We start from the raw sequence: 42,039 nt of genomic DNA on the forward strand, positions 1-42,039 counted from the left end.
GACCAACCTACGAATACGAAGCGATCGCGCTTGAGCCAGTCGTCTAGAACGTCAAACCACCCTCTACCGGGGGCGCGTCCAACTGCGATGGTCATCGGACTAAAATCCTCTTTTTTACTAAAATTGCAACGTTTCTAAGGCTGTACGGAGAGCCGATGTAACCGACTGCCGTGAAGAATTAACGTTTTTTTTGACAATCTCAACAGCCTGAAAGCAACTGAGATTCTGAGAGCTTGCCGATTAGTAAAATCAGCATTTCTCTTTCTTTATGCCATTACACGTACCATCGGCTAGTAATCTAGCTTGTGGTAACTTAATGATTCTTAACTTATCACACTACTCAGGGTTTTTGCCTGGTACACAACAAGCAAATCAGTTATGAAACACGAACCTTATAAATAATATGAATATCAGAAATTTTACAATTTGACACAACTTTTCTCAGAAATATGAAAAAAATTAATGCAGATGGACGTAGGTAGACCACTCATTCCCAAGAGTTCAAAAAGAGGCAGGGAGAGGGGAGCAGGGCAGGGCAGAAAGAATTTTTATTAGGCGTTGAGTGAAAAAATTATATAACGTACCTTAACAAATTAAATTATATGAGGAGTGGGGAGTGGAAGGAACGCAGTTGAGTTTTTGTCAACAATGTTTGGTAAAATATGGATGGTTACTTCGCCGCCACGGTCGTTGATACACCTCTGGACAAACCTATGTGAAACGTTAGACAAGGGGAAATGAAGTTGGCACATCCTGACTAATACAAATTAGCCTAAGTGGTTTGTCCCATAGTGCAAGTAAGCCACGATCGTCCGGGATAGTAAAATTTGTAGGTTACAGGGTAAAAAATTCATCGTCTGCGGTAAAGTATCCCGTGGACTTAAAACATAGCTCTCAGTGCCTCCTAAGCAATAGCCGGATTGGCACAAAGAGCCACCACTCTATGCAAGAGCATTCAGTGTCGAGTATGTCACAGCGAGTATGTCACGGGCCAAGATAGTTCAATGACGGCATCAACAACGATTAACAAAGGCGATCGCCTCCTGCATCAAAATGTTCTCGGTTCTCGTCGGTTCAGTAACTTCTGGTGGGCAACTGTCGTTACCTTGGGAGCAAGCGGCTTTTTATTAGCTGGGATATCCAGTTATTTAAAAGTTAATTTACTCATAGTTTCCGATCCAACTCAACTGGTATTCATCCCCCAAGGATTGGTGATGGGTTTATATGGCACTGCTGGCTTGTTATTAGCCACATACCTGTGGCTAGTAATTTTATGGGACGTGGGAGGCGGTTACAACGAATTTAATCAGGAAACTGGCACAATCAAAATATTCCGTTGGGGATTTCCTGGTAAAAACCGCCGAATTGAGATTGACAGCCGCATAGAAGACGTACAATCTGTGCGAATAGCCGTCAAAGAAGGTCTTAATCCCCTTCGCGCCCTCTATCTACGCATTAAGGGTCGGCGAGATATACCCTTAACACGAGTTGGACAACCGTTATCTTTAACAGAGTTGGAAACAGAAGGGGCAAAGTTAGCCCGCTTTTTGGGAGTGTCATTAGAAGGACTTTAAGGAAACAGGGAGCAGGGGGAAAATTCCTCTGCCTCTTCTGCCCAATTTCCCTGAAAACGATTAAGATACTCTGGTTAAATCGGTAACTGGCAATGCGGTTAAAAATTTCACAATTTTTGCTTTCTCTTGCGATCGTTAGTGCCTTGATGTTGGGAGGATGTTCAACGCAGCAACTTGCTTCTAATACCTCTTCTCCAACCTCGGCAGCTACCTCGACCACAAGCGAGGCAAGCACCAAGGCAACTACTGAAGCAACATCTGTATCTCAAACTAGTAGTGAGAGTATTCCTGGACTGACAAATTTGCCACGCCTCGAAGGCAAAGCTACTGTGGTGGTCACGGTTAAAGGCTCACCGATTACTATCGAAGTAGACGGCACTGATGCCCCCATTACAGCCGGCAACTTCGTAGATTTAGTGCAAAAGGGTGTGTACAACGGTTTAGCTTTCCATCGAGTTGTACGCGAACCCCAACCCTTTGTAGTTCAAGGGGGCGATCCCCAAAGCAAAGACCCGAAAGTTCCAGCAGATAGCCTGGGAACAGGTAGTTATATTGACCCAAAAACGGGAAACGCTCGTTATATACCTTTAGAAATTAAGCCAAAAGGTTCAGATATTCCGATTTACAATAAACCATTTGATGCGACTGCTCAACCCGTCGTATTGCCCCATAAACAGGGTGCAGTAGCGATGGCGCGATCGCAATCACCAGATTCAGCTTCTGCTCAGTTTTACTTTGCTTTAGCGGATTTAGCATTTTTGGATGGGAACTACGCCGTGTTTGGCAATGTCACTCAAGGCTTTGATGTAGTGAACAAAATTCAGCAGGGCGATCGCATCGAATCTGCTAAAGTCACCCAAGGTGCTGAAAATCTGAAAATACCAGGGAAGTAGGAGGAAGAGGGCAGGGGAGCAGGGGAGCAAGGGAGCAGGGGAGGTAGTAAAAGAACTTCTAAACTGTTAACTCGTCACTTTTAACTCCTAACTCCGAAATTGGTCAAAATTGTTGTTACTGGTATTGGTCTAGTTTCCGCTTTGGGTGGAAGCTTAGAGGATAGCTGGCAAAACTTAATCGCAGGTAAATCTGGAATTGGTTTACATCAACCATTTCCAGAACTTACACCACTTCCTCTAGGTTTGATTGGTGAACAACCATCTGAGTTGACAATGTTAACTCGGATGGTTGTTGCTTCTGCTTTGCAAGATTCTGGGTTAGTTTCACCTTTACCTGATTGTGCTGTAGTCATTGGATCGAGTCGCTCTTTTCAAGCGTCTTGGGAAATTCTGGCGCGGCAAATTTATGAAGACGGGACGAATTTGCCCCTGTCCTGTTTTGGAAATTGGCTAAATACATTACCTCACATGAATGCGATCGCAGCTGCAAGACAAATCGATGCATCTGGGATAGTTTTGGCACCAATGACAGCTTGTGCTACTGGAATTTGGTCTATTGCCCAAGCAGCTATGCTTATACAAACTGGGCAATGTCAACAGGCGATCGCTGGTGCAGTGGAAGCGCCGATTACACCCTTAACTTTGGCTGGGTTTCAGCAGATGGGTGCTTTAGCAAAAACTGGGGCTTATCCCTTTGATTTGCACCGGGAAGGCTTAGTGTTGGGTGAAGGCGCAGCTGTGTTTGTCTTGGAATCAGCAGAGTTGGCAAAGCAGCGTCAAGTAAAAGTGTATGGTGAAATTCTCGGTTTTGGCTTAACCAACGACGCATATCATAGTAATTCACCAGAACCTAAAGGGAAAAGTGCGATCGCTGCCATCAAACAATGTTTAGAACGTAGTGGTCTGTCACCAGGCGATATCGATTACATTCATGCTCATGGCACAGCTACCCAGCTAAATGACCGGATGGAGAGCATGGTAATCCAGCATTTGTTTCCCCAAGGAGTGGCAGTTAGTTCCACCAAAGGAAGCACAGGTCATACATTAGGGGCATCTGGAGCTTTAGGTGTAGCTTTTTCTCTCATGGCGCTAAAGCATCAAATTTTACCACCTTGTTTAGGATTGCAGCAGCCAGAGTTTGATTTAGATATAGTTACAGCCGCACGTCTAAGTAAAATTCGGCAGGTATTATGTTTAAGTTTTGGCTTTGGGGGACAGAATGCCGCGATCGCGTTAGCAAGGTAAAAACTTGTAGGTTCATTTATGCGATCGACATCATATATAAGCATCATGTTTTGGTAGCTCTATCAGAATATAAAACATAAAACTGTAACAAAAACTACAAAATTCCGATTTTCCTAAAAATAAAGGATAAGCTAGTTACATATGATATCCGGTTCGCAAAGATACCGTGATTAGGAGAAAATTTTATGATTTCAAAATCCTCGTTGCTGTCAGAACCTGCTTCACCAGCGCATATATGCCCATTTGACCAAGCCTGTAGCTACTTAGAAGCGGCAGCTAAAGAATTAAATTTAAATCAGGGTTTACTGGAAATTCTCAGCCACCCGCGTAAGGTTGTCACGGTTTCCATTCCGGTGAAACTAGATGATGGGGAAATACAAGTTCTAGCTGGACATCGCGTACAGCACTCCGATGTTTTAGGCCCCTATAAGGGCGGAATTCGTTACCATCCGGCTGTAACATTGCGCGAAGTATCCGCTCTGGCAATGCTAATGACCTGGAAATGTGCCTTGTTAGGTATTCCTTACGGTGGTGGGAAGGGTGGCATTGCTATAGATCCCAAACACTACAGTGTTGGCGAATTAGAGCGAATCAGCCGTCGTTATATCAGCGAGTTGATTAAAGATATTGGGCCTTCCGTAGATATTCCTGCGCCAGATATGGGTACTTCTGCCCGTGAAATGGCTTGGATGATGGACACTTACTCTGTAAATGTTGGTCATGCTGTACCAGGAGTTGTAACTGGAAAACCCCTTTCTATTGGTGGTTCTCTGGGACGAGAAATGGCAACCGGACGTGGCACGATGATTATTGTCCGTGAGGCGCTAGCAGATCGAGGTAAATCCTTGGCAGGAGTGCGAGTAGCCATTCAGGGTTTCGGTAACGTTGGTTGTGCCGCAGCAGAATTACTATATGAAGCAGGCGCAAAAATTATCGCTGTTTCAACTGGTGCTGGGGGAATATTTTCCGAAGTTGGTCTTGATATCCCCAAGTTAAAAGTCTACGCGGCTGAAAATCGCAAGAGTATTGTGGGTTTCCCGCAATCTGTACCAATTAGCAATGCAGATTTATTAATTTTACCCTGCGATGTCTTAATACCAGCAGCTTTGGAGAACCAAATCACTAAAGAAAATGTGAATCAGGTGCAGGCGCAAATTGTCGCAGAAGCAGCTAACGGCCCGGTTACTCTTGAGGCTAACTTGGCATTAGAGGCGCGGGGTGTGACAGTGCTACCAGATATTTTGGCGAATGCTGGCGGTGTAGTAGTCAGTTATTTAGAGTGGGTGCAGGGTCTTTCTTACGTATTTTGGGATGAGGAGCGCGTCAACAGCGAAATGGAGCATTTGATGGTGCAAGCCTACCGCAAGGTGATTCACCAGTCGGAGGTACGGCAAATTTCTTTAAGGTTAGCAGCTTACACACTGGGGGTAGGTAGAGTGGCTCAGGCGCTGACAGACAGAGGTCTTTATCCTTAAAAGCCGTGGGGAAATCCAAGTTATTAGTCATTAGTACTAATAACTAATAACTAAATCGGCGGGTGAGTATCCCTTGAAGGAATGGGATTCCCGCCGATTTTCGTTGATTTTGTGCAACTTCCCAAAGAATTGGTATTAGTAACTATTGCCCAGAAGGTGCAGCAGCATGAATCAAGTCTGGCTTCTCGTCACTAGGAGGACGCTCAATAGTTTGATCCGATGTGGGGCGTTGATGGCGAGTGCTAGTTTGGATCTGTACAGGTTTACCCGTTTCAATTGACTGGTAAAGCGCTTGAATAATCGAAACATCAATCAACCCTTCCGTCCCAGATGGCTCTGGGTCTTTATCTTCGAGAATACAATCAGAGAAGTAGGTAAATTCAGCGGCTAGTTGATCGTGACCCTCAAAGGTACGCTCTTGAGTTTCACCATTAATTGTCAGGTAATGCTTAATTTCTCCCTGCCAAGGATAGGCAGGTTGTACTCGCAAATCGCCTTGAGTCCCTACAATCTGATAGGTTGAAACACTTGCCCCTCCAAAGCTACAGGTAAATGTTGCCAATCGCTCATTGGGGAAACGCAAGATTAAGCTAGTCATTTCTTCCACTTCGCTAAAGCGTTGTTCTCCGTTATTGGCAGCTACAGCAAATACTTCAATTGGTTCATCTTGAAATAGATAACGTGCAGCATTAAGGCAGTAGATGCCAATATCATAGAGCGTGCCACCACCTGTGACATCTCGTAAACGAATATTGCCTTCTTCTACTTGCTGAGTAAAAACCGAGTTGAAAATTCGTGGTTCACCAATTTGCTTTGAACGCACAATTTCGACTGCCTGTAAATTGGCTTCTTCTAAATGTAAGCGATAGGCAATCATCAGCTTCACATTATTATCACTGGCAGCTTTAATCATTGCCTCACACTCTTGTTCAGTTACTGCCATTGGCTTTTCACATAACACATGAATTGCCTGATTAGCAGCCCGCACAGTGTAGTCGCAATGCAAGTGATTGGGCAACGCAATATAAACTGCATCAATCTCGCCACTTGCCAAACAGTCCTCATACTCTTCGTAAGAATATGTATGCTGTATACCATACTTTTTGCTCAGTTCTTCGTTTTTAGTGGGGTCATCTGAAACCAATGCCACTAATTCTGAGTTGTCGGCGTTGGCAAAAGAAGGTAAGGCAGCTTCTTGGGCAAACCAACCTAAACCAACAACGGCGTAACGAATTTTGCCTTTCCCATTTGTAGCAGTCATTATTCTACTCTCCGATGAAGGAATACTTTTGTAATTTCAATGCACTAATTACATGCACATCATGGTTAATTGTCTATGCAAAATATTGGATAAGCTTGGATTATTACATTGCTAAGGCAGCTTCTATATCTGGAATCAATTTAGCTTTAGCTTCTTGAAACTCTTGGCCCAACTCAGTTTAGTTTTAGCCATTTTTTACCCTCAGTAATAATCAATTTATCAAGTTGAGAATTTGGAGGTTGATGAATGGGATCTCGTATATTCTCAATGACTTGGTAAATGAAAACCTCATTCTTTCAGTAAGCTTTAGTTTAGACTTAAGGAATATTTTCGGTATTGCACCCTAACTGAAATCCATAACCTCGGCATGATGGATACTGAGTATGTAGCGTTAGCAGCTCAAGGCTACGATCTAAAGCTCTTTATCAAAAGTAATTAATCGTTGTTCTGTGGTCGTAATGCTCAACTTGAGGTGCGCTTAAAGGCGATCGCCTACATAAGTACTGCATTGTATCCAAAATAGAACATAAAATAAGTGCAAATACTTTTTATCATAACTATACGTAACCATCCATTGCTTCTCTACCAAACCCGATTAAAATAAATACGCAACTTGGGCTTCCATAGGAGTTATCCAGCCGTGCAGCCGGACTTAATAGGCTTGGAAATTAGTAAGGGGGAACTAAGACGTTTGACTGGGTTCGATCCAGAAGACGTTTTTCGACCCTCTGTTTTGCGAGATAGCAAGAAGCGATTAGGGTTTTTGATTAATGAAATGCTGGTGACGCTGGCGTTAACCCCCATAATTGTTGGCTTTATTTACGCCTTTATTATTTTGCCAACAATTGGTTCTTCAATTAAATTCGGAATTCTCTTACTGATTCTAGTGCCAATCCCGATATTAGTGGGGCGATCGCTGTGGCGACAATTGACCTGTCCCGAAGGACTGACAATACTTTTAGACGAAGTTGATAAATATCACGATCTGGTTGCTGCCATAGATATTAATGACCAATTGGCAGCATCAGGAAACATAGAAAGCAGTTTGCATGACCGAGATCGAGTAACCTCGGCCCTGCAACTGATTAGAGAAGATTTAGTCCGCGCTCTGAAAACGGAACGAATTTTGCGAGATAATAAAAAATTGCTTGCTAATAACCAAGAGTTATTTGTCAATAATTTAGCCAGTCTGCAAGCTTTACAAGTTAGTAGTCAAGCAGGCGAATATGCTCAACTGCTAAATCAATCATTGCAAATTGCGATCGATGTGCAAGCAGAAATCAGAAAATTGCAGAAAGGCTGAGTAGAGATTACCTCTGTTGATGTTCCGAGAAAACAATCGCCCCGTTGACTTAAATGAGCAACAAACCCAAAATAATTGTCCTGGATGATGACCCTACAGGTTCTCAAACAGTCCACAGCTGCTTGCTGCTAATGCACTGGGATGTAGACACTCTACGCAGCGGGTTACAGGATGATTCGCCGATTTTCTTTGTGCTGACTAATACTAGATCGCTAACGCCAGAGTCAGCTGCATCTGTTACCAAAGAAGTTTGCCAGAACCTAAAAATCGCTTTGAATGCCGAAGGAATTGACGATTTTCTGATTGTCAGCCGTTCTGATTCTACTTTGCGCGGACATTATCCCATTGAAACTGATGCGATCGCACAAGAACTTGGCCCCTTTGATGCTCATTTTCTCGTACCAGCTTTTTTTGAGGGTGGACGCATTACGCGTGACAGCGTGCATTATTTGATTATTGCTGGTGTACCTACCCCAGTCCATGAAACTGAATTTGCCCGTGATTCAGTCTTCAGCTACCATCACAGTTACTTACCCAAGTATGTCGAAGAAAAGACTCAAGCAGGAATTAGTGGCGAAGCTGTAGAAAGGTTTCTCCTCGCTGATATTCGCGCTGGTAGTTTGGAACGCTTACTAAAACTGAGTGGTAATCAGTGCGCTGTCGTCGATGGTGAAACTCAAGACGATCTCAACCGTTTTGCAGTAGACATATTGGCAGCAGCAAGTCAAGGTAAACGCTTTCTATTTCGCAGTGCAGCAAGTATTTTAACGGCTTTAGCCGCTTTACCACCCCAACCCATTGCCGCCGAAAACATGGTGCAGTACGTGCGCCAAGGCAAGCCAGGTGCGGTGATTGTTGGTTCCCATGTGAAAAAGACTACCCAACAATTAGAGGCGCTATTGCAAGTAGAAGGAACGGTAGGAATCGAAGTGGATGTAGCGCAATTACTTGATGATGGGGCAAATCAATCTGCGGCACTGCTAACCGAAATCCAAGAAAGTATCCGGGCGGCACACGAAGCTGGCAAAACACCAGTAGTTTATACTAGCCGTCAGGAACTGAGTTTCAAAGATGTCAATACCCGATTGGAGTTTGGGGAAAAAGTTTCAGGTTTATTGATGGATATTGTCCGCGGTTTACCATCTGATATAGGATTTTTAATTAGCAAGGGTGGGATTACCTCTAATGATGTCTTGAGTACTGGACTAGCTTTAACTTCAGCCCGTTTACTCGGTCAAATTTTAGCTGGTTGTTCAATGGTGTTAACGCCTTCCGATCATCCCCAGTTTCCTGATTTACCTGTGGTGCTGTTTCCCGGTAATGTCGGCGATGCTGATGCCTTGGGGACAGTTTATCAGAGGTTGACTCTGCCAATTTAAGATTTGAGATTTGAGATTAAATAATCTTTTGGTTCATGCCAGACTAACGTCTTGCTACGCACTTTCACCCTTTGTAGGTAATACAAATCCAAAATCCCATATTTAAAATCCAAAATCTGTGTATCCTTTGTCTTTTGGCTAGTACTTCATGACTTCTGATTCTGCTGTTCCCAATCTAAAGTCAAATTCTGCACTTCCTAATGCAGAACCAAACTCTATGCTTTCTGAGGTAGAGGTAAATCCTACTGTTTCTGATGTAGAGTCAGATTCTATCCTCCCGGATGCGGAGTTAAATTCTGTCCTCCTTTATTTAAAATCAAATACTGTCCTTGAAAATGTAAAGTCAAATCCTGCTAACCCAGATGTAGAGTCAAATAGCGATCCGGCATCAGATTTTATTCTTACTGATTCAAATCCCAATGAGTCAGCTATATCAGGGTATCGCGTAAATGACAATAGTCAAGTCCAGTTAAAAAGTAAGGAGGGACGACTGTTATTAATTTTGCCCCCGGAAGCTCAAGTATCTGCCTCAGAACTCAGTTGGTCTGATATTTGGCAGCAAATAAGGCAACGTCTGAATGCAGGCGATCGCTTCCGTATATCTAACACACCTGTGCATCTAATGGCACAAGACCGTTTGGTAGATGGCAGACAACTACAAGAACTTGCTGAGGCTTTGAGTGAAGTTCAACTCCGGCTAATATCTGTCTCGACAAGTCGTCGGCAAACTGCGATCGCTGCTGTAACATCTGGGTATTCTGTAGAACAATTACAGCCCATAACTTCCCTGAATACAGAGGAAAACGCTACAGCCATACCTTTAGCAGATGCCCTCTATCTAGAAATGACAGTACGCTCTGGAGTAGAAATTCGTCATCCTGGTACAATAATTCTCTTGGGAGATTTAAATCCAGGTGGTATTGTAATTGCAGATGGAGATATTATCATCTGGGGTCGTTTACGTGGAATCGCTCATGCTGGGGCCGGGGGCAATCGTGAGTGTCTAATTATGGCCTTGCAAATGGAACCGACTCAATTGCGGATCGCCGATGCTGTAGCTAGGGCACCAGAAAAATTGCCGATGCAATTTTCTCCAGAAGTGGCACATATTACGCCCCAAGGGATTCGCATCGCTAGGGCTAGTGATTTTTCCAGAAACCAAATTACTAAGACCAATCAGCAACCCTGAAAATTTACTTAAAGAATGAAGGATACGAAGGATGAAATATAGCGGTTTTCATGTAGATGGAATACACTACTCTAATCTCTAACCCCTTTCCTCTGGCGAAGTGTATTACATACAACCGAGCGTAGACGCTTCTTCGGCTTGTCGTTAGACATCGCGATAAAAAAATATTTATACCTCGCCCGAATCAGGGAGACCAGATATTTCTTCATACTTGATACGATACTTCATACTTTATACTGCAATTTACTGTTTTATATTTCCTGAACCCTCATTGACCGCATTTCTATCATGACTCGCATTATTGTGATTACCTCCGGCAAAGGAGGAGTGGGTAAAACCACAGTTTCAGCAAATCTGGGCATGGCTTTAGCCAAAATGGGGCGTCAAGTTGCCTTGGTTGATGCGGATTTTGGTCTGAGAAATTTGGATTTGCTGCTAGGGCTGGAAAACCGCATTGTCTATACTGCGGTGGAAGTCTTGGCCAGAGAGTGCCGCTTAGAACAAGCCTTGGTGAAAGATAAGCGCCAACCCAATCTCGTACTCTTGCCGGCAGCCCAAAATCGCTCCAAAGATGCAGTCACACCTGAACAGATGAAGTTATTGGTGAATGCACTAGCGCAAAAGTATCAGTACGTGATCATCGATAGCCCCGCCGGCATTGAAAATGGGTTTAAAAATGCGATCGGCCCGGCAAAAGAAGCGCTAGTTGTCAGCACGCCAGAAATTTCATCAGTTCGTGATGCCGATCGGGTAGTTGGGTTACTAGAAGCACAAGGTATCAAGCGTGTTCATTTAATAATTAACCGCATCAGACCCGCAATGGTGCAGGCAAATGATATGATGTCAGTGCAAGATGTTCAGGAACTTCTCGCCATTCCCCTGATCGGGGTAATCCCTGACGACGAGCGTGTTATTGTATCTACCAATCGCGGCGAACCCTTAGTGTTAGCAGAAAATCCCTCTTTAGCTGCCACAGCCTTTGAGAACATTGCTCGTAGATTGGAAGGGGAAAGTGTTGAATTTCTGGAGATCGACTCGTCCCAAGACAGCATCTTCGCTCGTTTACGAAGGTTGTTGTGGACAAAGATTGTTTAACTTACTTTTCCAGTCTCCGCGCCAGACCTATTCGTAATGATTGAACTTCTAGAACGACTTTTTTCTCGCGGTCCTGATAGCAGTCGAACTCAAGTAAAACGTCGCCTGCAATTGGTGATTGCTCACGATCGCGCTGACTTAGATCCTCAAACGTTGGAAAAAATGCGGAAAGAAATCCTAGATGTAGTCTGTCGCTATGTCGAAATTGAGACAGAGGGCTTGGAGTTCTCTTTAGAAAGCAACCAGCGAACGACAGCTTTAATTGCTAATTTGCCCATCCGCCGGGTCAAAGGTGCCATCCCTGAATGGGAAAGGGGTGATTAGTCTCTATAGTTTTTATCTTAAGTATTTTCATTTAGTATCTAATGAAATTAGTCTCAATTGTAACGAATTATAACAACTTTTGGATTAAGTTAACGCAGCAAAATTGACACTTCCCCGAATGTGTCAATTTTGCTGTTTTCAGCATAGGAATAACATTTTCAATCATTTTGATTCTTGAGAATATCTGATAACTCATATCATGTCCGCTTGATTCCTTATTAAATCTGAAGAACCCCACCCCGCCAAAGCTACGCTTCGTCTCCCCTCCCCGCTCTTCGGGAGGGGATTAAGGGGAGCCAGTGCGGTCTTGGGGTCTCCCCAAGACCGCACTGGCGTGTGGGGTGCAATGACTGTGGGAATAATAACTAATTATGCGAACATGATATCAGACTAATTATGCGAACATGATATCAGAACTTCTTTTTGGGCTATAAAGCTATTAATATTTCTCCTATTAAAAAAATCTCCCGTTGTCAGCAGTGACGACAACGGGAGTATAGAAGATTTTTATAACCTATCGGTAGGCTACTTGTGGGCCTGCCCAAATTTCTGTAACCTTTTTACCAAAAGTAATCGGACGATCGTTGTCTGTTGTCGTTACAGTCTTGCCATCATTAGCAACTTGCATTAACGGCCAGTTTTCCTCGCCCAATTCACCCGCACGAAATAGCACGCGATCCGGTTGGATTTTACTCCAGCCTAACAATACGGCAATTTTTTCATGTTCTTCCTCATTAGCAGGAGCAACTGTGTTAGCGTGATTTTTTTGCCGATCCCAAATCACTGCACTGTCTGTAGAATCACCTGTGTTAAATATACCTTCAAACTTGCGTGCTAAGAAGCGATCGCCTTTTTCTGACCAGCTAACTGGAACCAATACCCCAATTTTACCGTTTGTATCAGTTTCTTCTGACGCCGCCGCCTTTACAGCCTTTACCTTTAATAAAGGATCGCTAACAGGAGTAGTTGAAGCCATCACCCACAACTTCTTGGTGTGCATATCTTGGACAAACAGAACGCTGGTGACACGGCTGTTATACATTTGCGGTTTTACTTCTAGTTGCACCCGGCTATAAACAGCATATTTTCCATCTGGAGAAACCACGGGTATGCTGCGGTAGTGACGCACTCCCGAACCACCGTTAGAACCAATTGCCTCTTGAGTAGCTGTAATCCATTTCCAAGGAATAGGATGAGGGCTACCGATGGGATCTATTTGTTCTGCTTCGGGTTCATCACGTGGTTCAGTAACAGGTATTTCTGTCGTTGTGGTTGGTTGTGATTCTCTAAGAGTTGGTGCTACTTGAGTTGCTGTCAATGATTCAGTAAAAGACTTTTCTTTGGAGAGAGAATTTTCTTGTCCTTTCAAAGACTTGATATTAGCAGCTTTGAGTTTTCGTACTAAATTAAGCTGACTAACAGGAATATCTGTTAATGGTGCGAGTTCAACTGCTGCCAAAGGATCGGGAACAGTTAAATCGCTTTCCGACACAGAACTATCTGCTTGAGGCAAAGGCTCGATTTTATCCCCTGGTAATAGTTGCGGTTCCTGGACAGCAGTATTTTGTGTTGGCACATCAAATTCTTCTGTTATAGAGTCGATTCGATCTGTTTTTAATATTTCATCAGCTATCTCAGGTTCCCTAACTACAGCTATTTCCTTTATTAATACAGAGTCAGACTCTCCAGTAATTGAAGTGACTTTAGCTACTTCCGATCTGACTGGGGTCGAGTGACCCGATGCCCCTAGCAAAGGTGCGATCAGTATCACAACGACAACGTAATTGAGAAATGGTTGCGTGCGGAACCATCCTGACAGCAAAAGGGGTTTAAGCATTTGTAGACTCTCTAGAGGGGCGGTTGCTATGTGAGAAGCAATACCTATGCAGCAATGGGGCAGACGGTAATTATATGTATAACAGGAAACTAAAAGCTTTGACGAAATAATTTCTTCAAAGTTTGCAGAGTTTTACAAAAATTAAGTATCATTGTCCACACCTTTTATTACTCAGGTACTGAATGTTTTTTTGCACAAATATGCGAGTATAGTAAATACGCTGAGAACTCAGTAATTACTACACAATATATAATGTTGCTGTTGCTATACCCAACCACACCAAAAACAGGTATTAGTCAATGGAGATTCAAGGTATAGTTTGTGGCTCATGAAGTTGCCAACCAAGAGGGAGATGACTCAGTTATTGGGGATCGTACTAGCGATCGCTAGTACGCAGCAAAAAAGCCAGGTTAGACACTAGATATAACAGCGCAAACCCTCATAATGGTAAACCTGAGGTGTTACGTGAAAAGCTGGGAAAGCGGACGCATAACACATCATACTCAGAAAATACTGCTGTCAGCAACCCAAAATTATAAATTGCAATCTAAACTACAAAAATAGCTAGAAGAGGCAATAGTTTTATAGAAACCCAAATGCATTTAACACCAATTTTGGGCAAAAGAAACAGGAACACAACAAAACTTACTCGGTAGATGCTCTAGTGGCTCGTGACGAGACACCACTAAACGATTTGGCTTACTAAAGGCAGATGCAGTTAATACTAGCTGTTACACTTGTTAACTTAACTATTAAATTAATCAAGCAGCCTTTGGTTTCACCAATACGAAAATATTGTACCACCAAACAGCCGATATTATTTACAGCAAATTAACTCTGCTTTGCAACTGCCGTCCAGAATTCACCAAGCCAGGATTTAGCCGACTTGGTGAATTCTATTTCGACATGCAACTTAAATGTTGTCAGTTATGAGGGGCGCAATTACCATTAACTAATGACTAACGATTAACAACTAAATTATTAATGAAAATTGTATTCTTTGGTACACCGCAGTTTGCTGTACCCACGCTGGAAAAGTTATTGAATCATTCAAAATTTGAGGTGTTGGCAGTTGTCACCCAACCAGATAAACGCCGGGAACGCGGAAATAAACTTACTCCCTCACCCGTAAAAGCGATCGCTACTGCTCACAACTTACCAGTATGGCAACCCGAACGGGTGAAAAAAGACACTGAAACTTTAACCAAACTCAAACAATTAGATGCAGATGTGTTTGTTGTTGTCGCCTACGGACAGATTTTATCGTCAAAAATCCTAAATATGCCAAAATTGGGCTGCATTAATGTGCATGGCTCGATTTTACCTAAATATCGGGGTGCAGCGCCGATTCAGTGGTGTTTGTATAACGGTGAGAAAGAAACGGGGATCGCAACCATGTTAATGGATGCAGGCATGGATACCGGGCCAATGCTACAAATAGCAACGACACCGATTGGATTACTGGATAATACCCAAGATTTAGCCGAAAGACTCGCTGCGATAGGTGGGGACTTGTTGGTAGAAACTCTGTTGAAGTTGGAACGTAAAGAAATTCAACCAATACCCCAAGATAATTCAGCAGCTACTTATGCGCCTCTGATTCAAAAACAAGATTATGGTTTGGATTGGTCAAAAAGTGCTATCCAATTACACAATCAAATTAGAGGCTTTTACCCTAACTGCACGGCTACTTTTCGTAACAACCTGTTGAAAATCACCGCTTCTGCTCCCCTTGGTTCTGTAGGCGATCGCATCCCACCAGAATTAGAAGAATTGATACATAAACTGCCTGATTTGTCAACTGTGTCAGACAAACCGGGAGTTGTAGTCAGCATTGCCAAAGGAATCGGGGCGATCGTCCAAACTGGGGAAGGTTTGTTGCTGTTACGAGAGGTTCAGCTAGCTGGTAAACGTCCCCAGTCGGGATGGGATTTTGTTAATGGCACCCGCTTAACTGTGGGAGAAGTTTTTGGTGCGGGTAGTTGAGAGGCTGACAATTTTAGATTTTGGATTTTGGATTCAAGGAAAAATCTAAAATCTAAAATCCAAAATTAAATGACTTCTAACTTTTCATAAAAGCGGCAAGATTCGCAAGGGCCATCTGGGTTGACTGCACAGCGAATGATTTCTGAATGAGCATTGTAAGAGCAGGTGGCATCGCCAACTACCCAACGTCCCGCTACCAAACTTTTCTCAGATGGCCGTTTAGCAGACTGCACGTAAATGGCAATATTATGCAAGCGGTAGCGCCCACCTTTAAGTTGGTATCGATGGCGGCGTTCTAAAACCGCGTAGGTTTTACCTTCAAAATCGAGATAGTTTCCGGGTTGGGGTGTCCAATCAAGTTGCACTTTACCGAGTGACTCACGCGGATGCGTCAGAATCACCTCGGTTTGTAAAGAGTCTGGCTCCATAAGCTTATGTGATTTGATTTACATTATAAGGATGGTATCGCGATCGCTTTCTTTAGCTTACCGAATTTAGATTACAAATATTAATTCACTCTTCGCGTCCCTACGGATTAGGGCAGCCAAAATTCAGGTAAGATAGATTTGCTCAAGTCACGCAAAGTTTGGTTGAGCGATCGCGCCACTTGGATATGCACTTCATCCTCTTCTACAGCTAAAATCTCAGATGGCTGACCTTCTCCCAAATAAGACACCACCAAATTTGCCGCCTCCAAACCAGTAACATAAGCTTTTTCCTGCGACCAGGAACCATGACGGTTCACAATCCAATCGCCACTCATAAACACATTCTCAAAACTTGTCTTAGCGGGCAACATATAACGATAGCTACCAGGTGCAAAGTGAGTCACCGCTTGAGGTAACCGAATTACACTGCTATCAATTATCTTTGCCTCTCGAAACGCGGGTACACAAGTTGTTAAATAACCCTGAACTATTGGTAAAATTTCCTCATCACTCAAATTGAGAAACTGATTTGCGTGATAGAAATCAGCTTCAATCACCGTTCCTGGCTCATCCCGATATTCATCATGTAGAGCATTCAAATCAAAAAACGTCCAACCTGTACTTGCGTCGAATCCAAAACAAGCATTAGAAGGACGAGGAATATCAATTTTGCGGTCAAACCATAGTCGCGTTGCTAAAACATCAATTGCGCCTAAATTGCTCAAATTACGGAATTCTTCACGACTTTGTAAACTAGGACTAGTTGAGACAATTTTCTTCATCCCCGTGATTCCAACCGCAAAAATCACGGCATCTGCATCAAAAACTTCATCACCGCAAACCACACCCTTGGCTCGATGATTACTATCAACAATTAAGTCTGTAACTCGGCGCTTGGGCAACACTCGCACACCAGCTTTTTCAATCCGTTCCACCCAAGGGCGAAATATCTTTTCTCCCACAGTTCCCCGACACCAAACTACATCAAAATCGGGTTGATGAGCCAGAATAAAAAAGTAAAGCATCCCTAAAGTTGCGGCGGCTGAACATTGTTCGCCAGGGGCAAACAAGCCCACTAATAACATTGGTTCAAAAGCCTCGCGGTAAAGTCGTGCAGAAACGTTAAAGTCTTTGAACAATTCACGGGCAGTTACAAAATCGTAGCGCCGCCAAGCTGCATCCGAATTGTCAAAATCAACAACAGCATAAAGTAAAGGTAAGGCGCTAAGACGGTCAATTAGTGGCAGCCGCTTAAACTGAGTGTAGAGAAAAGTTCCCAGTGGCGAGGGGAGTCGCGGTAAGTCTTGAAAAATTGGTGATTCAACTTCCAAACCTGCTGGCGAATATTGCGAAGAACGAGTCCAAGTAGTAAAGGGATTAATTTCTAACTCATTGATTAGGGAAAAAATATTTTTGTAAGGATACCAAAAGCCATGAATGCCAGCTTCAACAGATTTTCCGGCGGCTGTTTGCCAACCTGCCACCAATCCACCAGGATAGGGGCCTGCTTCTAGAAGTGTCACATCATAGCCTTGTTTTGCCAAATGGTAGGTTGCTCCTAAACCAGCCCAACCAGCACCTACAACTACCACCCGTTTTTGTTGTGACCCTTCTACCATCACAGCCTCCAATTGTTGCAGTCCATCAACTAATGTATACGAAGTTGCCGCCCTTATCAGATGACGGCTTGCTATTATAACGATTTGTGGATGCAATAGGCGTTTTGGTAGCACATCTGTGCGTCCCTACAATCTATATTCCATCGAATTGAAAACAGCTATAGACTTTGAAGCAAGGCTAAGGTGAAGCAGCTCAGTAAAAATCGCTTGCGGTTAATGCTGAGTTGAGAGTATAACAGAAAACAGACTTAACTATTCATGAGGAATAATCATAATGACTCAATTAACAAATTCAAAATTCAGTCTAAATGACTTTGAATTACGAGATGGCATTTATTTTCCTAGCGACTACGAACAGTTGAATAATACTCAACATAAAAAAACATGGGATGCAATTGGTAAAACATATTATGGTTCCCAAAAAATCGAAAAAATTGCAGATACATCGCCCATCAAGCAAGATTACACTTTGCTAACTGGTACACCTGGAGGTACTTGGAACAAATTTCCGTTGAATAAATCTGTTGGTTCTATTCTGGAGATTGGTTCTGGTTATGGCCGCGCACCTTTGCATCTTTCTAAAGCGAAAAATCTGAGATGCGAAAAATATTATGGTATAGATATTTCTGAGCCTTTGTTGCGGCGGTTAATCAAGGTTAAACAAGAATACAATTTTTTCCCAGAAGCTGAATTTAACTTGATTTGCACTTCTGCTGAAACATTACCTTTAGAAGATAATTCTATAGATTTGGTAATTTCTAACTGCGTCTTTATGCATATCCCAGATGCCCAATTAAGAAATTTACTGGCTGATATATCTCGTGTGCTAAAACCTGGTGGAATTTTTGTTTTTAATCATTCCTTTCACAACAAGTCTTGTCCTTCTCATATTATCCATAATTTTATCAGAAGGCTGAACCCATTTGTGAGAAATCCAGTTTATCTCAAGCAATATTCATCTGCTGAAATCAATGAAATGTTAGCGGCTTCTGGCATACAAACTAAGTGTCCACAATACGTAGTTGAACCAACAGAAGAATATGCAATTTTGCCGGAAACCATTAAAGGAATCCCGCTACCATTTGCTAAAGCCATCAACAGAAGCCTCAAGCCATCAGGTAGTTTAAAAGAAACTTTGGCTTATGGTTTTAGTGCCTACAGCAGTAAACTGGATTAATTTAGAAACTATTCTATTGGGTGAAAGTTTGTAGTTAGTGGCTCTATTGCAATCCTATCTGATTTGTGAAAATTAGCGATCGCTAATATCCCCGATTTCTGGTAAGAAGCCGGGGATATAACTTTGCACATCATCTAAAAAACCTCTTCTCTTGTAAAGGAGAAGCTTTAAATTTTCTCCCTTCCCTAGTAGGGAAGGAAGCTAAGGGGTTGGGTTTCGCGTTGGTTTTTCCCCATGACGTAAAAAGTCAGATTCAATTAGGCAATAAAGTCTAAAGCGGTAGATACATTTGTAGTATCTTGCACAACAGCAATTAGATCGCCATTTCTGTAGATGAGGGTATCTAAAGCTGCGGTGCCACTGAAATTACTTTTTGTAATATTGTAGCTATTGATACTACCGCCAAACCTAATTTTATCACCTTCCAATCGCTTGAAGTCTGTGATTATGGCATATCCACTGCCTAAATAATCAATGTTGGTGTCGAAAGAACCGTTGTAACCAAGACCGAATGTATCCGCCCCAGTACCGCCAGTGTACCTGTCGATTTCGCCACTACTACCGCCATAGCCATTGAGGAAATCATTGCCTGCGCCACCAATCATTGTGTCATTTCCACGTCCCCCGTAGAGCAGATCGTTACCATCTTCACCACTCAAGTAGTCATTACCTCCGGGAGTACCACTACCATAGGTGATTTCGTCACCGAAGAGGGCGTCATTACCCTTTCCGCCATAGAATGAATCATTACCAGCCCCACCCAATAGGTTGTCATCACCATCACCACCAAAGATATAATCGTTGCCACCCTCGCCCTGAAGGTTATCGTTTCCTGCCAAACCACTCAGAACGTTTGAGTAATCATTTCCTATAATCTTATTGTTGAGGCTATTGCCGGTGCCAGAGGAAGCAGTATTGGCATACAATAATGTCAAATTCTCCAGGTTAGCCCCTAGAGTGTAGCTAGTATAAGATAAAACAGTATCAGTACCCTGGTTACTATATTCAGTAATGGTGTCAGCCGTATCCCCCGTTTGTGCAGAAATCAGGTAAGTATCATTGCCTGTTCCACCAATTAAAATATCAGTGCCTGCTCCACCCCATATAAAGTCATCGCCTGCTTCACCATAAATAACATCATTGCCATCGTCTCCGTAGAGAATATCCTTGCCTGCGCGACCCAGGATAGTGTCCTTACCGTTGCCGCCGGAAACCAAATCATCTCCCTCTCCAGCATCGATTATGTCGTCTCCGCCTTTGCCATTAATATTATCGTTGCCTGCATAACCAAAAATGGAGATATCAGCGAATTCAGTACCGTTTAGATTGTCATTGCCAGAAGTGCCGTAGATAGCCATAAATAATCTCTTCTTGCTATTTTTCTTAGGACTTCGCAAGTGTCATACTTTTTTCGTAGAGGTTCTCCAGAGCGGAGTCTTTGTTTTTGCTCTAGATTCCATAACAGAAAATATATCTGCTAGCTGCGCGAGTCATTACATATTGTTTCTCCAATATGAATATTCTGTTTTTCGGATTTTCTTTATTGTTCGCAATCTAATTGACCAATTTTTACCAACTTTTCGAGATTAAAGTTGGTAGATTAGGGATTAGTTGAGCTAATTCTTCCCTCCGCAACTATGCCATTGGATTTATCGCCTCTTTGGATATCACTCAAAACTTCATTACTTGCTACATTTATCACCTTCTTCTTGGGGATCGCTGCTGCCTACTGGATGCTGGGATATCGTGGCAAAGGGAAATCGTTGATTGAGAGTATCTTTATTGCGCCACTGATTTTGCCCCCCACCGTTGTCGGCTTCTTGTTGCTGCTATTTTTTGGGAAAAATGGCCCTGTAGGGAAACTCATGGAGGCTTTTGACTTCAGCATCGTCTTTACTTGGTATGGTGCAGCGATCGCAGCCACAGTAGTCTCTTTCCCATTAATGTATAAAACTGCACTGGGAGCTTTTGAACAAATAGATGGTAATCTGCTGCGAGTAGCTAGAACCCTTGGTGCAACCGAAGCCACAATCTTTTGGCGCATCAGTTTACCTCTAGCACTACCTGGCATTGTCGCTGCCACAATGCTAGCTTTTGCGCGTGCTTTGGGAGAATTTGGGGCGACGTTGATGCTAGCTGGTAACATTCCCGGACAAACGCAGACAATCCCAATGGCGATTTATTTTGCGGTGGAAGCCGGAGCAATGAACGAAGCTTGGTTTTGGGCGATCGCTATTATGGTGATTTCTCTCTCTGGAATTATTGCAGTCAACTTCTGGGAAGAATTGAGAGAAAAGAGGAGGGGAGCGGGGAGAGCAGGGGAGGCAGGGGGAGAAAATTTTTATACTCCGCAATCTCGCTTTGAATCTGGTGGATTGTTAGTCAACATTGAAAAAATCCTTCCTAGCTTTGATTTAAAAGTTGCTTTCACTGCTGATGAGCAACCCTTGGGATTGTTAGGGGGTTCTGGAGCAGGTAAGAGCATGATTTTGCGCTGCCTTGCGGGGATAGAAACGCCCACAACCGGACGCATAGTTTTAAATGGCAGAGTTCTGTTTGACTCGGAACAAGGAATTAATTTACCCAGCCGCGATCGCCGTATCGGTTTTTTGGTGCAGAATTACGCCCTATTTCCACACATGAGTGTGGCGCAAAACATCGCTTTCGGCTTGCCCAAAAAACTATCGGCCGGGAGTATTAGGGTGCAGGTAGAGGAGCAACTAATAGCGATGCAGTTGCAAGGATTAGGCGATCGCTATCCACACCAACTTTCTGGGGGACAACAACAACGGGTAGCTTTGGCAAGAGCATTGGCAAGTCAACCGGAAGCATTGCTTTTAGATGAGCCGTTTTCCGCACTTGACACCCATTTACGTAGTCAATTAGAGCAGCAAATGACAGAAACTCTTGCTGGCTATCAAGGCGTGACTCTATTTGTCACTCATAATATGGAAGAAGCTTATCGAATTTGCCCAAATCTGCTGGTATTGGAGCATGGTAGAGCCGTTCATTATGGCAGCAAATATGATATTTTCCAGCATCCTGCTACTGTGAGTGTCGCCCAACTTACCGGATGCAAAAACTTCTCCCGCATTGTTCTCCAGTCATCACAACAGGTAGAAGCGACTGATTGGGGTTGTACTCTTCAAGTAATTGAGCCAGTCAAGAGCGAATTATCCCACATCGGCATTCGTGCCCATCAGTTCATTTTTACCAATGACTCATCACAGGAAAATACCTTTCCTTGTTGGGTAGTACGAACAAGTGAAACGCCCCATCGAATGACGTTGTTTCTCAAATTACATTCGGCTGGCAAGAATTCTCAAGATTACCATCTGCAAGCTGAAGTCTTCAAAGAAAAATGGGCGATGATGAAAGACCAACCTTTCCCTTGGTATGTGCGTTTAGATCCTCTGCGCTTGATTTTAATGGAATGAACGCAGAGATATACGGGATGCGGGAAATTCTTCAAAATAATATTACTTCAAGCGCCCAGACCCCAAAGAGTCTGAGCGCTTGAATATTAGGTTGCAGAGAAACTTCTGCTAGATTGTGAAATTATGCGGGCATCATGTGCATACTTCTGCAAGACTCTGCACACTTACGGCAAGCGGCAGCACATTCCATCATTTTCGCGTCATCGCTCATCATCTCACACGCCATTGCAGTGCGATCGCACATTTCCGCGCACAGCATACAAGTGCGTTCCATGAACTCAGAACCGCTCATCATCATATTCATGCACATCATGCACATTTCAGAGCAATCGCGCATCATACTCATCATGCTCATCATGCTCTTGTCCATGTCCTTACCACCTTTGCTCATGCAGTAAGTCATAGTTTCCATGCACATTTTATGACAGTCCATACAAACATCCATGCAAGTTTGCATTTCGGGAGTCATGGTTTCAGTCATCATCATCATCATCGGAAATACCTCCTGATTTGTTGATGTATAAATACTGTCCTTGGAAGGACTACTCATAACATTAGTCTTATCCTTTTAAAGAGTCAATGGGGTTTTTAATTCGGAATTTCTAAGCCTACTATCCCGATATAATTACCGGAAAATTTAACAAATTCTACACTAGTTTAGTGTTGTTTTTCTGGAGATTACTACGCACTAAGGCTTAGAAACACCCGTTTTGAAGTGGGGTTTTCTTAACTAAGTTAACTTCTCGTCGGAGATCAAAAGTTAGAGCTAAATTTAGAGCAAAAATAATGTCATTTTTTTTAACAAACATCTAAATAAAGCATTTATGAACTTATATAAACCCAGAATTTATTAAGTTCTATTAATTTGAAGATAGACACGTTTAAAAATTCGTAATTCATAATGGGATTTAGACTTTACCTAAGCTTAAGCAAACTGCTGTATCACTGTGTCCACCTAGATATTTAGTAGGTTGTGAACCACAATATCATCAGATAAGATTGCTATAGTCGTTCCTCACCAGTAGCAATACGGTTCGGTTAACGCAAGAGACCCGATAAATCACCGTCTTTACAATAATCAGTCCTTTGTAGAGACGGCGATTTATCGCGTCTTTGCGATCGTGGGGCGCGTCATCAAAAAACCTTATCCGAACCGTATTGTCACTAGTAGTAAAAAAAATATTTTATGAGGCTTTCATGTTGGATCGATTTGGGATGTTAAAACGAACCGCATAAGCAAGCTACGCGTAGCGCCTCGAAGACAAGAGAGGAGAAGAGAAGAAATGAATGTTAGGATGTTGCTTGTAAAGTTGATTGTAGTTTGAGTAAGCGATCGCTCGCTGTTTGTAATGTCTCAGGTCTTTTGCTGAAGCAAAATCTGATTAACGAATGTCCTTTTTCCGGCTGGCTGAAAAAGCTGGAACCGGGAACTACGGCAACACCAATATCTTTAATTAGATGGTAAGTGAATTCAACATCAGTTTTGTAGCCGAATTTGGAAATATCTGCAAGAACGTAATAGGCTCCTTTGGGAACGAAATGGGGAATCCCGACTTGATTTAGAATCTGTAAAATCCTGTCTCGCTTCTGGTGATAAAGTTTGCCTAGTTCTTCATAATAGGATGGTGGTAGTTGCATAGCGGCAACTCCGGCTCGTTGCAATGGTGCAGGAGCGCCAACGGTGAGGAAATCATGGACTTTGCGAATCGCCCCTGTCAATTCCGGGTTTGCCAAAATGTAGCCGACTCGCCATCCAGTGACGCTGTAAGTTTTGGATAAACCGTTAATAGTAACGGTGCGTTCTTCCATACCGGGAAGGGTTGCTAGGGCAATATGTTGAGTACCGTCATAGAGAATATGTTCATAGATTTCGTCTGTGAACGCTAACACATCCCACTTTTGACAAAGTTCAGCAATTAGGGTGAGTTCTTCACGGCTGAAGACTTTACCTGTGGGGTTGTGGGGTGTGTTGATAATAATAGCTTTGGTATTGGCATTGAAAGCTTGACGCAACTGTGATTCATCAAATGTCCAATCGGGGGGATGCAGTGTCACGTACCGGGGTGTGGCACCAGCTAAAATCGCATCGGGGCCGTAGTTTTCGTAATACGGCTCAAATACAATTACTTCGTCACCGGGATTGACTGTCGCTAGCATCACAGCTGCCATTGCTTCTGTAGAACCGCAGGTGACGGTGATTTGGGTTTCGGGATCGATATCTAAGCCGAGATACCAACGGACTTTGTTAGCGATCGCATGACGAAATGGGCGATCGCCCCAAGTAATGGCATACTGATTAACATCTGCCTCTATTGCCTGATATGCTGCCTGTTTCAACTCCAAGGGACAAGGAAAATCAGGGAACCCCTGCGCCAGATTCACCGCATCGTATTGCAGTGCTACCCTTGTCATTTCCCGAATCACCGACTCTGTAAACTGTTCTGCCTTCGCTGATATTTTTTGGCGCTTAATCTCACTCACCCCTATACCTCCGTTGATCTTTATTGCCGTTATCAAGGAATTTCTGTAAACCAGATTTAATTCATAATATCGATAGACTTATCGTAGTATAGTTAAATTCCAGATTCAGAGGGAATACAAGCTTATAATCTATATACTTATTATTGATATTAATAGTCAATTACTGAAGTACCAATCCAGAATCATCATGAAATCTTTGCACCGTCCCGATCTCTATAGCTGGTCTAATTTCAATCCGGCAAGAAATATTGATTTCAATGGGATTGCCTGGATTCGCCCAGATGGCAACATCTTGATTGACCCAGTAGCCCTATCAAACCATGATTGGAATCATCTAAGATCCCTCGGTGGTGTGGTTTGGATTGTGCTGACGAATTCCGAGCATGTCAGGGCAAGTAAAGAAATTGCCGATCAAACATATGCTAAGATTGCTGGCCCCATAGCAGAAAAAGATACTTTCCCTATACCTTGCGATCGCTGGTTATCTGATGGTGAAGAATTTGTGCCAGGACTGGAGGTGATTGAACTCCAAGGCTCGAAAACTCCGGGTGAATTGGCTCTGTTACTGGAGGAGACGACTTTGATTACAGGGGATTTAGTCAGGGCACGCAAAGCAGGTAGCTTAACAATTTTACCAGATGACAAGCTGCTGAATCGAGAGGAGGCTGTTGCTTCTGTGCAGAGGTTGGCTCAACTAAGTCGCGTAGAAGCAGTGCTGGTGGGGGATGGTTGGCCCGTCTTCCGCGATGGACGCGATCGCTTAAAGGATCTTGTAGCGACGCTGTAAATGGGTGGGGGCGATTGGTCATATAAAAGACCTCTCCCTGGTTTTACTACGCAAAACCTGTCCCTCTCCGAGCCGGAGAGGGACAGACTTGAACTTTAGTTCAAGGCAGGGAGAGGTCTGGCAAAATAACGTTGCTCTAAGTGCTGATGGCACTATCTATAATTTGTTATCAATATATTGACAGTTAATAACTGGCTAGCTCAATCAAGAGGGGAAGGATGAACAGTCGCCGCGTTGTCATTGTTGGCGCTGGATTCGGTGGGTTGCAAGCTGCCCAATCTTTAGCTAATTCTGGTGCAGATGTATTGTTAATCGATCGCAACAACTATCACACCTTTGTACCGTTGTTGTATCAGGTTGCGACAGGTCAATTAGAACCTGAGTACATTGCTTACCCTATCCGCACGATTTTACGGCGATTCTCTTTCCTACGAAATAAGTCTAAGGTTCAGTTTTTGATGGCTGAGGTTGAGCAAATTGATTTTTCGGGGCAAACTGTTGAAACAGATAGTTGTGCGATCGCCTATGACTTTCTTGTGCTGGCAACTGGAAGCCAAACCCAGTTTTTGGGAGTTCCTGGAGCTTTAGAATATGCTTTCTCGATGAGAACATTAGAAGAAGCAATAGCAATCCGAAATCACATTTTCTCTTGTTTTGAAAGAGCTATCCAGGAATCTGATTCATCACGACGCCAACAACTGCTGACATTTACGATCGTCGGTGGCGGGCCAACCGGTGTTGAGGTTGCAGGTGCTTTCGTTGAAATGCTTCGAGGCCACTTGCGTCGAGATTATCCGACAATTTTAAAGGAAGTGAGGTTGATTCTGGTGCAATCTGGCGATCGCTTATTGGCCGATTTGCCAAAGAAGTTGGGAGCTTACACCTACAAACGATTACATCAGCTAGGGGTGGAGGTTTATCTGCAAACAAAAGTGACTAGAGTGACTTTTGAATCTTTACATCTGCAAAACGATGAGGTAATTCCAACTGCAACCGTCATTTGGACTGCGGGGTTAGAGGCGAATTATCCCACAACATCAGAGGAGGTATCTTCCGCAAACAAGGGAAAGTTACTTGTTCATCCCACCCTACAATTGCTAGAGCAATCCAATATTTATGCCATTGGGGATCTAGCATATATCGAACAGAACGGTAAACCATTAACTGGGGTTGCACCAGAGGCACTTCAGCAGGGTGTTGCTGTAGCCCGAAATATTCAGCGGCAATTTCGAGGGAAATCACCAAAGCATTTTAGCTATTTCAACAAGGGAAGATTAGCAATTATTGGCTGTTATTCAGGTGTGGGAAAAATTGGTGTTTTTGCCTTTACAGGATGCTTGGCTTGGCTGATGTGGCTAGGAGTTCATTTAGTATATCTTCCTGGCTATCGCAGTCGTTTCCTAGTATTACTTACTTGGCTTCACACTTACTTATTTGGCGATCGCTCAGTTCGCTTAATTATGTCTATGAAAAAACCTTAGCTCTCAAAACCGCTAAATGCTTCCCAATTTCTGCAATTTAAATCAATTACAGTCGGCTTACCATAGTTGGAGTTCAGGCAATGAATGAAAATAGAAACTATATTAGTCTCAAATCAAAGGATGTTGCGATCGCCTATTTGTTGTTGCGAATTCTCATCGGTGTGAATTACTTTAATCACGGATTTACTCGTATTTTTAACATCCCTGGATTCGCTGAAGATACTGTCAAACAACTAGCAAATTCTTATTTCCCAGAATTTCTGGTGAGAATCAATTCTTACCTAGTGCCTCCTATAGAGTTAATTGTGGGCATATTAATCACACTTGGGTTAGCAACCAGAAGCGCTTTAATTGTCACCTTTGCCCTGATGATCGTTCTGAAGTTAGGGGTGACATCGGTACAAAACTGGGGTGCAGCTACTTCTATGCTTTCTTACGGGATTGTGCTGTTTATTTTGCTTGCAGGTAGCAGCTTTAATATTTACTCCCTCGATCGCTGGAGAAAAAACAAACAAAACCTTGCAGACTCAGGAGCGAATCGCGAACAAGGTAGAGTCAACTTCTTTAGGAATAACTTTTGGATAAAACGTCGGCTACAGCATCGTTTTCTTAAGTAAAAGTTGCTACTCAGGAGATGGTTAGCCCCTCTTTTGCGATGGAAGCGATCGCTTACAGGAAGTCAATACGGTTCGGATAAGGTTTTTGGATGACACGCCGCTAATCGCAAAGACGCGATAAATCGCCGTCTTTACAATAATCAGTCCTTTGTCTTGACGGCGATTTATCGCGTCTCTTGCCTTAACCGAACCGTATTGTACAGGAACAACGCAGTAAATGGGTGGGTAGTGCAGCGAACGCCACAAGCAGGATATTTTGATATCTCCTGGCTAAAAGTGGGATAGTTAACGCTACAGTTGAGTGAAATATCACATCAGCTGAAATAGCCAATAATAGCGCCTGGATTCAACTCTGTTTAATTATGTAAGAGCAAAGCGCGATTCTCCTGTGAAAAGGCTGCGCGATCGCGTGCAGAATATTTACAGTGTTGCCTAAAATTATGGATAATTCCCCAGTGGTCGCTCAAGCAGATGCATCCTTAGCAAATTACACTCAGGAAAGTATACATCTAGTGGAGTCAGCAGTTGGATTGAATTCACCACCAAAGGAAAAGATCGGAAGTGACTTTGACTCTCGTATGATGCTGCGGTGTTTGGAACTGGCTCGCCGCGCTTTAGGACGGACTTCGCCAAATCCGCTAGTGGGAGCGGTGATTGTCAAGGATGGCGAGATTGTCGGCGAAGGGTTTCATCCTCGTGCAGGTGAGCCTCATGCAGAAGTGTTTGCCTTGAGGGCAGCAGGGGATCGCGCTCGTGGTGCAACAATCTACGTCAGCCTAGAACCTTGCAATCACTACGGACGTACTCCCCCGTGTTCAGAAGGCTTGATCCAAGCTGGAGTCGCAAAAGTAGTAGTGGGTATGGTCGATCCCAATCCCCTGGTAGCCGGGGGCGGTATTGCCCGTTTACGTGCGGCGGGGATCGAGGTGTTGGTAGGGGTAGAAGAGTCAGCTTGTCATCAGCTAAATGAAGCTTTTGTGCATCGCATTCTCTACAAACGACCTTTGGGAATTTTAAAATATGCCATGACTTTAGATGGAAAAATTGCTACTACCTCTGGTCACAGCGCCTGGGTGACAAGCCAAGAAGCCCGCAGTGAAGTACATCAGTTGCGGGCGGCTTGCGATGCAATAATTGTCGGCGGTAATACAGTCCGAAAAGATAATCCTTATTTAACCACCCGTCAGGTGGAAGCACATAATCCCCTGCGGGTGGTGATGAGTCGCCATCTCAACTTACCGGAAAGTGCCCATCTGTGGCAAACTGCGGATGCTCCAACTTTGGTGTTGACAGAGAAGGGTGCTAATCCCGACTTCCAAGAACTGTTGCTCAAGCAGGGAGTGGAGGTGGTGGAATTAACATCACTTACACCAGATAAGGCTATGGCGTACTTATATGAGCGGGGTTTTTGTAGCGTCTTGTGGGAATGTGGTGGAACCTTAGCTGCTAGTGCGATCGCTCAAGGAGCTGTACAAAAAGTTTTGGCATTTATTGCCCCAAAAATTATTGGTGGTAGCATTGCTCCCACACCTGTGGGCGATTTAGGTTTTACTACCATGACTGAGGCGTTGTCTTTAGAACGCGTTCGTTGGCGTGTAGTAGGCTCTGACTGCTTAGTGGAAGGTTATTTTCCCAAAAAGCTAAATAGTCAATAGTAATAAGACGTGACTATCAATCAATTTATCGCGATCTTGCTTATGAACACTGACGTTCATGAGCAAGATCGCGTATAAGGGCTAGCCGAGATTGAATGTAGTGACACAGAAAATCAGTTTCGTTAGAATCTAACAACACTTGCGTTTCGGTTTGTTTCACTAACCACTGCACCAAGCTAGCATCATCCAGTTGCAAGAGGAGCTTGGCTTGGGCGGTTTCAACTACTGACCAAAGCTGACGCATAATCGTAGGAGTCATCAGACCTCAATTGAATAATTTGCTTAGTTGTCTTCAGATTACACAATCTCGATCGCACTTTACGACATGAATGTAGAAGCTGAGACAAGTATTATTAAAAACTTAATAATGGTATTTATAACTTTATGAAGATTAAGAATTTGAAACTCAGTTTTGAAAATGGGGATTGGGCATGGGGTATGGGGCATTAGGAGTTGGCGATTAGTTAGGACTCATCATTTAACAAATGACTAATGACTAATGACTAATGACTAACTATATTGAATCCTAAATCTGTCTTTTAGGATACAAAAATCTAAATTTTGAGAACAATGTTTACCAGGAAATTAACACCTTTTGGCTGTAGATGGACTCACAAAATCATGTAAATTTTCATCCCAAATGCTGATGTAAATAAAATCACATTCTTGGCGGATAATCTGGCCCTTGACTGAGCCGTTCTTAAAACTAAAATTATCAGACTGGCGCTGTTGTACCTGTTTGAGTCCCTGCTTAATATCTTCAGTGGCTTGCCCATCTAACATTCCATTCAAGGTAGTCTCCATCACCTGTGGGTCTACCGATTCAGCAAAAGATACCTCAGTTTGACGCAGCACTTTAGAATTACGATCGAATAAGTAGCCAAGGTCAATTTTGTCTGGCACTAGTTTGTAAACGACAGCACGAGTATTGCCCCATGCACCTCTTAAATCTCTTTGTTTGCCAAGGGTAGCTTCTACGATGTTTCTTGATGTACCTGTAGGGAATGCGGGAACGCTTTCCCTGCTGCTAGTGGCGGCTAAGTTACTGCGCGGCTTCTTCTGTGGTTTGGAACGCACTTCTGGTGTGGGAACTGGGTTGGCATTGCCCGCCTTTGGTATCGCTTCATTCTCTGGTTCTGGCTGTGGTGTAGATACTGCCACTGGTGCTGGAGTATCTGAAGTTACAGGCTCCTTCTCTGGCTGTGGTATGGATACAACTGGGGGATCGGAGGTTGGCAAAGGATCGGGAATTACTGCCTGTTTTGGTCGTGAGGTCGGTACAGATGGGACTGGAGAAGTTTGGGAAGAAACAGGCGGTTCGGTAGATGCAGGAGTGGGCAAAGATTCTGGCGATGGGGTGGGACTTGTGGCAATGGTTGTTTCTGGTTGTTGCTGACGAGCGATGTTAGAAATTGCGACTGCACCAAGCAAGCCGCCGATCAGCAAACTACCAACGATCGCAGCAGGTTTTTGCCAGTTTCCACCAGAGGAAGAGGGAGGGATCGCAGAATTTTTTTGTGGTGGATATAATGCCTGGGTTTGTCGAGTCGATGTAGAAAAATTGACTGTGGGAGTATTTGCAACTATCTCAGGAGGTATATTACTAGCAGATTGCAAGGCATGTAGCATTTTACTGGCAGTGCTGTAGCGATCGCCAGCATGAGGTTTAATTGCTTGATTGAGTACCGCCGCAAATTGCGAAGAGACGTTAGGGGCGTGCTGCTGCCAAAGTATTTCCCCAGTTTTCAGATCCGTTGGTAGTTCTTGCGGGTGTTTACCAGTTAGCAGATAAATTGCCGTTAAGCCTAAGCTGTAGATATCAGTGCCGTAAACTGGGCGGCCAACGGCTTGTTCGCTAGGCATATACCCAGGCGTACCAATGACGAGCGATCGCGTGGGGTATCCTGAAGAATTCACCACTGAACGGATTGTTTCTTTGACTGCACCAAAATCAATCAAAACTGGTTTGCCATCAACAGAACGGAGAATAATGTTCTCAGGCTTGATATCTCGGTGAATAATGCCTTTGCTGTGGACATAATCTAAGACTGAAAGCAGACTCAAGAGAATTTGCCGAACAGCAGTTTCACTCTCAAATCCCTTGGCTTCGACAATTTTTGTTAAGGTTTGACCGTGAATCCATTCTTGGACGAGGTAAAATTGCCCGTTCTCAGAAAAGTAGGCGTAGAGTTTAGGAATTTGCTGACTACTTTCACCCAAAAACTCCAAGGTTGCTGCTTCCCGTTCAAACCGTTGTTGAATAAGCTGGTAGGCTTGCGGGTCATTATTGGTTATCGGCTTTAGTTGCTTGATTACACAGCGACGGCGAGAAGGCATGTGGACATCTTCTGCCAGAAAGGTTTCGCCAAACCCACCAGCGCCGATTACCTCGATAACTTGATAGCGATTGTTTAGTAGGGTTGTTGTCATGAAAAATCACAAGCGTAGACACCGGAGACATTCTGCCTCTGGGCTTGTCGTCAGACATCGCCCTTTCCAAATGTACATCAGATGAGTTGATCGGTTGTGGATATTGAATGGAGAACGCCATCCGTTCCCAATAGTTTTTTGGTAGAATGATGGCGTGAATTCCTTTAGCGTAGGCGTAGCCCGTCGTAGATATCGCCTTTTTGGATGGAGAAATTACTTAATACCGGATCTGTACTAAGTAAACTCTATAGTCTCAACAAACTCTAAAATACTCTCCTTGATATCTTCAGCTTCTTCTTCAAGGGAATCGGGAGTTTCGCCGTTAATAAAGCTGTGCTGACTACTAACTATATACAAAAATTCACCACTGATAAAGGCGAGCAACCCCCGGTAAGCGTCTAATCTGATCGCAGTTCCATTATTTTCTTGCTTAGAAATCGTCGAACCTTTGGGCATATCGATTAATACGTAGTAAGCACCCCGCAAAGTGTCTGCCAGATATTCGGTATACTCCACAGAAGCATCTGGTACATTGGCAAAAATCGCCTGGGGTATATACTTGTCTACTAAGATTGTTTGTAAATATTGTTCTTGTCCAACAGACTCCAGTTCCTCTAACTGTTCCAAGGGGAAAGGATAATAATCGATTCTCAGGAGAGTACCGATGTCATCAGAAAAGCCAACTACTCCTTCCTGACTTTGAATTCTACCGCCCTGCTGCGGTTCAACCGGAATCGGCACGGTAAAATTACCTAAAGGGGATTGATATGTCTGTTCGCTAAAATCTTCTATGACTACTGTCTCGTCTTCGTCGTCTGAATATTCTTCTTCTGCTTCCTTAAAGGCTGCAATTACTTCCTTAATGATTTCCTCTGCTTCTTCATCCTCCAGTTCTAAGGCTGCTTGTAGCTTTTTGAGGTAGGCTTGTTTAGATTTGGGGATGGCGAGTTCTTCGTCTAAAAGCACTATCACCCCAGCAGCAAAGCCATCCAGCACTAATTCATCAGAGAGAGATACCTTAGCGACATTAAACAAAGGGCCAATTCCCTCTTCTTCTGCAATGCTTATGAGTCTATCAACTATTTCCGCAATGTCATCTTCTGAGTATTCCTCAAAAACCTCGAATTCCCAGAGGATACCCGCTAAACTTTCTGCATCTACATCTTCAATAGATGAATCAGCGATTGCAGTCACAGTTGCGATCGCTGCCACCGCTTCCTCTGGACTTAGTGATTCCTCTGATGTCTTTGGTGAGTTAAAAACCTTGTCATATTTGGTCATAATTGCTACCTAAATTAATTCCTTGATAGTAATAACAGATTGAAAGTGACAATGGTCAGTTTACCAATGGAGCGAATCTTCTAGAGAAAAAGTTGGCTAATACGTGGTTTACTCAGTATTGCTCAGGTGTAACAAAACCTTATTTTCAAATGATTATCCCGGAGTTGAGGTGTTTTAAAATTTGTTCTTAAATATACATTTCACCACGAGCTAGGCTCAATATTTACCGCAAGTCAACTGAATTAAATATTGTAAATTTTTGTGGCCGAGCAAATTATAGTAAATAACTGCTATAACTTTCTATATTTATCCTCTAGCAGATGAATTATATCTACCGATAAAATTATAAACTAGCCAGCGATAGATACCTATACCGTGGGCAGGATGTCACAATACCAAAGTTTGTAGTGACACACAATACCCGAAACGTTGTACTGTTGGTTCTGCAAGTGTGAATTAGATGAAATTTTGAGTTTTTTATGGTACAAACCCCACCATCCCAGTTTTCACCAGATCAATATAAAGTAGATCCTGCAAAGGAAAATGTAGAAGCTCTTATACAAGAACCGCAGTTAGATATTGAGATTGCTCTAGAGTTTCTTTACACCAGAGATATTGAATTTCGTCAGGAAACAATTTATTTTCTCGTAGTCGATCGCTTTTATGATGGCGATCCAGATAACAGCGAAGGTGCAAACTCAGAACTGTACGATCCAACTAGACAGGATTGGGGTAAGTACTGGGGTGGCGACTTGCAAGGTGTCATCGATAAATTAGATTATCTCAAAAATATGGGAGTGACTGCCATTTGGTTAACTCCACTGTTCGAGCAGGTTGAAGAGTTATTTGTGGGCAATGCAGCAATACATGGCTATTGGACAAAAGACTTTAAACGGCTTAATCCTCGATACATTGCTGACGGAGACAACCCTTCTTTAAACGCCACTCAAGAAGAAAAAAATACAACCTTCGATCGGTTAATTACAGAAATGCACAAGCGCAATATGAAGCTAGTGCTGGATATTGTCTGCAACCATAGCACACCTGATACTAGCGGTAGTAAAGGTGAATTGTATGATGATGGTGTCAAAATTGCTGATTTCAATGATGATGTCAATAATTGGTATCACCACTATGGCGAAGTGCAAAACTGGGAAGACGATTGGCAAGTACAAAACTGTGAACTATCTGGTCTAGCAACCTTTAATGAAAATAATACTGAATATCGGGAGTATATCAAGTCAGCAATTAAACAATGGCTAGACCGGGGTGTAGATGCACTGCGGGTGGATACTGTCAAGCACATGCCGATCTGGTTTTGGCAAGAATTCACTGGCGAGATGACCAATCACAAACCAGATGTATTCATTTTTGGGGAATGGATTTATAGTAATCCAACTGACGATCGCTCAGTGGAATTTGTAAACCACTCAGGCATGACACTTCTAGACTTTGGGTTGTGCGTGGCAATTCGAGCCGCACTAGGGCAAGGTTCAGAAATGGGATTCCAAACAATTCAATACATTTTTGACCAAGATCATCGCTACAACGGGGCAACAGAGTTAGTTACATTCATCGATAACCATGATATGTGCCGTTTCCAATCGCTGAACCCCGATCCAGCGATGCTGAAGGTTGCGATCGCCTTAATTATGACCTGTCGCGGTATTCCCTGCATATATTACGGTACAGAACAGTATCTGCATAACGACACTGATGGCGGCAATGACCCATATAACCGCCCAATGATGGAAAATTGGGATACTGAGAGTGAGATTTATCGTTGCATCAGGCTGCTGTCTGGGTTACGACGACTGAATCCATCTGTGTCAATGGGTAGCCACTGGCAAAAATACTTAACACCAGATGTTTACTGCTATGTACGCCGCTATCGCGACTCTGCGTGTTTTGTCGCTTTAAACCGGGGAGGAGAAGTTACTCTCCCAGAAGTAGAAACAGAATTACCCGATGGCGAACATACCTGCGTGGTAACTCGCAACAAGTATGAAGTAAAAGATGGCAAGATTTATGACCTAGTACTAGAAGAACGGGGAGTGATTGTTTTCAGCCACGTTGGCGAACGGATAAAAGCACAAACAATTGTCCGCGTCCAACTCAATGGCGTAGAGACTAAACCTGGTGAAATCATTGTGGTGACAGGAGATTGCCCAGAGTTAGGCAACTGGGATATTGGCAAAGCCTATCCCCTAGAGTACATCAACACCAATACTTGGTTTGCTGAGATTCCCTTTGATGAAAGTGCTGGTAAGCTAATTGCTTATAAATATGCCATGTGGCGGGAAGGGCGATCGCCTTTGCGCGAAAATCTCGTAAATCGCCGCTGGGTGATTGCCAAAGAAGGTACGGTAAAATGGCGTGATACCTGGGCATCGGGAAGAGAATCTTAGAAATTTCAGATAAAAAATGAAGTGTGAAGGAGCAAAATTTTCATCCTTCGCACTTCATTGTATGTAAATTGATAATGCTACACGTCTCTGTACGCAATACTTTAATTTTTAAATACTTCTTCAATATAATTTAGTTTCCAGTGATCTGGATCACACCGTTTTGTAAGTAAAAATAGATAGTATCAAGCACATAAACACCTAAAAACTGTCAAAAATAAAGCCTTTTAGCTCTATATTTTGCAGTATAAAAACATACATAGTAACTTTATGAGCAAGAAACTCACCAGTTTTTAATTCTTACCAAGTCATCTAAAAAATTAGAAAAAGGTAAATGGTAATGCTCGACCTCTTAGTAGAAAATCAATTAAGTGCTAGAAAAACACTAAAAGTTAAAAATAAAATTTTGGCACGAGTTCAAGGTCGAAAGCCAGAAACTTTAAATGCCGAAATAAATTTTTACAAAACTGAATTACTTCCCTATTTTATAAAGTTAAGCCAATATAATCCTGCTTTGAGTGTTACAGAGCAATTACGGCTTTTAGTGGGTGTTTGGACACCAATCTGGTCTACCATATCGTTTCATGAAAGTTTACCGCAAAGAATCCAAGAACAGTCCTTCCAAATTTTCCAGCATGATGGTTACTGTGCAAGTATAGCTCGCTATATTTTGGGAAAAGAGTCGTCTTTTTCCGAGAATATTCAATCAAAATTACCAGCTTATGATTTCATGATGCTCCAAAAATATGGAGTTAAAAATGGTAAATGGGATCTTCAAAATATTGATAGATTTCAGGCATTTAAAAATAGAGAAATTCCTCTAACTTTAGAATCAGCCTACAGCTGGTTTACTAATATAGTTAACACTAAAGTTAAACTGAATCCGGCAGAAGAGACTTTACCCAAAGCTCCCGAATTAGAAAATCTAGAGATAAATCATGCTAATGAATTAAAAAAAACATACTTAGCAACTTCTCAAGTGTTTGAGCATTTATATATAGATAATGACTTGCGGCTTGTAAAAACTCAAACAGATGCCTCACATCTACCTAGTTACACAATTGCCGTGAAGAGGTAATAAAATAAATATTTTTTGTAAGTCGAAAAGTTTTTGTCAGATACTAATATGCAGATTGATATAGTTGATTTGGAGCAATCACCTTTTTGATTCACAAATGCAATTACTGTCATACTGCATTACTGCATGAATAAAAAAATATCATAATTCTGTAAGTTCAACTTTACGATCGTCGGGGTCTGTTAACACTATCCGACGACCCCACGGGGTTGACTTGATAGTAGGTAATACGGTATCTGCAATTTCTTGAAGTTTAATAAGTACAGCATCGATGTTGGCGACTCTAAACCCCAGCATCGTTGTATCATTTTGTACGGCACTGGGCGCAGACCTATCATTTCTTGGATAAATTTCGATTGTAAATAGGTAGACATAATTAAATATAAAATAAATTCCTAGTTTGTAGTGAGCGATTTATCGCTCAGAGCAAGGATTATCAGGACTAAAGTCCTTACTACAAACTTTAAATTTATTTATGCTTAGATACTTACTTGTACCTAACGTACAAGCATAATGAATCACCCCTTGAGCATGACATTCTTGGTCGAACTCCAGCCCAAAAGCTCTATAGAATGACAGAGTTTTTTGGACATCAGCAGTTCTTAAAACCAGCAAACTTAACTCAATCTGAGACATTACTTCTACTAAATTGCACTTAATGTGAATTAGGAAACAGGCGGTAAAAGCAATTTGAGATTATTATTTTATATGAGGATTTTAATTTGATAAATTAAAATGCTCGCTTGACTTGAGTCTTTAAAATGCTTATTGCAACATCATTTAGAAATTCTAGAAAGATGAATAGTCGTATCGGCTTAAATAAGTAGTAGTAGAGCAAGGCTATAAGTATATACAGATAATTTATTTATAAAGTGCATCTGTTTTGTTACTTAGTTGGTTGGGCAACACGCATTTCTATATCTTGCAACGTTTGTAACAATAAACGAGTTGCCTGCAATTTCCAACCCCATTTCTGAATTCTGTAAGCTAATACAGTCCCAATTACAGATGCTAACAAGCCTATGGGTTGATTTAAAGAAATTCCCAATAACAAACCCAATCCAGCAATTCCCCAAAATGGTAAGGCTACTGCTTGTCTTTGTTCTTCCACAACTTGGGTAATTATATTAGATTTCATAGTAGCAAGTAATGCCTCTTTAACTTGCTGCTGTTCTGTTGCCGACACTGTTAAACCTATTTTACGGCGTAGTTTTTCTATTTTCCGGGCATCAGTGCTGTATTCTGTTAGCTCATCTTCTGCCATTTTCAGCAGTCGTTCTAGTTGCGCCATAGTGTATTACATCCGGTATTTTGATAAAGTCACTAAACCGAATAATTGTTAATTTTTATTGCCTATATCCTTGGATTTCATCGCTAAATCTCAAACCACGCGACAGAATCAAAAATCTAAAATTGAAATATGGGAAAAATATATTAGCAGTTATGCACTTACAAATTCAGTATAAAATTAAAAGGTAATTATGGCTACAGTATCTAAAAGCACTTTATCTCTATCTGCCCAAGAACGATCGCTCATCTTGTGGTTTGATGAAGTTGGTATTGCTGATATCCCCGTAGTTGGCGGGAAGAATGCCTCACTGGGCGAAATGATTCAGCAGCTAACGCCCAAAGGCATTAACGTTCCCACTGGATTCGCCACCACTGCTTATGCTTATCGTTATTTCATTCAATCAGCAGGGTTAGAACCAAAGCTACGCAAACTCTTTGCTGACTTGGATGTTGAGGATGTCAAAAATTTACGAGAACGGGGGAAAAAAGCGCGATCGCTATTAATCCATACCCCATTTCCTATAGAATTGCGGGAGGCGATCGCTACAGCCTACCATAGTCTCTGCGAACGATACAACGCAGAGACAGATGTTGCAGTCCGTTCCAGCGCCACTGCCGAAGACCTTCCAGATGCTAGTTTTGCCGGACAGCAAGAAACTTACCTCAACGTTGTCGGCGCTGAAGGAGTTTTAGCAGCTTGTCACAAGTGCTTTGCTTCCATATTTACCGATCGCGCTATTTCTTATCGTCACACCAAGGGATTCGATCACTTTAGCATTGCTCTGGCTGTTGGCGTGCAAAAAATGGTGCGCTCTGACTTAGCAACCTCTGGAGTAATGTTCTCCATTGATACAGAAACCGGTTTTAAGGATGCGGCACTAATTACAGCCGCCTACGGTTTAGGTGAAAACGTTGTCCAAGGGTCTGTAAATCCCGATGAATACTATGTTTTTAAACCAACTTTAAAAGCTGGTTTTCGCCCAATTATCAATAAAAAATTGGGCAGTAAAGAACTGAAGATGATTTATGATGACGGCTCCAAATTTACGAAAAATGTCTCTGTTCCGCCCAGAGAAAGAGGTAAATTTGCCCTGAATGATGAAGAGATTTTACAACTAGCAAATTGGGCATGTTTAATCGAAGACCATTATTCCCAAGTCCACGGCATTTCCACTCCAATGGATATCGAGTGGGCAAAAGATGGGATTACTAACGAACTTTTTATTGTGCAAGCGCGTCCCGAAACCGTCCAGTCGCAGAAGACGGGAAATGTGTTGCGGAGTTATCGGTTGATATCGGGGACTGGAGAAAAATCTTCCCAATCCCTAATCCCTCTTGTTACCGGACAGGCGATTGGAGAAGCTATTAGTCAAGGGAAAGCACGGCTAATTTTAGATGTTCAAAAACTCGAACAGTTCCAAGTTGGGGAAGTTTTGGTAACAGAGAGAACTGACCCTGATTGGGAACCAATTATGAAACGCGCCAGTGCAATTGTTACTAATTCTGGTGGTAGGACGTGTCATGCAGCAATTATTGCGCGAGAATTGGGTGTACCTGCGATCGTGGGCTGCGGCAATGCTACAGAAACTTTGAAACCTGGTCAAGAGGTAACAATTTCTTGCGCTGAAGGGGAAGAGGGAAAAGTTTATGCAGGCTTATTACCTTTTGAAGTGGAAGAAGTTCCTTTAGAAAACTTACCTCGCACCCGCACTCAAATTTTAATGAATGTGGGTAATCCCCAAGAAGCATTGAGTTTATCGGCAATTCCCAACGATGGCGTAGGTTTAGCGCGAACAGAATTTATCATCGCTAACCAAATTCAAATTCATCCAATGGCATTGATTCACTATGACTTGTTAAAAGATGAATTTGTCAAAGCTAAAATTGCTGAAATTACCGCACTTTACGAGGATAAACCCCAATATTTTGTAGATAAATTAGCCCAAGGCATAGGCAGAATTGCGGCGGCATTTTATCCTAAACCAGTGATTGTGCGAACCTCAGATTTCAAAAGTAATGAATATGCCAATTTGTTAGGTGGGCGACAGTTTGAACCCCATGAAGAAAACCCAATGCTGGGTTGGCGAGGAGCGGCGCGTTACTATGATGAAGGCTACAGAGAAGCTTTTGCCCTAGAATGTGATGCTATTAAACGGGTACGGGAAGAAATGGGTTTGACAAATGTTATCCCGATGATTCCGTTTTGTCGTACTCCCGATGAAGGGCGGTTGGTTTTAGCAGAGATGGCAAAAAATGGTTTAAAGCAGGGTGTTAACGGCTTGCAGGTTTATGTGATGTGCGAGTTGCCCAGTAACGTTATTCTGGCTGAGGAATTTGCTGAGGTATTTGATGGCTTCTCGATTGGTTCTAACGATCTAACTCAGCTGACATTGGGTATAGACAGGGATTCGGCGTTGGTAGCCAGATTGTTTGATGAACGCAGTCCAGCTGTGAAACGAATGGTAAAAATGGCCATAGAAGCGGCGAAAAAATGCGATCGCAAAATTGGCATTTGTGGACAAGCACCCAGCGACTATCCAGAATTTGCCCAGTTTTTGGTTGAACAAGGAATTGACTCGATTAGTCTAAATCCAGATTCGGTTTTAAAAACAATGCTGGAAGTTGCAAAAGTCGAAGGTACTAATTCGTAATTCGAGTAATTTATGCCAGCTAAAGACCGCTACCATCAGAACGTCAAAAAAGCCCTAATCAAAGATGGCTGGACGATTACCGACGATCCATTTCATTTGAAGTGGGGAAAAAGGGATATGTATGTTGACCTGGGTGCAGAGAAATTGATTGCTGCTGAAAAGGAAGGACAGCAGATAGCCGTTGAGATTAAAACGTTTCGCAGCGTATCGGACATGACCGATCTCGAACACGCGCTGGGACAGTATCTTGCATACCGTTCTGTGATGAGTAGAACCAATCCCGATCGCATCCTCTATCTCGCCGTTCGTGACGAAGTATATGCCGATATCTTTGATGAACCAATTGCTAAACTTTTGGTAGAAGATTACAAAGTTCATATTGTTCTATTTCAGTTAGAGCAAGAGGTTATTTTTAAATGGATACCTTGGAGCAATACAGGCAGTTGATTCGGAATATTCTGATTGAACATACAAAAATCCCTTTCAGCACTGGCAACATTCAATTTGAAACAGTTTTCGACGGCGAACAAGACCGCTACCTCTTGATGATTTTGGGAAGAGAGCCAGCCTATGACTTGTCTCCTACTGTGACTCGTCGCGTTCACGGCTGTCTGATTCACATTGATATTATTGATGGCAAAATTTGGATTCAACGTGATGGCACTGAAGAGGGGGTAGCAACGGAACTGGTTAGGGCTGGTGTGGCGAAGGATCGGATTGTATTGGGATTTCGATCTGAAGAACTGCGGAAAGATTCAGAATTTGCGATCGCATAACCAACGGTAGTTGAACTTCTGGATAACTACCCATAGGATAGCGATCGCCATATTTGGTTTTTGTAATTGTCTACAAAACTTTTGACTGCTCAACCATAAGTATCTTAGTATTTTGCAGAATGGCGATTTAGTTTAGCCAAAAGCAAGATGACAATCCTGTTGGAAACCGAACGCTTGATTATTCGCAGTTGGATACCCGAACGCGATGCCGAACAAGCGTTTGTAATTTATAATGACCCCGAAGTTACGCACTTTCTTGGTAAAGCTTCTCTCGTCACAAGTGTTGAGTTACAGCGTCAGCGTTTGATTCAAGGTATCGAGCGGTCGCACCAACGCAATAATGGTACTGGATCTTGGGCAATTGTCGAAAAGGAAACTACAACAATTGTAGGAACTATCCTTCTGTTACAATTGCCCGACAAAGATGGTTTACCCACTCAAGATTATGAGATAGGCTGGCACTTGCGGCGAACTTCTTGGGGTAAAGGGTATGCAACGGAAGCAGGACGAGTTATGCTCAACTACGGATTTAGTGTTTTGAACTTGCCAGTGATTTATGCCGTAGTGAAGCCAGAAAATCATGCTTCAATCCGTGTAACAGAACGATTGGGTATGAAACCACTGGGGCAGACAAACAAGTATTACGGTATTAAACTATTCCTGTTCCAATTAGATGCACCTGAAGAAGGGAGCAGGGAGCAGGGGGCAGGGAGCAGGGAGCAGGGGAGGCAGGGGAAGCAGGGGAAGCAGGGGAAGCAGGGGGAGAACGAATAACAAATGACAAATGACAAATGACTAATGACTAATGACTAATGACTAATGACTAATGACTAATGACTAATGACTAATGACTAATGACTAATGACTAATGACTAATGACTAATG

35 protein-coding genes are annotated in these 42,039 nt (G+C 42.8%); 22 read left to right on the plus strand and 13 right to left on the minus strand.

Features of this window, described 5'->3' with window-relative positions:
• The first annotated feature begins 1,004 nt into the window (after positions 1-1,004).
• The 4 genes from V7L01_RS18565 to V7L01_RS18580 all read left to right on the plus strand — a co-directional run bounded on the left by V7L01_RS18565 (position 1,005) and on the right by V7L01_RS18580 (position 5,187).
• Positions 1,005-1,574, plus strand: a complete 570-nt coding sequence (locus V7L01_RS18565; protein WP_335037166.1) for a photosystem I assembly protein Ycf4 — start codon at positions 1,005-1,007, stop codon at positions 1,572-1,574.
• Positions 1,575-1,666: 92 nt separating this feature from the next.
• Positions 1,667-2,467 carry a peptidylprolyl isomerase gene (locus V7L01_RS18570; protein ID WP_335037169.1) on the plus strand — a complete coding sequence of 267 codons (801 nt, stop codon included), beginning with the start codon at positions 1,667-1,669 and terminating at the stop codon, positions 2,465-2,467.
• A 99-nt stretch (positions 2,468-2,566) separates the two neighbouring features.
• Entirely contained in the window at positions 2,567-3,712 is a 1,146-nt protein-coding gene (locus V7L01_RS18575) for a beta-ketoacyl-ACP synthase (RefSeq protein WP_335037171.1), read from the plus strand.
• Between the two features lie 185 nt (positions 3,713-3,897).
• Positions 3,898-5,187 (plus strand): Glu/Leu/Phe/Val family dehydrogenase, encoded by a 1,290-nt coding sequence (locus tag V7L01_RS18580; protein WP_335037173.1) that lies wholly within the window; start codon positions 3,898-3,900, stop codon positions 5,185-5,187.
• Positions 5,188-5,329: 142 nt separating this feature from the next.
• Here V7L01_RS18580 and V7L01_RS18585 read toward each other — a convergent pair whose 3' ends face one another.
• On the minus strand, positions 5,330-6,448 hold the full coding sequence (locus V7L01_RS18585) for a Gfo/Idh/MocA family oxidoreductase (RefSeq protein ID WP_335037175.1): 1,119 nt from the start codon (positions 6,446-6,448) through the stop codon (positions 5,330-5,332).
• Positions 6,449-7,088: 640 nt separating this feature from the next.
• Here V7L01_RS18585 and V7L01_RS18590 point away from each other — a divergent pair.
• The 5 genes from V7L01_RS18590 to minE all read left to right on the plus strand — a co-directional run bounded on the left by V7L01_RS18590 (position 7,089) and on the right by minE (position 11,738).
• Positions 7,089-7,751 carry a hypothetical protein gene (locus V7L01_RS18590; protein ID WP_335037177.1) on the plus strand — a complete coding sequence of 221 codons (663 nt, stop codon included), beginning with the start codon at positions 7,089-7,091 and terminating at the stop codon, positions 7,749-7,751.
• A 53-nt stretch (positions 7,752-7,804) separates the two neighbouring features.
• Positions 7,805-9,130, plus strand: a complete 1,326-nt coding sequence (locus tag V7L01_RS18595) for a four-carbon acid sugar kinase family protein (protein ID WP_335037179.1) — start codon at positions 7,805-7,807, stop codon at positions 9,128-9,130.
• Between the two features lie 148 nt (positions 9,131-9,278).
• On the plus strand, positions 9,279-10,319 hold the full coding sequence (gene minC, locus V7L01_RS18600) for a septum site-determining protein MinC (protein ID WP_335037181.1): 1,041 nt from the start codon (positions 9,279-9,281) through the stop codon (positions 10,317-10,319).
• A gap of 288 nt (positions 10,320-10,607) precedes the next feature.
• The gene (gene minD, locus V7L01_RS18605) at positions 10,608-11,414 is read left to right on the plus strand and encodes a septum site-determining protein MinD (RefSeq protein WP_012410009.1); all 807 of its coding nucleotides are present in this window, start codon (positions 10,608-10,610) and stop codon (positions 11,412-11,414) included.
• 36 nt (positions 11,415-11,450) lie between these two features.
• Positions 11,451-11,738 carry a cell division topological specificity factor MinE gene (gene minE / locus V7L01_RS18610; RefSeq protein ID WP_335037183.1) on the plus strand — a complete coding sequence of 96 codons (288 nt, stop codon included), beginning with the start codon at positions 11,451-11,453 and terminating at the stop codon, positions 11,736-11,738.
• Between the two features lie 514 nt (positions 11,739-12,252).
• Here the strand turns inward: minE and V7L01_RS18615 are convergent.
• Positions 12,253-13,575, minus strand: a complete 1,323-nt coding sequence (locus tag V7L01_RS18615) for a hypothetical protein (protein WP_335037185.1) — start codon at positions 13,573-13,575, stop codon at positions 12,253-12,255.
• A 984-nt stretch (positions 13,576-14,559) separates the two neighbouring features.
• On the opposite strand from V7L01_RS18615, the gene fmt reads away from it, so the two are divergent.
• Complete coding sequence (gene fmt / locus V7L01_RS18620; RefSeq protein ID WP_335037187.1) at positions 14,560-15,561, plus strand: methionyl-tRNA formyltransferase; 1,002 nt, start codon at positions 14,560-14,562, stop codon at positions 15,559-15,561.
• Between the two features lie 65 nt (positions 15,562-15,626).
• Here fmt and V7L01_RS18625 read toward each other — a convergent pair whose 3' ends face one another.
• A complete protein-coding gene (locus tag V7L01_RS18625; RefSeq protein ID WP_335037189.1) occupies positions 15,627-15,989 on the minus strand; it encodes a DUF6464 family protein in 363 nt (120 codons plus the stop codon).
• A gap of 107 nt (positions 15,990-16,096) precedes the next feature.
• Positions 16,097-17,608: a hydroxysqualene dehydroxylase gene (locus V7L01_RS18630; protein ID WP_335037191.1), complete on the minus strand. Its 1,512-nt coding sequence runs from the start codon at positions 17,606-17,608 to the stop codon at positions 16,097-16,099.
• 274 nt (positions 17,609-17,882) lie between these two features.
• On the opposite strand from V7L01_RS18630, the gene V7L01_RS18635 reads away from it, so the two are divergent.
• On the plus strand, positions 17,883-18,785 hold the full coding sequence (locus tag V7L01_RS18635) for a class I SAM-dependent methyltransferase (protein ID WP_335037193.1): 903 nt from the start codon (positions 17,883-17,885) through the stop codon (positions 18,783-18,785).
• 257 nt (positions 18,786-19,042) lie between these two features.
• On the opposite strand, the gene V7L01_RS18640 is transcribed toward V7L01_RS18635, so the two are convergent.
• Positions 19,043-20,143, minus strand: coding sequence for a calcium-binding protein (locus V7L01_RS18640; protein ID WP_335037195.1), 1,101 nt, complete (start codon positions 20,141-20,143; stop codon positions 19,043-19,045).
• Positions 20,144-20,422: 279 nt separating this feature from the next.
• Here V7L01_RS18640 and modB point away from each other — a divergent pair, with 279 nt between their 5' ends.
• A complete protein-coding gene (modB, locus tag V7L01_RS18645; RefSeq protein WP_335037197.1) occupies positions 20,423-22,222 on the plus strand; it encodes a molybdate ABC transporter permease subunit in 1,800 nt (599 codons plus the stop codon).
• Positions 22,223-22,343: 121 nt separating this feature from the next.
• Here the strand turns inward: modB and V7L01_RS18650 are convergent, their stop codons facing one another.
• Both V7L01_RS18650 and V7L01_RS18655 read right to left on the minus strand, forming a co-directional pair.
• A complete protein-coding gene (locus V7L01_RS18650) occupies positions 22,344-22,715 on the minus strand; it encodes a four-helix bundle copper-binding protein (protein ID WP_335037199.1) in 372 nt (123 codons plus the stop codon).
• Positions 22,716-23,512: 797 nt separating this feature from the next.
• Complete coding sequence (locus tag V7L01_RS18655) at positions 23,513-24,703, minus strand: pyridoxal phosphate-dependent aminotransferase (RefSeq protein ID WP_335037201.1); 1,191 nt, start codon at positions 24,701-24,703, stop codon at positions 23,513-23,515.
• 187 nt (positions 24,704-24,890) lie between these two features.
• On the opposite strand from V7L01_RS18655, the gene V7L01_RS18660 reads away from it, so the two are divergent.
• The 4 genes from V7L01_RS18660 to ribD all read left to right on the plus strand — a co-directional run bounded on the left by V7L01_RS18660 (position 24,891) and on the right by ribD (position 29,243).
• Positions 24,891-25,490 carry an MBL fold metallo-hydrolase gene (locus V7L01_RS18660; RefSeq protein WP_335037203.1) on the plus strand — a complete coding sequence of 200 codons (600 nt, stop codon included), beginning with the start codon at positions 24,891-24,893 and terminating at the stop codon, positions 25,488-25,490.
• Between the two features lie 218 nt (positions 25,491-25,708).
• Positions 25,709-26,971, plus strand: coding sequence for an NAD(P)/FAD-dependent oxidoreductase (locus V7L01_RS18665; protein ID WP_335037204.1), 1,263 nt, complete (start codon positions 25,709-25,711; stop codon positions 26,969-26,971).
• Positions 26,972-27,051: 80 nt separating this feature from the next.
• Complete coding sequence (locus V7L01_RS18670; protein ID WP_335037206.1) at positions 27,052-27,588, plus strand: DoxX family protein; 537 nt, start codon at positions 27,052-27,054, stop codon at positions 27,586-27,588.
• 440 nt (positions 27,589-28,028) lie between these two features.
• On the plus strand, positions 28,029-29,243 hold the full coding sequence (ribD, locus tag V7L01_RS18675) for a bifunctional diaminohydroxyphosphoribosylaminopyrimidine deaminase/5-amino-6-(5-phosphoribosylamino)uracil reductase RibD (RefSeq protein WP_335037208.1): 1,215 nt from the start codon (positions 28,029-28,031) through the stop codon (positions 29,241-29,243).
• Between the two features lie 40 nt (positions 29,244-29,283).
• On the opposite strand, the gene V7L01_RS18680 is transcribed toward ribD, so the two are convergent.
• The 3 genes from V7L01_RS18680 to V7L01_RS18690 all read right to left on the minus strand — a co-directional run bounded on the left by V7L01_RS18680 (position 29,284) and on the right by V7L01_RS18690 (position 32,954).
• Complete coding sequence (locus V7L01_RS18680) at positions 29,284-29,502, minus strand: hypothetical protein (protein ID WP_292702546.1); 219 nt, start codon at positions 29,500-29,502, stop codon at positions 29,284-29,286.
• A 326-nt stretch (positions 29,503-29,828) separates the two neighbouring features.
• Entirely contained in the window at positions 29,829-31,673 is a 1,845-nt protein-coding gene (locus tag V7L01_RS18685; protein WP_335037212.1) for a protein kinase domain-containing protein, read from the minus strand.
• Positions 31,674-31,907: 234 nt separating this feature from the next.
• Positions 31,908-32,954 (minus strand): hypothetical protein, encoded by a 1,047-nt coding sequence (locus V7L01_RS18690; RefSeq protein ID WP_335037214.1) that lies wholly within the window; start codon positions 32,952-32,954, stop codon positions 31,908-31,910.
• A gap of 479 nt (positions 32,955-33,433) precedes the next feature.
• On the opposite strand from V7L01_RS18690, the gene V7L01_RS18695 reads away from it, so the two are divergent.
• Together V7L01_RS18695 and V7L01_RS18700 are read left to right on the plus strand one after the other, a co-directional pair.
• The gene (locus V7L01_RS18695; protein ID WP_335037216.1) at positions 33,434-35,362 is read left to right on the plus strand and encodes an alpha-amylase family glycosyl hydrolase; all 1,929 of its coding nucleotides are present in this window, start codon (positions 33,434-33,436) and stop codon (positions 35,360-35,362) included.
• Positions 35,363-35,699: 337 nt separating this feature from the next.
• Positions 35,700-36,437, plus strand: coding sequence for a hypothetical protein (locus V7L01_RS18700; protein WP_335037218.1), 738 nt, complete (start codon positions 35,700-35,702; stop codon positions 36,435-36,437).
• 141 nt (positions 36,438-36,578) lie between these two features.
• Here the strand turns inward: V7L01_RS18700 and V7L01_RS18705 are convergent, their stop codons facing one another.
• From V7L01_RS18705 to V7L01_RS18715, 3 genes are all read right to left on the minus strand, one after another.
• The gene (locus tag V7L01_RS18705) at positions 36,579-36,851 is read right to left on the minus strand and encodes a hypothetical protein (RefSeq protein ID WP_335037232.1); all 273 of its coding nucleotides are present in this window, start codon (positions 36,849-36,851) and stop codon (positions 36,579-36,581) included.
• Positions 36,852-37,073: a hypothetical protein gene (locus V7L01_RS18710; protein WP_335037220.1), complete on the minus strand. Its 222-nt coding sequence runs from the start codon at positions 37,071-37,073 to the stop codon at positions 36,852-36,854.
• A gap of 250 nt (positions 37,074-37,323) precedes the next feature.
• Entirely contained in the window at positions 37,324-37,728 is a 405-nt protein-coding gene (locus V7L01_RS18715; RefSeq protein ID WP_335037222.1) for a hypothetical protein, read from the minus strand.
• Between the two features lie 190 nt (positions 37,729-37,918).
• On the opposite strand from V7L01_RS18715, the gene ppsA reads away from it, so the two are divergent.
• The 4 genes from ppsA (at position 37,919) to V7L01_RS18735 (ending at position 41,928) form a co-directional block, all read left to right on the plus strand.
• Positions 37,919-40,378 carry a phosphoenolpyruvate synthase gene (gene ppsA / locus V7L01_RS18720; RefSeq protein ID WP_335037224.1) on the plus strand — a complete coding sequence of 820 codons (2,460 nt, stop codon included), beginning with the start codon at positions 37,919-37,921 and terminating at the stop codon, positions 40,376-40,378.
• A 12-nt stretch (positions 40,379-40,390) separates the two neighbouring features.
• Positions 40,391-40,825: an element excision factor XisH family protein gene (locus V7L01_RS18725; RefSeq protein WP_335037226.1), complete on the plus strand. Its 435-nt coding sequence runs from the start codon at positions 40,391-40,393 to the stop codon at positions 40,823-40,825.
• Complete coding sequence (locus V7L01_RS18730; protein ID WP_335037228.1) at positions 40,795-41,154, plus strand: XisI protein; 360 nt, start codon at positions 40,795-40,797, stop codon at positions 41,152-41,154. The genes V7L01_RS18725 and V7L01_RS18730 overlap by 31 nt, the downstream gene beginning before the upstream one ends.
• A gap of 147 nt (positions 41,155-41,301) precedes the next feature.
• Positions 41,302-41,928, plus strand: coding sequence for a GNAT family N-acetyltransferase (locus V7L01_RS18735; RefSeq protein ID WP_335037230.1), 627 nt, complete (start codon positions 41,302-41,304; stop codon positions 41,926-41,928).
• The last annotated feature ends 111 nt before the right edge of the window (positions 41,929-42,039 follow it).

The organism is Nostoc sp., from assembly GCF_036917095.1.
Classification (GTDB): Bacteria; Cyanobacteriota; Cyanobacteriia; order Cyanobacteriales; family Nostocaceae; genus Nostoc.

Excerpts from the sequence above, each read along its gene's own strand:
- V7L01_RS18640 (WP_335037195.1), bottom strand. The coding sequence starts at position 20,143 with ATGGCTATCTACGGCACTTCTGGCAATGACAATCTAAACGGTACTGAA.
- ribD (WP_335037208.1), top strand. The coding sequence starts at position 28,029 with ATGGATAATTCCCCAGTGGTCGCTCAAGCAGATGCATCCTTAGCAAAT.
- V7L01_RS18715 (WP_335037222.1), bottom strand. The coding sequence starts at position 37,728 with ATGGCGCAACTAGAACGACTGCTGAAAATGGCAGAAGATGAGCTAACA.
- modB (WP_335037197.1), top strand. The coding sequence starts at position 20,423 with ATGCCATTGGATTTATCGCCTCTTTGGATATCACTCAAAACTTCATTA.
- V7L01_RS18695 (WP_335037216.1), top strand. The coding sequence starts at position 33,434 with ATGGTACAAACCCCACCATCCCAGTTTTCACCAGATCAATATAAAGTA.
- minD (WP_012410009.1), top strand. The coding sequence starts at position 10,608 with ATGACTCGCATTATTGTGATTACCTCCGGCAAAGGAGGAGTGGGTAAA.
- V7L01_RS18565 (WP_335037166.1), top strand. The coding sequence starts at position 1,005 with ATGACGGCATCAACAACGATTAACAAAGGCGATCGCCTCCTGCATCAA.
- V7L01_RS18670 (WP_335037206.1), top strand. The coding sequence starts at position 27,052 with ATGAATGAAAATAGAAACTATATTAGTCTCAAATCAAAGGATGTTGCG.
- minE (WP_335037183.1), top strand. The coding sequence starts at position 11,451 with ATGATTGAACTTCTAGAACGACTTTTTTCTCGCGGTCCTGATAGCAGT.
- V7L01_RS18595 (WP_335037179.1), top strand. The coding sequence starts at position 7,805 with ATGAGCAACAAACCCAAAATAATTGTCCTGGATGATGACCCTACAGGT.
- V7L01_RS18660 (WP_335037203.1), top strand. The coding sequence starts at position 24,891 with ATGAAATCTTTGCACCGTCCCGATCTCTATAGCTGGTCTAATTTCAAT.
- V7L01_RS18685 (WP_335037212.1), bottom strand. The coding sequence starts at position 31,673 with ATGACAACAACCCTACTAAACAATCGCTATCAAGTTATCGAGGTAATC.
- V7L01_RS18650 (WP_335037199.1), bottom strand. The coding sequence starts at position 22,715 with ATGATGATGATGATGACTGAAACCATGACTCCCGAAATGCAAACTTGC.
- V7L01_RS18635 (WP_335037193.1), top strand. The coding sequence starts at position 17,883 with ATGACTCAATTAACAAATTCAAAATTCAGTCTAAATGACTTTGAATTA.
- V7L01_RS18580 (WP_335037173.1), top strand. The coding sequence starts at position 3,898 with ATGATTTCAAAATCCTCGTTGCTGTCAGAACCTGCTTCACCAGCGCAT.
- V7L01_RS18570 (WP_335037169.1), top strand. The coding sequence starts at position 1,667 with ATGCGGTTAAAAATTTCACAATTTTTGCTTTCTCTTGCGATCGTTAGT.
- V7L01_RS18665 (WP_335037204.1), top strand. The coding sequence starts at position 25,709 with ATGAACAGTCGCCGCGTTGTCATTGTTGGCGCTGGATTCGGTGGGTTG.
- V7L01_RS18615 (WP_335037185.1), bottom strand. The coding sequence starts at position 13,575 with ATGCTTAAACCCCTTTTGCTGTCAGGATGGTTCCGCACGCAACCATTT.
- V7L01_RS18700 (WP_335037218.1), top strand. The coding sequence starts at position 35,700 with ATGCTCGACCTCTTAGTAGAAAATCAATTAAGTGCTAGAAAAACACTA.
- V7L01_RS18690 (WP_335037214.1), bottom strand. The coding sequence starts at position 32,954 with ATGACCAAATATGACAAGGTTTTTAACTCACCAAAGACATCAGAGGAA.
- fmt (WP_335037187.1), top strand. The coding sequence starts at position 14,560 with ATGAAAATTGTATTCTTTGGTACACCGCAGTTTGCTGTACCCACGCTG.
- V7L01_RS18710 (WP_335037220.1), bottom strand. The coding sequence starts at position 37,073 with ATGTCTCAGATTGAGTTAAGTTTGCTGGTTTTAAGAACTGCTGATGTC.
- V7L01_RS18680 (WP_292702546.1), bottom strand. The coding sequence starts at position 29,502 with ATGACTCCTACGATTATGCGTCAGCTTTGGTCAGTAGTTGAAACCGCC.
- V7L01_RS18630 (WP_335037191.1), bottom strand. The coding sequence starts at position 17,608 with ATGGTAGAAGGGTCACAACAAAAACGGGTGGTAGTTGTAGGTGCTGGT.
- V7L01_RS18735 (WP_335037230.1), top strand. The coding sequence starts at position 41,302 with ATGACAATCCTGTTGGAAACCGAACGCTTGATTATTCGCAGTTGGATA.
- V7L01_RS18725 (WP_335037226.1), top strand. The coding sequence starts at position 40,391 with ATGCCAGCTAAAGACCGCTACCATCAGAACGTCAAAAAAGCCCTAATC.
- V7L01_RS18625 (WP_335037189.1), bottom strand. The coding sequence starts at position 15,989 with ATGGAGCCAGACTCTTTACAAACCGAGGTGATTCTGACGCATCCGCGT.
- ppsA (WP_335037224.1), top strand. The coding sequence starts at position 37,919 with ATGGCTACAGTATCTAAAAGCACTTTATCTCTATCTGCCCAAGAACGA.
- V7L01_RS18730 (WP_335037228.1), top strand. The coding sequence starts at position 40,795 with ATGGATACCTTGGAGCAATACAGGCAGTTGATTCGGAATATTCTGATT.
- minC (WP_335037181.1), top strand. The coding sequence starts at position 9,279 with ATGACTTCTGATTCTGCTGTTCCCAATCTAAAGTCAAATTCTGCACTT.
- V7L01_RS18585 (WP_335037175.1), bottom strand. The coding sequence starts at position 6,448 with ATGACTGCTACAAATGGGAAAGGCAAAATTCGTTACGCCGTTGTTGGT.